The sequence below is a fragment of the Pseudomonas sp. MPDS genome (assembly GCF_013283895.1).
GTDB lineage: Bacteria > Pseudomonadota > Gammaproteobacteria > Pseudomonadales > Pseudomonadaceae > Aquipseudomonas > Aquipseudomonas rhizophila.
In genome coordinates, this window is the sequence record NZ_CP054128.1 from 4,162,363 (window position 1) to 4,218,301 (window position 55,939).

The following is a 55,939-nucleotide window of genomic DNA, read 5'->3' on the forward strand; positions in this document are numbered from 1 at the left end:
GCTTCCCATCCATGCTTGCTCAGAAGAACCACGCTTGGATGAGGATGGAGCACGCTTCGTGTTATCAAAAGCGAGCTGCTTACTGCTGCTGCGTGGCTATTTCCATCGAAAGCAGCACCAATACGGCCCGTAAATTCTGATAGAGCGTGTTCACGAATCAGCTCCGCAAAGCGATCCTCACGCAGGACGGCCACCTTATAGCTGCTCTTTCCAATTTTCGACGCTGAAAACGTATCGAACAGATAGCCAGCACCCTTGCCATGCTTCTTCAATTCCTTAGCGAAAGCCTCAAAATTGATCGGCTGACCAGAGCTGATTGAGTTCAGATAGGTGTAGATCCTCGACATTGCATCCCTTGCGCTCTGCGAAACAAGTGAAACCATAAGCTCTCTTGGCCGTAGCATATATCGATTGTCGCGGCTAAGCGTATTCAACGAATACACTGCAGTCTTTTTGCTTGCTGGGCCTGCCTGGCGATTTCTTCGCCCACGATACAGAGAAAACGGGCTCTAGGTTCTGTACGAAATCCGCAGAAACCAATTTGAATTCCATAGCCGTTGAGATTCAGTAAAGTCCCCAACCATCAAAGGCAGGAGCCCACGATGGCCAAACGGTACGAACTCCCCGACGCAGCCTGGGATTTGGTTGCGGATATCTTCGAGGAACCACGTCGCAGCGGGCGCCCGCGAACAGATGATCGCTTGATGCTCAACGGCGTACTCTAGGTGCTTTGCTCGGGCGCCGCTTGGCGCGACATGCCCGAGCGCTTCGGCCTCTGGTCGACGGTGTATCAACGCTTTCGTGATTGGCGCAATCGCGGATCATTTGACCAAATGCTCAAGCGGCTTCACATCAAGCTCAACGAACAAGGGTTAATCGATCTTGAGGCCTGGATGATTGACTCCACCGCTGTACGAACAACCCGGACCTCTTCTGGTGCCGGGAAAAAGGGAGCCTGAAGAACCGCAAGAGCACGCGCTCAGGCGCAACCGGGGCGGCCTAACCACCAAGATTCACATGCTTTGCGATGCCAACAGCGTAGCAATGAAGTTTCTATTGTCGGGCGGACAGGCCAGCGATATTACTTACGCCCAGCCGTTGCTCGATCAAGCGTACATACCCAGCTTGCGCGGGCGCCCCCGCAAACGCTGCCGATGGTTGCTGGCGGATAAAGGATATGACGCAGAAGCGTTACGTCGGTACTGCGACCGGTATCGGATGCAACCGGTGCTGCGCAGCATGAAACGTAAACCTAAGCCGGGGGTTACCGAGGCTATTTGACCGTCCCAAGTACCGGCAGCGCAATATTATCGAGCATATGTTTGGCTGGCTGAAGGAGAACCGCCGCATCGTAACGCGCTTCGAAAAGCTCGCAAAAAGTTACGCAGCGATGGTTTCTCTGGCCTGTGCTATGCGGTGTTTACGACATTACTTTCCGCACAGAGCCTAGGATAAATCGCTATCAGTTTGAAGAGAGTGATTTCGTATGCTCGGGGTACCCTACAGGCAGGCCTGAGGCGCTTTGCGCCTCAGGCCTGCCTGTAGGGTACCCCGATCTACGCTTTTGTCAATTCAACAAAATTACACATGTAAAAAACCGACAACAAACGGCCAGTTTTTTACAGCACTCACTCAGCGCGCCGTTTGCATTTGTCGCTGGGTAGCCTCGAAATGCCTTGTCTGAAAGGGCATCAGCGCTTGAACTTTCAAGCCCAACCCCTTATCTAGCCCCCAAGACAACGCTAGTCGATCAACGCGGCCTTTTGTTGCAACGGCATGACTCTGCTTGTGAGATACAACAAGATTCAAAGCACGATTGGCCTCGGACACGCGAGAATCCGTAGCACATGTAAATTGAGTCAGTCGCTCAAACAGATAGCCAGCACGCCTAACCTCAACAGCGCTTCTGCGCTTACGCAAAAATGAGTTCAGTGCCGTTTCAAGGTTATCATTCGAGTACCAAAACGCACGAGCAGCTCTCACCAAGGCAGCGTCATCCGCTTGATCCAGAGGTTGCTTCGCCAGCCGTTCCAATTCAGTCGAGAGGACGGTGGCGCTATGGCGCTTCGTCATCATCGTGAGTCTCCAGATAATCCGCAATAATGCGCTTGAGGATCGAGCGTGGTGGTTCCTTGTTACCAACGTACACGTCAATAGCCTGTAAAGCCAGTCGATTCAGATCTGTGGTTAAGATTAGCCCCATCCGTAAGAGCTTTTCAATATCTTCGATGTCTTGCTCGGTAGCACGTCCGAGCTTCGAGATGGCTAGATCCAATGGGGCTGCAATGAAAATATGAATTGGAGAAGCGTCACCAAATTCTTCAAGGCGAATCGCACGATCGAGATAATCCTCATGAAGTGGCCCAAGCGTCGTATTGAACGTGAGATCGTAGTTCAGGGCAAGGGTTCGCCCTGCAGGATCGACGAACGACTCAGGCGTAGCCCCCAGACTTTCGATAAGCTCATCCTTGCTCAAAGATCGATCACAGTGAAAAATTTCGCCGTCAATATCTACCGAAACACGGTGATTGGTATACAGGTGTACCGCGACCCCACCAAAAATGATGATTTTCACAGCCCCCGGGGGATACTCCTCAAGCTCCTCTTGAACGCCTTTAAACATCGCCACAACTGCTTGCCCCAGCGGCTTGCTGGTATCAATGATGGCAGGAAGCACATCTGGAGCCTCTACAGTCACAGAATTCCCTCCCTGAAGGTCCCAATTGAAATTTAGAACGAAAATTGACACCACTAAACCAGCAATTCAAGCAGTGACCCCAAAAGACATTAAAAGCCAAGAACCTATTGGTAAGCAAAATCGTGTCAGATCGACACGTGATGCCTTACTCGATGCTCTAAGTGAGGGGACAGACGGACCAGCAATAATAAGCGGTCGAAAAAAATCCACTCACCCACCAAAGAAATGGAATTTGACACACGGAAATCTCGCGCCCCCAATAGAAGTGAGGATTCCATAGAGAGCCAGTGGTTTTGTAGGGGTAAAAACGACCATAAATAAAAAAGGGTCGCGAGATAAAATCTCGCAACCCTTTGAATTATATGGTCGGGACGGAGTGATTCGAACACTCGACCCCTAGCACCCCATGCTAGTGCGCTACCGGACTGCGCTACGCCCCGACTAGGCGTGAATCTTGTTCCGTCTCTCAACGGAACGCTCAGGAATATATCGCAAGCTTTTGAAAACTGGAAGATTTAAAAGCAGAAATTTATTTCTTGAGCACCACCAGCACATCTTCAAGCTCGGCGATCATCTGGCGGATCATCTGTTTGTACTGGGTTGTATCGTCTTTGGCCTCATCACCGGAGAGGCGCAAGCGCGCTCCGCCGATGGTGAACCCCTGGTCGTACAGCAGCGCGCGGATCTGCCGGATCATCAGCACGTCTTGTCGCTGATAATACCGGCGGTTACCGCGGCGCTTGACCGGGTTGAGTTGAGGAAACTCCTGCTCCCAATAGCGCAGCACATGCGGTTTTACCGCACACAGCTCGCTGACTTCACCAATGGTGAAGTAGCGTTTGCCTGGGATGACGGGTAGCTCGTCGTTATGACTTGGTTCCAGCATAAGCCTCAACTCGGGCCTTCAACTTCTGCCCTGGACGAAAGGTGACCACACGGCGAGCCGTGATCGGGATTTCTTCACCCGTTTTCGGATTGCGGCCAGGCCGCTGGCGTTTGTCCCGCAGGTCGAAATTGCCGAAACCGGACAATTTGACCTGTTCGTTGTCTTCCAGAGCGTGCCTGATTTCTTCGAAAAACAGTTCGACCAATTCTTTGGCCTCCCGTTTATTCAGGCCCAGCTCCTCATACAGACGTTCCGCCATCTCAGCTTTCGTCAGAGCCCCCATACGTCACTTCCTTAACGTGGCGTTCAACCTGTTTTCGAGCGAGGTGAGGATATTCTGCGTTGCGGTATTCACCTCATCGTCATTAAGAGTGCGCGATGGATGCTGCCAGGTCAAGCCGACTGCAAGGCTTTTTCTATGCGGATCAATGCCTTTACCCTGATACACGTCAAATAGCCTGAGGTCCGTGAGCCATTCGCCTGCATTTTCACGGATTACATCCAGTACGGCGCTGGATGCAACGTCGCGATCGGCCAGCAGCGCAAGGTCACGCCGCACTTCAGGAAAGCGCGATAACTCCTGGAATTTCGGCATTTTCCCCAGTGCCACTTCGCCCAGAACCAGCTCGAAAACAAACACAGGACGATCAAGCCCCAGAGTCTTGGACAGTTCAGGGTGAATCGCGCCGACATAGCCGACTTCACGCCCGTCACGCTCAATGCGTGCTGTCTGCCCCGGATGCAGCGCCGGATGCTTGCCCGGCACGAAGGTGAACGCGTCGAGCGCACCGGCGAAGCCCAGCACCGCTTCCACGTCAGCCTTGACGTCGAAGAAGTCGACGACATCGCGACCTTGCGCCCAGCCTTCCGGCAAACGACTGCCGCAAACGACACCGGCCAGCATCGGCTCTTGCTTCAAGCCTTCCAACTGACCAACGAAACGCAGGCCGCTTTCGAACAGACGTACGCGGTCCTGTTGGCGGTTCAGGTTGTGCTGGAGCGACTTGACCAGGCCCGGCCACAGGGACGAGCGCATGGCGGCCATGTCGTTGGAAATCGGGTTGGCCAGCAACAGCGGCTCGACACCCGGATTGAACAGCTCGAACTGACGCGGATCGATGAAGCTGTAGGTGATCGCTTCCTGATACCCACGAGCCACCAGCAGACGGCGCAGTTCCGGCAGGTCGCTACGGGCTTCGGCCTTGGCCTGTGGGGCCAGGCGCGCCTGCGGGTAGCGAACCGGCAAACGGTTGTAGCCGTACAGACGGGCCAGCTCTTCGATCAGGTCGACTTCCAGGCTGATATCGAAGCGATGGCTTGGCACTTCGACACGCCACTGCCCTGCCCCGTCGGCGCTGATGTTCAGGCCCAGGGCGCTGAGCAGGCGTTCGACTTCAGCCGGGTCCATTTCCATGCCGAGCATCTGCGTAATGCGCTGGGCACGCAGGGTGACCGGTGCGATTTTGGGCAGGTGCTGTTCGCTGACGGTTTCGATGATCGGGCCAGCTTCGCCGCCAGTGATTTCCAGCAGCAGGCCAGTGGCGCGCTCCATGGCTTCACGGGCCAGTTGCCAGTCCACGCCGCGCTCGTAACGGTGCGAGGCATCGGTGTGCAGGCCATAGGAACGGGCCTTGCCAGCCACCGCAATCTGGTCGAAGAACGCACTTTCAAGGAACACATCACGGGTCGTCGCGGAGACGCCGCTGTGCTCACCACCCATCACGCCGGCAATCGCCAGGGCACGGGAGTGGTCGGCGATGACCAGCGTATCGCTGCGCAGGGTCACTTCCTGGCCATCGAGCAGTACCAGCTTCTCGCCTTCCTCAGCCATGCGCACGCGGATGCCGCCGTTGATTTCGGCAAGGTCGAACGCGTGCAGCGGCTGACCCAGCTCCAGCATCACGTAGTTGGTGATGTCGACAGCAGCGTCGATGCTACGCACGTCGGCGCGACGCAGGCGCTCGACCATCCACAGCGGGGTCGGCTTGGACAGGTCGACATTCCGGATAACGCGCCCCAGGTAACGTGGGCATGCCGCCGGCGCCAGCACTTCAACCGAGCGCACTTCATCATGCACCGCCGCAACGGTCGCGACCGCTGGACGTGCCACTGGGGCGGCATACAACGCGCCCACTTCACGAGCCAGACCGGCCAGGGACAGGCAGTCGCCACGGTTCGGGGTCAGGTCGACCTCGATGCTCGCATCGTCCAGGCTCAGGTACTCACGGATGTCCTGGCCGACCGGTGCGTCAGCTGGAAGCTCCATCAGGCCATCGTTGCCTTCGCCAATCTGCAGTTCAGCCTGGGAGCACAACATGCCGTTGGACTCGACGCCACGCAGCTTGGCTTTCTTGATCTTGAAGTCGCCCGGCAGTTCGGCACCGATCATGGCGAACGGGATCTTCAGGCCCGGGCGCACATTTGGCGCGCCACAGACCACCTGGAAGGTTTCCGCGCCATTGCTGACCTGGCACACCCGCAGCTTGTCGGCGTCCGGGTGCTGCTCGGTGCTCAGCACCTCGCCCACCACCACACCACTGAATTCACCGGCGGCCGGCGTCACGCTATCGACCTCAAGACCGGCCATCGACAGACGAGCAACCAGCTCGTCCCGGCTTACCTGCGGGCTTACCCAGCCGCGCAGCCATTGTTCACTGAATTTCATCCTGCTCTCCTATTAGATTCGTTACGGGTCTGCGGCTTAGCGAAATTGCGCAAGGAACCGCAAGTCGTTGTCGAAGAACAGGCGCAAGTCATTTACACCGTAACGCAGCATGGCCAGACGCTCGACGCCCATGCCGAAAGCAAAACCCGAGAACTCTTCCGGATCGATCCCGGACATACGCAGCACGTTCGGGTGAACCATGCCGCAGCCCATGACCTCCAGCCAGCCGGTCTGCTTGCAGACGCGGCAGCCTTTACCGCTGCACATCACGCATTCCATATCGACTTCAGCGGATGGCTCGGTGAACGGGAAGTACGAAGGACGGAAACGCACCGCCAGTTCTTTCTCGAAGAACACCCGCAGGAACTCTTCGATAGTCCCTTTCAGGTCGGCGAAGTTGATGTCGCGATCAACCAGCAGGCCTTCGACCTGGTGGAACATCGGCGAGTGGGTGATATCGGAGTCGCTACGGTACACACGGCCTGGGCAGACAATGCGGATCGGCGGCTGCTGCGATTCCATGGTGCGGACCTGTACCGGCGAGGTATGGGTGCGCAACAGCATGTTCGCGTTGAAATAGAAGGTGTCATGCATCGACCGGGCCGGGTGATGGCCTGGGATGTTGAGCGCCTCGAAATTGTGATAGTCGTCTTCGACCTCAGGGCCTTCGGCAATGCCGTAGCCGATGTGGGTGAAGAACTGCTCGATACGTTCCAGGGTCCGGGTAACCGGATGCAGACCACCGGAAGTCTGGCCGCGGCCAGGCAGGGTCACGTCGATGGATTCGGCGGCGAGCTTGGCAGCCAGATCCGCTTCCTCGAACAAGGCCTTGCGCGCATTAAGGACTTCTGTAACACGCTCCTTGGCAACGTTGATCAGCGCACCGACCTGCGGACGCTCTTCGGCCGGCAGGTTCCCCAGGGTCTTCATCACCTGAGTCAACTCGCCCTTCTTGCCAAGGTAGTGAACCCGGATTTGCTCCAGGGCATTGATATCTTCAGCGCTTTGCACAGCCTCTAGTGCTTGAGAGACCAGCGCGTCCAGGTTTTCCATGTACAGACTCCAGATACAAAATAGGGGAAGAGCTTGAAGGCTCTTCCCCTATTTATGACGTTTAACACCTGGCCCCACAGAGGTGAGGCCGGGTGACTGTCGGGGGTACTTAAGCCAAGGTGGCTTTAGCTTTCTCGACAATCGCAGCAAACGCCGCTTTTTCGTTCACTGCCAGATCAGCCAGAACCTTACGGTCGATCTCGATGGACGCTTTTTTCAGGCCGGCAATGAAACGGCTGTAGGACAGACCGTTAACACGAGCACCAGCGTTGATACGAGCGATCCACAGAGCGCGGAACTGACGTTTTTTCTGACGACGGTCACGGTAGGCGTATTGGCCTGCCTTGATTACCGCTTGCTTGGCAACACGGAATACGCGGGAACGCGCGCCGTAGTAGCCTTTAGCAAGTTTCAGAATTTTTTTGTGACGCTTACGGGCAATGACGCCACGCTTTACACGAGCCATGAGTTACTTCCTCTATTCTTGATCCAAAAATTAACGAAGGCGCAGCATGCGCTCGACTTTTGCCACGTCAGACGGATGCAGCAAGCTGCTACCGCGCAGTTGACGCTTACGCTTGGTCGACATTTTGGTCAGGATGTGGCTCTTGAAAGCGTGCTTGTGCTTGATACCGTTAGCAGTTTTCAGAAACCGCTTAGCAGCACCACTTTTAGTTTTCATCTTTGGCATGTTCGGATACTCCGCATTCAGTTGATAAACATAATCGCAAGGCCTGCCGTGCCCTGTTGATTACTTCTTCTTTTTCGGGGCGATGACCATGATCAGCTGGCGTCCTTCCATCTTAGGATGCTGTTCGACCGAACCGTACTCGAGCAGGTCTTGTTCAACCCGCTTGAGGAGTTCCATCCCCAGCTCCTGGTGGGCCATCTCACGGCCGCGGAATCGCAAGGATACCTTGGCCCTGTCCCCGTCACTCAGGAAACGTACCAGGTTGCGCAGTTTTACCTGGTAATCCCCTTCCTCCGTCCCTGGACGAAACTTGATTTCTTTTACCTGAATCTGCTTCTGGTTTTTCTTCGCCGCGGCAATCTGCTTCTTCTTTTCGAAGATCGACTTGCCGTAGTCCATCACCCGGCAAACCGGCGGGACTGCGTCTGCGGAAATTTCTACCAGATCAAGCTTGGCTTCTTCAGCAATACGAAGCGCTTCATCAATCGAGACGATGCCAATCTGCTCGCCGTCAGCGCCAATTAACCGAACCTCGCGTGCCGAGATATTCTCGTTGATCGGGGCTTTCGGTGCAGCTCGTTTATCTTGTCTCATTTCACGCTTAATAATAATTACTCCAAATCTGGGCGACCACGCCGGGAAACCGCTTGCGCGAGGAACTCAGCGAATTCGGCGACGGGCATCGAGCCCAGGTCAGCACCTTCACGAGTACGCACAGCGACAGTCTGCATCTCGACCTCCCGATCTCCAATAACCAAGAGAAAGGGAACCTTGAGCAAAGTATGCTCGCGGATTTTAAAGCCGATCTTTTCATTTCTCAAGTCGGACTTGGCACGAAATCCGCTTTGGTTGAGAGTTTTTTCGACCTCGGCGGCAAAATCTGCCTGTTTATCAGTGATATTCATGATCACTGCCTGGGTCGGCGCCAACCACGCGGGGAACGCACCCTCGTAGTGTTCGATCAGAATCCCGACGAAGCGCTCGAACGAACCGAGGATCGCGCGGTGAAGCATGACCGGGTGCTTGCGGCTGTTGTCTTCGGACACGTATTCGGCGCCCAGACGGATCGGCAGGTTAAAATCGAGCTGCAGGGTACCACACTGCCACACGCGACCAAGGCAATCTTTGAGCGAGAACTCGATCTTCGGCCCGTAGAAAGCCCCTTCGCCCGGTTGCAGATCGTACGCCAGGCCCGCGCTATCGAGGGCAGCGGCCAGCGCTGCTTCGGCGCGATCCCACAACTCATCGGAGCCGACGCGTTTTTCCGGACGAGTGGACAGCTTCATCTCGACTTCGGTAAAGCCGAAGTCCCGGTAGACGTCCATGGTCAGCTTGATGAAGGCAGCGGATTCGGCCTGCATCTGCTCTTCGGTGCAGAAGATATGCGCATCGTCCTGGGTGAAGGCACGCACGCGCATGATGCCGTGCAGCGCACCCGATGGCTCGTTACGGTGGCAGGCACCGAACTCGGCCAGGCGCATCGGCAGCTCGCGGTAGCTTTTCAGGCCCTGGTTGAACACCTGCACGTGGCAAGGGCAGTTCATCGGCTTGATGGCGTAGTCGCGGTTTTCCGACTGGGTAGTGAACATGTTGTCGGCATAGTTGGCCCAGTGCCCGGATTTCTCCCACAGGCTACGGTCAACCACTTGCGGCGTCTTGATCTCCAGGTAGCCGTTTTCACGCTGGACCTGGCGCATGTACTGCTCGAGCACCTGGTACAGGGTCCAACCGTTCGGATGCCAGAACACCATGCCCGGGGATTCTTCCTGGGTGTGGAACAGGCCCAGGCGCTTGCCGATCTTGCGATGGTCACGCTTCTCGGCTTCCTCGATACGCTGGATGTAAGCCGCCAGTTGCTTCTTGTCGGCCCAGGCAGTGCCGTAGACGCGCTGCAACTGCTCGTTCTTCGCATCGCCACGCCAATAGGCGCCGGACAGCTTGGTCAGCTTGAAAGACTTCAGGAAGCGGGTGTTCGGCACATGCGGGCCACGGCACATGTCGACGTATTCTTCGTGGTAGTACAGGCCCATGGCCTGCTCGTCCGGCATGTCTTCCACCAGACGCAGCTTGTAATCCTCGCCACGCGCCTTGAACACTTCGATGACTTCGGCACGCGGGGTCACTTTCTTGATGACGTCGTAATCTTTCTCGATCAGCTGCTGCATGCGCTGTTCGATGGCCGCCATGTCTTCCGGCGTGAAAGGACGCTCAAAAGCGATGTCGTAATAGAAGCCTTCGTCGATGACCGGCCCGATGACCATCTTCGCGCTCGGGTACAACTGCTTGACCGCATGGCCCACCAGGTGCGCGCAAGAGTGGCGAATGATCTCCAGCCCCTCTTCATCCTTTGGCGTGATGATTTGCAGCGTGGCGTCGCTGTCGATGACATCACTGGCATCGACCAGTTTGCCGTTGACCTTGCCGGCCAGGGTGGCCTTGGCCAGGCCCGCGCCGATGGATGCTGCAACCTCGGCTACGGAAACCGGGTGATCGAATGAACGTTGACTGCCGTCGGGAAGAGTAATAGTTGGCATGGCGCCTCCTCTCCTAGTGGTGACCCCTACCAAAGGTCACGTGGGTTGGGATGAGCCAGTACAAGATCCAGTCCAGGCCATTCAATGACGAACGCCTGCCTTACAGCGGCAGGAGCCTTGCGGCCAACCGGGAAAACCGAACCAGAGTGACTGGGATTCAAATCAGGGTTAATCGAACATTTGCCGCAGCCGGGACCTGTTGTCCTCCGGAGCCTGAAAATACCCGAGCCCGGCATGCTAGCACAGATGAACGGTCATCGCCGCGCCCGGATTGAAGCGGACGTAAATCCTCGGTTTTTATGCCAGAGTGCTGAACTGTACCGCCCGCTACGCCTCAGATAACAAGACATCGACCCGAAAGGAGCATCTTCGCATGCGTCTGAACACATTATTTGCAGTAGTCGCCCCCCTCGCCCTGCTGCTCCCGCTGACCGCCCACGCCGAATGGCCCAAGGGGGAGCGTGAAAAATACATGGCCCAATGCACCGAGGCGGCCACGCCACAGATCGGCGCGGCAGCGGCCAAATCCCATTGCGCCTGTGGCGCCGATGCGATCAAGTCCTACCCGGCAGCCGACATTCAAGCCTTGATGGACAATAAGGCGACACCGCAGCTGCAGCAAAAAGCACTGGGGCAGATTGCAAAATGCAAGGCCGATAACAAGGCCAAAAAGTAAGAAAACAGGTCTTTGCACGGAGCCGTGCATCGATAAAAAACGCTGATTTCGGGCCTTTTTGACCGATTTATTCAGGTTTTACAGCTTTTTTTATCGTCTTTACGTTCGGCTGAAAGCCTTTAAAACCGGGCCTTTCAGCCGGATCAGGCAGTAAAGAAAACACGACTGATTGGCAAACAGCGCGTGCGGGGGGCTCCCAAATCGAACATTTCGACTATGATACCCCGGTGTGCCCAGTTGGCCTGAGCAGCACAGTACACTGAAAATATATGTTTCTTGGAGATACACCATGTCTAATCGCCAAACCGGCACCGTTAAATGGTTCAACGATGAAAAAGGCTTCGGCTTCATCACTCCTACAGGTGGCGGTGACGACCTGTTCGTACACTTCAAAGCTATCGAAAGCGACGGTTTCAAAAGCCTGAAAGAAGGCCAGACCGTTTCCTTCGTGGCTGAGAAAGGCCAAAAGGGTATGCAAGCTGCACAGGTTCGCCCAGAGTAATTACTCGGCGAGCACAAAAAACCCCGTCCATGTGACGGGGTTTTTTATGGGCGATTGAAAAATCAATCAGCCGCAGTTCACCCGGTTGATGATCAGATTGGCATCAGTGTTGAGATTCAGGCGATCCGAGCGGTACTCAAGTGTCACCATGTCGTTGGGCTTGAGGATCCGCGCATACTGCGCACCGGCGCGGGTGCGGGCTTGTTCCAGCAGTTGCGGCGAGGCCTTCTTGCCGATGGCGAACTCGGCAGCTGTTGCTTCGCAGCGGCTGTAGCCTGTTTCTGTTGCTACCGGATCAGGGGTCGATTCAGAGGTGCTGCTGCAACCGCTCAAGAGCGCGACGGCCAGCAAAGTACCCAATGACGCGAGCTTCCAAGGCATGAAGCCTCCTTTTGTTGATGATTAAACAGAGAGCGTGCGACAGCCCAAACGAAGCTTGGTTTCAACCCAAGGGCTATCATGGTGCCCTCATCAGGAAAACAGGCAGTTTGCCTGAGCCGACATCCCGCTTCAGGGGTGAATCGTGACTGAATATGAATCGTGCTCAGTAAACGTCGATGTAGTCAAAGGGCGGATTGGGCCAGTTGTCCTTCAACGCATTGTAGATCTGCATGACCCAGACCTCGTCACTGGCGGCGACCAGCCCGACGTAGCCTGAACCTTTTGCCCACGTTTCCAGCCGAAACGATAGCCCGTCGATGTCCACACCGCCCACCACGCCCGAAGACAAATAGGCGATACCCGCCTTGGTCACGCGCAGTTGGGTGTGCTCGTCATCACTGGCCGAAGCCAGCAACTGACGAACCGCGTCGAGGGTCAACCCGTCAGGAGCGTTCAAATCGATCTGCACGGCGGGGGCCTCTTCAGAAAGTCAAAAAGCAAGTGTCGCACAGCCCTTCCCTGATGCCTAAGTCGCAGTGCAAAACCCCAGGCAAAAATGGTTAACTCACCCTACAGACCTCCCAACTCGCGAGCCCGACCATGAGCACCGTCAGCATCGAAGCCACCATCAATGCCAAATGGTCGGAGGGCCACAGCTCCTATAGCCCTGGCAGCCCCGAAGAACTGGCAATCATCGGTATAGAACTGTTGGTCAAGGAGCTGGGAACGAAGGCGGCCCTGAACTTTATCCAGCAAGCGTTCGAACGATACCCCAGCAGCATTGAAGCGGTGGATTGAAACACACCCGCAAGCCCTGACCTGCGGGTGTTCGACAAGACCGATTACTTCAGACGCGCCAGGCGCTCGGTCAGCAGGTCAAAAAAGCCCTGAGCGTCGCCATCCTGCACCCAGTAGGCATTTTTGGGTGCCTTCAGGCCGTCGTACCAGTCAACGATGGTCTGTCCGAAAGTCGGCCCTTCACGGCTGTCCACCACGACGTTGACTGAACGCCCGGTAAACAACTCTGGCTTGAGCAGGTAGGCAACCACCGTGGCGTCGTGCACCGGCCCACCCGTCATGCCGTAGTGCTCCATATCACCTTTGACGTATTCGTTGAGAATGTCGCCGACGATCTTGCTGGCCTTGTTGTTCACGGCAGCGATCTGCTTCAGGCGTGCTTCGCTGGTGAGGATCTTGTGGGTCACATCCAGCGGCAGGTAAGTGAGCTTCACACCGCTCTTGAGCACCACTTCTGCGGCCTGTGGATCAGCGTACAGGTTGAACTCGGCCACCGGAGTGATGTTGCCGCCATTGAAGTGCGCACCGCCCATGATCACCACTTCCTTGATGCCCTGGACAATTTCGGGCTCCTGTATCAATGCCAGGGCCAGGTTGGTCTGCGGGCCAAGCATGGCAATGGTGATGCTATGGGGCTTGGCAGCCTTGAGGGTATCGATCAGGTAGTTGACGGCGTTGCCCTTGGCCAGCCCCTTCTTCGGCTCATACACCTCGACACCTGACAGGCCTTCCTTGCCATGGATGTTTTCCGCGTAGATAGGCGTGCGCATCATCGGCTTCGGCGCACCGGCATACACCGGCACGTCTTCGCGCCCCGCCCATTCCCGGGCCAGGCGAGCGTTGCGCGATGTCTTGTCCAGACGCACGTTGCCAGCGACGGTGGTCAACGCGCGGATATTCAGCTCTTCGGGGGAAGCCAGGGCAAACAACAGGGCAACCACATCGTCGGCCCCCGGATCAGTGTCGATGATCAGGTCGATTTTTTCCGCCGCCTGGGCGCTCGTAGCAGTGATCAGTGACAAAAGCAGCAGACTCCGGAACAGTTGACGCATTTTCTGAGCATAGCGGTGCATGGCGCATTCCTTGTGCAGGGTTGAGAAGGTTAGAACGTTACTCCGGCAATCAACACGATGTTGCAATACGGGGAGCATTCTCCCGTGCGAATAATCGCCCGAGCTTGCTTGCTGACCGCCTTGAATTGTTCATGGCTGACCAGCTCCCGCGCCCCCAGCGCGCCATCGGCATGCAGTGCCTCCAATGTTGCCAGGGCCGCAGGTTGTTTATCGAAAATCTCTTCAGCGAGTATGTGGCTCTCCACCTGCATTTCGCTGAGCAGCACTTTCAGGGTGCTGACAAAATCCGGGATGCCGTGGGTCAGGGCCAGGTCGATCAACTCGACCTGTGGAGGCACCGGCAAACCCGCATCACCGATGACCACCTTGTCGCCATGGCCAAGGGAAGCGATCAGTCGCGACAGCGCGATATTCAACAACGGCGTCTTTTTCATGATTTGAAAGCCTGTACTTCCAGCAGGGTGGGAATGGAGGGCTGCGCCCCCGCGCGGGTGACCGATAACGCGGCGGCGACCTGACCAAAACGAATCGCCTCGACCTCGCTTTTGCCGTCAGCCAAGGCTGCGGCGAAGCCGCCGACAAAAGTGTCTCCGGCCGCCGTGGTGTCCACCGCCTTGACCAACGGCGCCGGGAAGTGCTGGAAACTCGCGCCGTTGGCGAACATCAGACCCTGGGCGCCCAGGGTCACGATCACCTTGCCGGCACCGGCGGCGAGCAATTGCGTCGCGGCCGCTTCGGCGGCTTCCAGAGAGTCCACCGCCAGCCCGCTCAGCACGGCGGCTTCGCTCTCATTGGGAATCAGATAGTCGATACAGGCGTACCAGTCGGCCGGCAAGGGCCGGGAGGCCGGCGCGGGGTTCAGGATGACGGTCTTGCCCAGTTCCCGACCGCGCTTGAGTGCATGCCCGACGGTCGCGTCCGGCACCTCGAGCTGGCAGATAATGACGTCGGCGCTGCGCAGCACCTCATCGAACTGGTCCAGGACATCAGGGGTAAGCACGCCGTTGGCCCCGGCGACGATCACGATCGCATTCTGGCTGTTGTCGTCGACAACGATCAGCGCAACTCCACTGGAGCCGGCCACGACACTGACCGGCTGGCAATCGATGCCTTCGGCCAGCAGCGCCCCGCGCAGTTCCTGGCCGTAGGCATCACTGCCCACGCAACCGACCATGGACACCTTCGCTCCCAGGCGCGCCGCGGCCACAGCCTGATTGGCGCCCTTCCCGCCCGGGATGGTGCAGAACGATTCACCAATCAGCGTTTCACCGCCCCTGGGCAGACGCGGTGCACGGGTCACCAGGTCCATGTTCAGGCTGCCTACTACCACTACTTTTGCTGGCATACGTCTTCACTCATCAATTCGGTTCAGCGGTATTGGGCGAATGTACCTGACAGCGGTGCAGTCGACTCTCGCAAGACAATGCTGGGTGTCACGATGCGCTGATCGGTGGCCAGCCCCGGCGTTGCGATCCGCCGCAACAGCACTTCAGCGGCCATCTCACCGAGCTGCAGGATCGACTGCCCCACCGTGGTCAGCGCCGGATAGACATAACGGCTCATCTGAATGTCATCGAAACCAATGACCGACAGTTCACTGGGCACGCGCACGTTGCGCTCGGCGGCGGCGCGCAGCACACCGATTCCGATCATGTCGTTGGCCGCAAAAATCGCACTGGGCGGCTGTTGTTCGAGTAGCCTGGCCGCCGCCTGATAACCCCCGGTGCTGGTGAAATCGCTTTCGAGCATGCGCTCGACGGGCAGCTCGACCCCGGCTTCTTTTAGGGCGCGGCAGTAACCGGCCAGACGCATCTGCGCCACGCTGGTGTCCGCCGGGCCACCGATAAAGGCGATATCACGGTGGCCAAGCTCCAGCAGGTGCCGGGTGGCGAGGTAGGCGCCGTGTTCATGGTCGATGCGCACCAGGTCCGCGTCGACACCGTCGAGCCCACGGTCGACGATGACCATGGGCGTACGCACGCTGGTCAGCCCCTGGGCGAGACCGGCATCGCCGCCGGCGGAAGCGACGATCAGACCGTCGATGCGTTTTTCCAGCAGCACCCGCAGATAACTGCGCTGCTTGTCCGGGTTGTCGTCGGAGTTGCACAGGATCACGCAATAGCCGTTGCGCTCACAGTAATCCTCGATCCCCCGGGCCAGTTCGGCAAAGTAGGGGTTGAGGCTGTTGGGCACCAGCAAGCCAATGGTTGCAGTGGTCTTGGCCTTGAGCGAGCGGGCCACCGCGCTGGGCACGTAGTCGAGCTGCTCGATGGCGGCCTCGACCTTGCGCCGCACCTCTTCGCTGACCGGTCGCGTCTTGTTCACTACGTGAGAGACGGTCGTGTAGGAAATTCCCGCGAGCGCCGCCACATCCTTGATCGTCGCCATGGTTCAGGCCCGCCGACTGGCGCGCTGACTGCGGTAAGTATCGAGCACCACCGCAACCACAATCACCGCGCCGGTAATGATGCGCTTGGTCGGTTCGGTGGCGCCAATCTGCGCCAGGCCCGCGGCCAGCACGGAGATGATCAGCACGCCAAAGAAGGTGCTGATGACAGAACCGCGCCCGCCCATCAGGCTCGTGCCGCCGATGACCACAGCAGCGATGACCTGCAGCTCGAGCCCCGAACCGGCGTTCGGGTCGGCCGCTTCCAGACGGGAAATCTGGAACAGCGCGGCCAGGCCGGCCAGCAACCCCATCAGGCTGAACACCAGGATCTTGTAAGGTTTTGGATTGATACCCGCCAGTCGCACGGCTTCTTCATTAGTGCCGATACCGATCAGATAACGGCCAAACACGGTGCGGGTCAGCACAGCCTGGGCGATGAAGATCACCAGCAAGGCAATGATGAAGGACGGTGAAATACCGAAGGCGATCGGATTGGATAGCCAAGCGAAGGAATCCCCGATGTAGGCCGTCCGCGAGCCGGTCATCTGGTACGCCAGGCCTCGGGCCATTTCCAGCACGCCGAGGGAAACGATGAACGATGGGATCCGCCACGCCACGGTAATCGAACCGGTAACGGTGCCGGCCAGGGCCGCCACGGCCATGCCCAACAACGCCGCCGGCCCGACGCTCCAGCCCCAGCCCAACACCGCCACGCTCACCGTCGATGCGGCCAGGGCCAGCACCGACCCCACCGATAGATCGATACCGCCGATGATCAGGATGAAGGTCATGCCGACCGCCAGCACCATGAGGTCTGGAATCTGGTTGGCCAGGGTGCTGAAGGTGTCATACGAAAGAAAATGGCTGCTCAGGACCGAGAACAACGCGATCATCGCCAACAAGGCCCCGGCCAGTCCCAGGTAGGTGCCCAGGCCATAGAAGTTGCCACTCGGTTTGCCGACGGCCGATACGGTTTTCATGAGAAGTCCCTAGGCGCTGCTTCGTTGAGCAACGCATCACGTTTCTGATAGCCGGCGAATGCGGCGGCAAGCAAGTCATCCTGGGTCCAGCTGTCGCGCTCGAAGGTGTCAATCAGGCGGCCGGCGGACAGCACACCGATCCGGTCACAGATCAGCATCAATTCCCGCAGGTCGCTGGACACCACAACCAACGCCTTGCCCTGGCGCGTCAGCTCACCGAGCAGCGCATAGACGTCGAATTTGGCGCCGACGTCGATGCCTCGGGTCGGCTCGTCGAACAGCAATACCGAGCAATCGCGCTCCAGCCAGCGGCCGATCACCACCTTCTGTTGATTGCCGCCCGACAGTTCGGACACCAACTGTGTCGGACTGGAGCTGCGGATTCGCATGGCGTCGATCTGTCGCTGCGCCAACGCGAACTCTTCGCTGCCATTGACGAAACCGCCGCTGGAGATTTCCGGCATGTTGCCCAAGGCAATGTTGGCGGCGATGGATTGAGTCAGTAGCAGGCCTTCGCCCTTGCGGTCCTCGGTGATCAGCGCGATGCCGTGGGCCACCGCATCGGACGGCGAGCGAATGCTGACGACATTGGCCGGCGAACCCAGCGCCACCGTGCCGCTGTCGGCCGCATCGGCGCCGAAGATCAACCGCAGCAGCTCGGTGCGCCCTGCCCCGATCAACCCGGAAATACCGAATATCTCGCCGCTGCGCACCTCGAAGGACACATCGCGGACCTTGTCCGAACGGCTCAAGCCGTTGACGGTCAACGCCGGCGCGCCGATCTGGCGCGGGCCCAGGTCGATGTGCTCGCCCAGCTCCCGCCCGACCATCAGCGTTACCAGCTGCTCACTGTTGTAGTTGGCCATCGGCTCGACGCAGACCAGGTTGCCGTCGCGCAGTACCGCAATGCGCTGGGCCACCCGAGCCAGTTCTTCGAGGCGATGGGAAATATAAATGATCGACACGCCCCGCGCCTGCAGACGCGTGATCTGCTCGAAGAGCATCTCCACCTCACGAGCGGTCAGCATCGCAGTCGGCTCGTCGAGAATCAGCACATGGCAATCGCCGATCAGGTTGCGGGCGATTTCGACCATCTGTTGGTGACCGATGCCCAACTCACTGACCAGTGTGTCAGGGTCGATTGCATCGAGCCCCACCTGGGCCATGGCCTCGACCGCCGCTTTGCGCAGTTGCTTGCGACTGATCCAGCCGCCACGACTGGGCAGGTTGTGGAGGAACAGGTTTTCGGCCACGGAAAGTGTCGGCAGCAGGTTGAGCTCCTGCATGACCATGCGCACGCCCAGCTCTTCAGCCTGGGTACGACTACCGGGACGATAATCCTGCCCCTGGAATTGCATCTGCCCGGTGGTCGGCGTCACCAGCCCGCCGATGATCTTGGACAGGGTGCTCTTGCCGGCGCCATTTTCGCCGGTCAGCGCCAGCACTTCGCCGCGCATCAACGTCAGGTCGATGTCGCTCAGTACCGGTTGGGCATAGGTCTTGCCGATGCCGCTGACCGAAAGGACAGCGTTCGGGTCGCGAACGGACATAAAAAACTCTCCAATACGCTCGCCAGCAAGGGCGAGCGTCGTTGTGTCGCCAGGATAACTACTGGGTCACCAGCTCGACCGGAGTTTCGATAACGCCGTTAGTGCCGCTGTCGACGGCTTCGCCCTTGAGGATCTTCAGGGCCGTCTCGATGCCGAAAACAGCCTGTTTGGCGGCGAACTGATCGGCAGTCGCCAAGACGCGACCGTCCTTGAGCATGGGCTTGATGGCGTTGATGTTGTCATAACCGACCACTTTTACCTTGCCCGCCTTGCCCGCAGCGCGGATGGCCGATACCGCGCCGACCGCCATGCTGTCGTTACCGGCCAGCAGTGCCTTGATGTTCGGGTATTCGCTGAGCATCGAGGCGGCAACCTGATTGCCCTTGTTGATTTCCCAGTCGCCCGATTGCAGGGAAACGACCTTGATCTGCGCCGCTTCCATTGCATCCTTGAAGCCGGCGGTACGTGCCTGGGCATTGGTGGTGGTGGACACGCCTTCAATGATACCGACCTCATCACCAGCCTTGAGCTGCTTGGCCAGGTACTCACCCACCAGACGCGCGCCCTTGCGGTTGTCCGGGCCTACGAACGGCACGGTGATGTTTTTGCTTTTGACCACGTCCGGATCGAGCTGGTTATCGATGTTGATCACGGTGATACCGGCGTCGACGGCTTTCTTGATCACCGGCACCATGGCCTTGGAGTCGGCTGGTGCGATGATGAGGGCATCGACCTTGGACACGATCATCTGCTCGACAATGCGGATCTGGTTGGCGGTGTCGGTTTCATCCTTGATCCCATTGGAGATCAGGTCGAAATCGGCGGAGTGTTCCTTCTGATAGGCCTTGGCGCCATCTTCCATGGTCAGGAAGAACTCGTTGGCCAGGGATTTCATGACCAGGGCAACCTTGGGCTTTTCCGGGGTCTGGGCAAATGCCGAAGAGAAAGGCAGCGCAGCGGATGCGGCGGCGAGCATGGCGACGGCGAGAAGGCGTCCAGCGAATGGCAACTTCATGGGTTCACTCCGATTTTATGATTATTTTGAGCAAAATCGTTGCACGGGAAGTCGTTCCACAGGCCGTCGCCAAGCATCAACGAAGGCTGCGCAAACGTTTGCGTGAAGGGAACTATGGTAAAGCTTCCGGGTTTTGTCAACGTGCGGATTTCACCGCAAGGCTGGGGATCAGACGGTCGTGTTGACCAGGGCACCCGAACCGGAGCCCTTGGCCAGCTCTGTGATCAGATGGCCAGTGACTTCCAGCAATGCACCGCTGGTGTCGGCAATTTGGCCTTGTATCGCCATGACCGCAGTGGTTTTGGCTTCGGGTGTCGGATAGACCTGCTTCTGCGCAGCAGACAACTGCTGTTGCTGTTCTCTGAGCTGCTGTTGCAGCTCTTGCATGCGTTTGAGCAACACCTGCACGGCAATGCTCTGGGTGCTCCCGCTCTTTTCGGTCTTGCCTTCGGACGCAGGGCTCATGCTCGTACGAACCTGGCCTGGCGCCTGCGTCTGGCCAAGGGTCTCATCGGCTGCCTCGGCGCTCGCTTGGCTCAAGGCCTTGAGCGTGGCCGGGGACTGGCCGCCGATGGTGACGGCAGCTGCATTTGGAAAGCCGACGGAAAACGACATAACAAAACTCCATGGATAAGATTCCTACGAAGGCCATCGACTGCTTGAGCGGCTTCTTTAGCTTAATTTTTCCTACACCAAAACGGAAAAAGCGTTGTCAGAGGATTTTCTTGAATTTTAAGCAGTTGCGTAAATGCCTACGGTTAAATACTGTACGCACGTACAGCTCAATAAGGATAATCCTGTGGCAACGCCGTCCGCTGCAACTACCCCCTTAGATTCCTATACCCGCCTAGGCCTGCGGGTCTCGAAAATCATCAACTCCCCCACCGCACAAAAAGCCAAGGCGGCCCTGATCTTCCGGCTTCCCGAGGAGCCGGTGGATGAGTGGGAACGCCTGCTGGAAGAAATCGACGAGAACGACAATGTGACCCTCGCCTATCGCGACGATGGCGGTGTGCAGGTGTTCTGGGTTGTGCCGAAGGAAGATTGAGCCTGATGAGTGTTCGTTGTTTTGCTTTACTGCTTGCGATTGTCGCCATGGGCGCGCAGGCCGATGCGCCCCGCACGTTCAGCGAGGCCAAGAAAGTCGCCTGGAAACTCTATGCCCCCCAATCCACCGAGTTCTACTGTGGCTGCAAATACTCAGGCAATCGCGTGAACCTGGCAGCCTGCGGTTATGTGCCGCGCAAAAACGCCAATCGCGCCGCGCGTATCGAGTGGGAGCATATCGTCCCGGCGTGGCAGATCGGGCATCAGCGTCAATGCTGGCAACAAGGCGGGCGGAAGAATTGCACCCGCCACGACCCGGTCTATCAACGGGCCGAGGCCGATCTTCATAACCTGGTGCCCAGCATCGGGGAAGTGAACGGCGACCGCAGCAACTTCAGCTTTGGCTGGCTGCCGGCGCAGACGGGCCAGTACGGCTCATGCCTGACCCAGGTGGATTTCAAGGCCAAGAAAGTCATGCCCCGCCCTTCCATCCGTGGAATGATCGCCCGGACGTATTTCTACATGAGCAAACAATACGGCCTGCGCCTTTCGAAACAGGACCGGCGCCTGTATGAAGCCTGGGACAAGACATACCCGGTACAGAGCTGGGAGCGCCAGCGCAACCAGAGCGTGGCGTGCGTGATGGGGCGTGGCAACGAGTTCGTGGGCCCGGTGAATTTAAAGGCCTGCGGTTGATCTCGCATGGGTAAACAGCGCCAATCAACTGTGGGAGCTTGTTTGCTCACGATAGCGGCAGCGCCGTCAACGTCAACGTTGGCTGAGCCACTGCTATCGCGAGCAGGCTCGCTCCCACAGATGTTGTGGCTTACCTGGCTGTTCTGTTCTGCGGGGTTTATTGAGCGCTTGGGTAATCCACCACCAGCGACTCGATGTTGCGCTTTTTCGCTCGAACCAGGGCGGCGTTCAATTGCTCCTGCTTCGCCTCGGCTTCAGCCTTTGAATTGAAAGGCCCGACCAGAACCCGGTCCTTGCCATTGTCTTTCACCACACTCGATACAAAACTGTGCTCGATGAGCCAGGCGGTCAGGTCGCTGACCGCTTGCGGGATTTCGCCCCGGACCTCGACGCCCCATTGCGGCGCAGCGGCGGCGCTCGGTGCAGTGGTTGCCGCCACCTTTGGCTTCGGTGTGTCGACGTCACGCCCTTCACCGCATCCTGCCAGCGCCAATACCGCGATTACCCAAGCCAATTTGCGCACAACGTTTTACCCCGGAAGACATGGAGCGGGGATTTTAACACTCAAGCCCGTCAATAACGCCGTAAACAGCGCTCAAAACACGAGAAACCTGCACGGCGTCTCTGTATAGTCGCACCCTGGGAATTAATGCTGCGTCTGCGCGTCAGAAAGAGGCACCCACATTGTGACACTTGGCACTAATCTATAAGCAGTACCGACATCTGCACTGCCTGAATCAGGTGCCCTATAAAGCAATCAAGGAGAACACCATGCTGATACTCACCCGCAAAGTCGGTGAAAGCATAAACATTGGTGACGACATCACGATCACCATTCTGGGCGTTAGCGGCCAACAAGTCCGTATCGGCATCAACGCTCCGAAAAACGTTGCGGTGCATCGCGAAGAGATTTATCAGCGCATTCAGGCGGGCCTTACCGCCCCTGACAAGCCGCAAACGCCCTGAGCCCTGTAGCAGTCCGTAGCCAGCCCTTCTGCATCGTCGCAAGGCTGGCTAAAGATTCATGCCGACTGTCCCTCATCATCCCCGCTCCATCTCGCCTTTGATTTTTTCGTTCATCCCGTCAAACCGATACTAATGACATGGCTCATAGCATGGCTGTCAGACGTTTCGTTTTAATGGCGATGAAGCAGGTATTCGTGACGGCTCAACCCAGCCCCACGCCGCGAGCCATTCCTGTGGCAGCGACCACCATCAGCACCAGTAACAAAGCTTCAATGTGACTGATCCGCGCAAACCGGCCGGCTTTCGAAGGATCGATCGCACGCCCTTTGCCCAGTGCCATCCGCCATTTGATCAGCGCGATCATCGGCGCGATTTCAAGCAACAGGATCAGCACGAACAACGTCATCTTCAGGTGAAACAGCGGTTGGTGCAGGTAATAGTCCGTGCCTTTTTCAAACCCACCAAAAGCACGCATCCCGCCGGTCACTAGCAGGACCACCGCCGATAGCCCCCATAGGTTGTCCGCCATCAAGACATTTCGAACCGCGTCCGTACCGCCCGCCAGACGTCGCAACGCCGTGCCACGGGTAAGTACCGCCCAGAACCCCAGGGCGAAAGCCAGAAGATGAATTGCCGCAAGAGACCAATGAGCCAACATGGAAGATTCCTGTCAGAGGATGTCGAATCGACCTGACAGTACTAGCTCATAACAGGATGATTGCCAGGATAGGCATACAAAAAACTGTGGGAGCGAGCCTGCTCGCGATAGCGGTGTATCAGTCGACAACAATGTTGTCTGACACTCCGTCATCGCGAGCAGGCTCGCTCCCACAGGGGTATTGCGTAAGGACTCAGTCAGCCAAACGCCAGGTCGTCCCGCCCTTGCCGTCTTCCAGCACCACGCCCATGGCGGTGAGCTGGTCGCGGATGCGGTCGGATTCTGCCCAGTCCTTGTTGGCCCGCGCAGTCAGGCGCGCCTGGATCAACGCTTCGACCTCGGCGGCGTCCACGCGACCTTCGGCACCGGCCTGAAGGAAATCATCCGCCTCGAGCTGCAACACACCCAGGACGCCGGCCAGTTCTTTCAGACGCGCCGCCAGACCCGCCGCCGCGTTGAGATCACTCTCCCGCAGACGATTGATCTCGCGCACCATCTCGAACAGCACCGCGCAGGCTTCCGGCGTGCCGAAGTCGTCGTTCATCACTTCAGTGAAGCGCGCGACGAAGGCTTCGCCACCGGCGGCCGGGACCTTCGGCAGGCCCTTCAACGCATGGTAGAACCGCTCCAGGGCGCCCTTGGCGTCCTTGAGGTTGTCTTCCGAATAGTTGATGGCGCTGCGATAGTGACTGGACACCAGCAGGTAACGCACGACTTCCGGGTGGTACTTGTCGAGCACGTCGCGGATGGTGAAGAAGTTGTTCAAGGACTTGGACATCTTCTCGCCGTTGATCCGGATCATGCCGCAATGCATCCACGCATTGGCGTAGGTCTTGCCGGTGGCCGCTTCGCTCTGGGCGATTTCGTTTTCGTGGTGCGGGAATTCCAGGTCGCTGCCGCCGCCATGAATGTCGAAGGTCTCGCCCAGGCAGCAGGTCGACATCACCGAGCATTCGATGTGCCAGCCCGGACGCCCGGCGCCCCACGGCGACTCCCAGCTCGGCTCACCCGGCTTGGCGGCTTTCCACAGCACGAAGTCCAGCGGGTCCTGTTTCGACTCGTCGACTTCGATGCGCGCGCCGATGCGCAGGTCTTCGATTTTCTTGCGCGACAGCTTGCCGTAGCCCATGAACTTGGCGACGCGGTAATACACGTCGCCATTGCCCGGTGCGTAGGCATAACCCTTGTCGATCAAGGTCTGGATCATCGCCAGCATGCCTGGGATGTGGTCCGTGGCACGGGGTTCCAGGTCGGGCTTGAGGATATTGAGGCGCGCCTCATCCTCGTGCATGGCCTTGATCATGCGCTCGGTCAGCGCATCGTAAGGCTCGCCGTTTTCCCGGGCACGGTTGATGATCTTGTCTTCGATGTCGGTGATGTTGCGCACGTAGGTCAGGTCATAACCGCTGAAACGCAACCAGCGGGTTACCAGGTCGAACGCAACCATGCTGCGACCATGGCCGATGTGGCAGTAGTCGTACACGGTCATCCCGCAGACGTACATGCGGACCTTGTTACCGTCCAGCGGCTTGAAGACTTCTTTGCTCTTGGTGAGCGTGTTGTAGATCGTAAGCACAGGGTTTCCCTTAAGACTTGATCACTGACCCCAGGAATCGCGCAAGGTCACGGTACGGTTGAACACCGGAGCACCGGGTTTCGAGTCCTTGATATCCGCGCAGAAGTAACCTTCGCGCTCGAACTGGAAACGGTCTTCCGGCTGTGCGTTGCCCAACGAAGGCTCGGCACGACAACCAGTGAGTACTTGCAGGGAGTCAGGGTTGATGTTGTCCAGGAAGCTGGCACTGTCCTCGGCCTTTTCAGGGTTCGGCGAACGGAACAGGCGATCGTACAAGCGCACTTCGCACTCGACGCTGGCAGCGGCCGGCACCCAGTGGATCACGCCCTTGACCTTGCGACCTTCCGGGTTCTTGCCCAGGGTTTCGGGATCGTACGAGCAATGCAGTTCGACGATGTTGCCGTCGGCGTCCTTGATCGCTTCGTCGGCGCGGATCACGTAGCTGCCGCGCAGGCGCACTTCACCGGCAGGCTCCAGGCGCTTGTAGCCTTTTGGCGGCTCTTCCATGAAGTCTTCACGGTCGATGTAGATTTCCCGCGCGAACGGCAGGACGCGCACGCCCATGTCTTCTTTCGGGTGGCAAGGCAGCTCGAGGTTCTCGACTTTGTCTTGCGGGTAGTTGGTGATCACCACTTTCAACGGACGCAGCACGCACATGGCGCGTGGGGCGCTGTGGTCCAGGTCGTCGCGGATACTGAATTCCAGCATGCCGAAGTCCACCACGCCGTCGGAACGGTTGGTGCCGACCATCTCGCAGAAGTTGCGGATCGATTTTGGCGTGTAGCCACGACGACGGAAGCCCGACAGCGTCGACATGCGCGGGTCATCCCAGCCGTTGACGTGCTTTTCGTCCACCAGTTGCTTGAGCTTGCGCTTGCTGGTGATGGTGTAGTTCAGGTTCAGGCGGCTGAATTCGTACTGGCGCGGCTGAGCCGGCACCGGCAGGTGCTCCAGGAACCACTCGTACAAAGGACGATGGCTTTCGAACTCCAGGGTGCAGATCGAGTGGGTGATGCCTTCGATGGCGTCCGACTGACCGTGGGTGAAGTCATAGTTGGGGTAGATGCACCATTTGTCGCCGGTCTGGTGGTGATGGGCGTGACGGATGCGGTACATGATCGGGTCGCGCAGGTTCATGTTCGGCGAGGCCATGTCGATCTTCGCGCGCAGCACCCGTGCGCCGTCCGGGAACTCGCCGCCGCGCATGCGGGCGAACAGGTCCAGGTTCTCCTCGACGCTGCGATCACGGAACGGGCTGTTCTTGCCCGGCTCGGTCAGGCTGCCACGGTATTCCTTGGCCTGCTCGGGGGTCAGGTCGCACACGTAGGCCTTGCCGGCCTTGATCAGCTCCACCGCCCAGTCGTGCAACTGGTCGAAATACTGCGAGGCATAGCGCACCTCACCGGCCCATTCAAAACCCAGCCATTTAACGTCGCTTTCGATCGCGTCGATGTACTCCTGGTCTTCCTTGGCCGGGTTGGTGTCGTCGAAACGCAAGTGCGTGACGCCGCCAAACTCCTGGGCCAGGCCGAAGTTCACGCAAATCGACTTGGCGTGACCGATGTGCAGGTAGCCGTTGGGCTCCGGCGGAAAACGGGTGACGATCTGCGTGTGCTTACCCGAATCCAGGTCCGCCTGGATGATCGGGCGCAGGAAATTGACCGGCACGGCCGGGCCGGTCTTGGAATTCGAGGTAGGGTCGACAGTGGGCTTGCTCATAGGATCCTTGAACGTACAAGTGCGCGGCCGGGTGCGGCCTGATAAATCAAAGCCCGTATCATAGCCGATGCTGTCAAGCACCTGACAGGCCAGGTCGGTAAACGATTGAATTTAATCGACGACCCGATGAAAAACAGCCTCGAAAAACCCGCTCGGCGCGCTAAACTGCCCAGCCTGGCCGATTAAAGCCAGACCGGTTGCGGGCAGCAAAGCCCCGAAACCCACGAATTCCTTGAAAGAGTAGCGATCATGACTCAAGTCAAACTGACCACCAACCACGGCGACATCGTCCTGGAACTGAACGCCGAGAAGGCACCGATCACCGTTGCCAACTTCGTTGAATACGTCAAGGCCGGCCACTACGAAAACACCGTTTTCCACCGTGTAATCGGCAACTTCATGATCCAGGGCGGCGGTTTCGAGCCAGGCATGAAAGAAAAGAAAGACAAGCGCCCAAGCATCCAGAACGAAGCCGACAACGGTCTGGCGAACGAGAAGTACAGCGTCGCCATGGCCCGCACCATGGAACCGCATTCGGCTTCCGCGCAGTTCTTCATCAACGTGGCCGACAACAGCTTCCTGAACCACAGCAGCAAGACCACCCAGGGCTGGGGTTACGCGGTGTTCGGCAAAGTGGTTGAAGGCACCGACGTGGTCGACAAGATCAAAGGCGTTTCCACCACTTCCAAGGCCGGCCACCAGGACGTGCCAGCAGAAGACGTGATCATCGAGAAAGCCGAGATCATTGAGTGATACTGCTGATTTCAGATTTGCATCTGGAAGAGGAGCGCCCGGACATTACCCGGGCGTTTCTGGATTTGATCGCCACACGCGCCCGCTCGGCGCAAGCGTTGTACATCCTGGGCGACTTTTTTGAAGCCTGGATCGGCGACGATGCCATGACGCCGTTCCAGCGTTCCATCTGCCAGGCCCTGCGCGAATTGAGCGACAGCGGCACGGCCATTTTCCTGATGCACGGCAATCGTGACTTCATGCTCGGGCAAGCCTTCTGCAAAGCGGCCGGCTGCACCCTGCTCAAGGACCCCAGTGTCGTGCAGTTCAACGGCGAGCCGGTGCTGCTGATGCACGGCGACAGCCTCTGCACCCGCGACGAAGGCTACATGAAGTTGCGGCGCTGGCTGCGCAACCCGGTCACGCTGTTCATCCTGCGTCACCTGCCATTGGCCAGTCGCCAGAAACTGGCGCGCAAACTGCGCAGCGAAAGCCGCACGCAGACGCGAATGAAAGCCAATGACATCGTCGACGTCACGCCCGAAGAGATCCCGCGGATCATGCAGGAATACGGCGTGAAGACCCTGATCCACGGCCACACCCACCGCCCCGCTATCCATAAGCTGCAACTGGGCGAACACGCCGCCCGGCGCATTGTGCTGGGGGATTGGGACAAGCAAGGCTGGGCGTTGCAGGTGGATGAACAGGGATTTGCCTTGGCGCCGTTTGGTTTTGGCAATGCGCAGTTGGCGTTGCCAAGCAACTGAAGAACGCAGATATCCCTTGTGGGAGCAAAGCTTGCTCGCGATGCAGGCGACACGGTTCCACTGCAAGACCGTGTCATCGTTCATCGCGAGCAAGCTTTGCTCCCACAGGCTCGCTCCCACATTGGATTGCATTTCACTTCTGAATCAATGCCCCGCCGACGCAGGCCCCGCCTTCGCCGCAAACGGCGGTTTCGCCAGCCACACCAGCACGATCAAGCCCATGAACGCCCAACCCAGCAGCGTGAAGTAATCCACGGTGGAGAGCATGTACGCCTGGCTGTTGAGGATCTGGTCGAGCTGGGCATAAGCCGGTGTGCTCGCGCCACCGAGATGGTTAAGCGCCTCGCGGGTGGCCGGCTCATAGGTGCTGATGCTTTCACTCAGGTAGGCATGGTGCTGGTCGGCCCGGCGTATCCAGATCCAGGTGGTCAGCGATGCGGCAAAGCTGCCGCCCAGGGTGCGCAGGAACGTCGCCAGTCCCGCGCCATCAGCGATCTGTTGTGGCGGCAGGTCCGACATCAGGATGCTCAAGGTCGGCATGAAGAACAGCGCCACGCCGATCCCCATGAACAACTGCACTAGGGCAATGTGCTGGAAATCCACTTCGTTGGTGAACCCGGCGCGCATGAAGCAGCTCAGGCCGATGGCTAGAAACGCCAGCCCGGCCAGCAGGCGCAGGTCGAACTTGTGGGCGTATTTGCCGACGAAGGGCGACATCAATACCGGCAGGATGCCAATGGGCGCCACCGCCAGCCCGGCCCAGGTGGCGGTGTAGCCCATCTGGGTCTGCAACCACTGCGGCAGGATCAGGTTGATGCCGAAGAACCCGGCGTAGCCCCCCACCAGCACAATAGTGCCGATGCGAAAGTTGCGGTAGGCGAACAGCCGAAGATTGACCACCGGATGGCGGTCGGTCATTTCCCAGATCACAAACACGGCCAGGGCAATGACCGAGATCAGCGCACCGATAATGATGAAGTTCGACTCGAACCAATCCAGGTCGTTGCCTTTGTCGAGGATCACCTGCAGCGCACCGACACCGATGATCAGCGTGATCAACCCCACGTAATCCATTGGCTGGTGGCTGGTGAGCACCGGCCGCGCCTTCAGTTGCTGGCGCACCACCATCACGGCAAAGATCCCAATGGGCACGTTGATGAAGAAGATCCACGGCCAGCTGTAGCTGTCGGTGATCCAGCCGCCGAGGATCGGCCCGGCGATCGGCGCCACCACCGTGACCATCGCCAGCAACGCCAGGGCCATGCCGCGCCTGGCCGGCGGATACACGGCAATCAGCAAGGTCTGGGTCATGGGGTACAACGGCCCGGCCACCAGCCCCTGAAGGACACGAAAGCCAATCAGCTCCGGCATCGAAGTGGAGATACCGCACAGAAACGAGGCGAGCACGAACAGCAGGGTTGCCCACAAAAACAGCTTCACCTCGCCAAACCGACGGCTGAGCCAGCCGGTCAGCGGCAAGGCGATGGCGTTGCTCACCGCGAACGAGGTGATGACCCAAGTGCCCTGCTCCGAACTGACACCCAGGTTGCCGGAAATGGTCGGCAAAGCGACGTTGGCAATGGTGGTGTCGAGCACTTGCATGAACGTCGCCAACGACAGCCCGATGGTGCTGAGCAACAGGCTGGGCGGCGTGAAGGACGCGTTATTGCTCATTGCGAAATCCTATGAAGCGAAACGGACATGACAAAGTCGCGCAAAAGTCCCGGTTGAAATGGGGGACAAAACTGTGGGAGCGAGCCTGCTCGCGATGACGGTTTGTCAGTCGCCATCAACCCTGGCTGATCCACCGCTATCGCGAGCAGGCTCGCTCCCACAGGTTCAGGTCATTACCCAAGTCGCCGGGCATGGCTACCTCAGCGCTGCGCGGTCTTGCTGGCAGCGGCACTGTTTTCGTGGATCAACCGGCTGATCATCGCGTCGGCGTCGACCAGTTGCCGGTCATAGACCTGGGTGCTGAAAGAGGCTTGTTTCGGTGGTTGCTGGGCCAGCACCGGACCACTCTGGTCGCGCAGGTTGACGTCGACCTGGGTCGACAGGCCGACCCGCAGCGGATGCTTGGCCAATTCCTGGGCGTTGATATGAATACGCACCGGCACCCGCTGCACGATCTTGATCCAGTTGCCGGTGGCGTTCTGCGCTGGCAACAAGGCGAACGCGCTGCCGGTGCCGGCACCGAGACTGTCGACGGTGCCGCTGTACTTCACGTCGCTGCCATAGAGGTCGGTTTCGATGTCCACCGGCTGGCCGATGCGCATGTCCCGCAGCTGGGTTTCCTTGAAGTTGGCGTCAATCCATAACTGATCCAGCGGAATCACCGCCATCAGCGCCGTGCCCGGCTGCACCCGCTGGCCCAACTGCACCGTGCGCTTGGCGACGTATCCGGTGACCGGCGCGATCAAGGTGCTGCGGGCGTTGGTCAGGTAGGCCTGACGCAATTGCGCGGCGGCCGATTGCACGTCTGGATGGGACGCCACCACGGTGTCATCCACCAAGGCACTAGAGGTCTTGAGTTGCTGTCTGGCGTTGGCCAACGCATTCTGCGCCGAGGTCAAATCGTCACGGGCGTGGGACAGTTCCTCCCGGGAAATCGCCCCGCCGGCCGCCAGGTTCTTGCGTCGGTTGTAGTTCTCCTGGGCCTTCTGTACTTCGGCCTCCTGGGCTTTGACCTGGGCGCGCATGCCATCGACGTTGCTGTACAAGCCACGCACCTGGCGCACGGTACGGGCCAGGTTGGCCTGGGCACTTTGCAGCCCGACCTCGGCGTCGTTCGGGTCGAACTGCACCAGCACCTGGCCTTCGCGCACCAGGTCACCGTCGTCGGCACCGATGCTCACCACGGTGCCGGTGACCTGCGGCGTGATTTCCACCACATTGCCGTTCACATAGGCATCGTCGGTGCTCTCACTCCAGCGGCCATACAGTTCGTGCCAGGCCCAGACGCCCAGGCCACCCAGGACGACAATCAGTGCCAGCCCCAGCAGCATCAGCTTGCGCTTGCGCGGGTTGCTGCTGTCCTGGGCAGTTTCAGAGGGTTGGGTAGTTTCGGCAGTAGCCATGACAAGTACCTCGAATCAGTTGTGCGACGTGGTGGAGGCCGGCGCGGCCGAAGCCAGGGTGTCGGCCTCGAAGCCACCGCCCAGGGCCTGCATCAGTTGGATCGACAGGTCGATCTGCTCGGCATTCAGGTTCGCCAGTTGGCGCTGGGCCTGGAGCAATTGCTGCTCGATGCTCAGCACATCCAGGTAATTTCCGATGCCGGAGCCATAGCGCTGGACCACGGTGTCGTAAGAGTTCTGCGCGATATCGGTAGCGTGTTGCTGCGCGGCGATCTGCCGAGCGATGTCGCGCAACTGGTTGATGGTGTCGCTGACATCTCCAAGGGCCTTGACCAGACTCTTGTTGTACTGCGCCACCGCCATGTCGTAATCAGCATCCCGGGCATCCAGGTCCGCCCGCAGTCGCCCACCGTCGAAGATCGGCAGCGACACCGTCGGCGCTACGTTGAAAAAGCGGCTGGCCGAACCGAACATCGCGTCCCCCAACAACGACTGCACCCCCGCCGCCGCGCTGAGATTGAGGTTGGGGTAGAACTGAGTCTTGCCGGCTTCAATGTCCTTGCCCGCCGCCTCGACTCGCCAACGACCGGCGACCAGATCCGGACGACGGCCCAGCAATTCGGCTGGCAGGTTCGACGGCAGGGCAACGGCGCTGGCTTGCAGCACGTGAGGGCGAGCAATTTCATTGCCGCGGTCCGGCCCCTTGCCCAACAGCACCGCCAAGGCGATTTTTGCGCTTTGCAGGCGTTTTTCTGCGTCGATCCGGCTCGCATCGGCGCTGGCTTCCAGGCTTTCGGTCTGCTGGAACTGATATTCGCTGTCGATCCCGGCGCTGAGGCGGCGCTTGCCCAGATCGAGCATTTGCCGGGTGCGCTTGAGGTCCTCGGAGGCCAGGTCATAAATGATATGGGCCTGCCCCAGATCGCTGTAGGCCCTCGCCACGTCAGCGGCGAGCGTCAGGCGAGCGGCCTGCCGGTCGATCTCGGCGGCGCGGGCCTCGCCCAGGGCCGCTTCCCAGGCCGCACGCTGGCCGCCCCAGAGGTCGAAGTTGTAATTGAAATCCACGCCCAGCGAACGCAGGGTGCTGTACGCCCCGCCCTGCCCTTGCGGGTCCTGGTCACGGGCCAGCCGCGAACGGCTGACACTGGCGCTGGCGTCCAGGGTCGGCATGCGCGCCGCATTGGCGGCGTAGGCAGCGGCACTGGCCTGATGCACCCGAGCGCTGGCGATCTGCATGTCCGGGCTGTCGCGCAACGCTTCGTGGATCAGACCGTCGAGTTGTGGATCGCCGAGGCTTTTCCACCAATCGCTTTTCGGCCAGGAAGCGGGTGACAGCGTGACGCCGTTGAGAGATTGCCCGGCCTTGAGGTTTTGAGCCTCAAGGCGGACGCCTTCGGTGTTCAGGCCGCTGTAACTGGCACAACCGGCCAGGCTCATGGCCAGCAACACCAGGCTGATGCGGGTACGCAAGGTTTTACGACTCATTTGTCCCCCAACCGCAACACGGTGATGGGATCACCGGCGGCGAGCAGAATTTTCTTGAGGATTTGTTCGAGGATTTGCAACTCCTCGCGGCTGATGGCGCCCGCCAACTGGTTCATGGCATCGGCGCCGATAACAGGCAGGCGATCGGCCAGGGCCTGGCCGGCTTCGGTCAGCACCAGTCGCACCTGCCGACGGTCATCCGCCGAGCGCTGGCGGATCAGAAAACCTTTCTGCTCCAGACGATCGACCATTCGCGTCATCGAGCCGCTGTCCAGGGACAGGTACCGACACAGCTCGACCGGCGTATCGATGCCGTGCTGGGCCATGATGATCAACACCTTGAACTGCGCGGCAGTGATGCCGACGGGTTCCATGTGGGTGTCGATGATTCGGTCTTTGAGCAGCGCGGCACGACCGAGCAGCATGCCGAGGTGGCAATTGTGGAAATCGTCCGGGGTGAAATGTTTCATCTGACCACCTTTTACTGCCTAGGCAGTGAATGTATGTCGAGATGTTACTGCCTAGGCAGCAAATGTCAAACAAATAGTTAGCTTGCTATGCACAACCCGACAAACGCAGATAAAAAATGTGGGAGCGAGCCTGCTCGCGATAGCGTCGTGACAGTCAACATTGAGTCGGCTGATACATCGCTATCGCGAGCAGGCTCGCTCCCACAGGAGGTGGCGCGAAGGCTTAGAAATCGCGCTTGTAGAAGATATCCAGGGAGCTGGCGACGCCGCTGGCGGCTTCCAGGTACACCCGCTTGCTGAGTTTGTAGCGCAGGGCGATGGTGTTGGCCGGTTCGAACACGCCGACGCCGTAACGCAGGCTGAGTTTTTCCGTCAGATTGCCGCTGGCCACGACGCTGGTGGCATCGCCGCTGCCCTGGGTGTCGAGCTGGAAATCCTCGATGCCCAGATTGTTGGCGAGGCTGGTGGTCACCCCCGCACTGCCCATCAGCCCCAGGCCCAGTGCCGCCTGGGCGAGCATGTTGTTGTCCTCACCCGTGGTGCTCAGCGGCCGGCCGAGTACCAGATAAGACAACGCCTGCTCCTGGCTCATGGCCGGTTCAGAGAAGATTTGCGTGGTCGGCTGTTCGGCGCTGCCGCTCAAACGAATGCCGGCGATCACGTCGTCGGTCTGGCGAATCGCTTCGATATCCAGGTAAGGCTGGTCGATCGGCCCGGCGAACAACAGCCGCGCCCGACGCACCGTCAGCCGTTGCCCATAGGCCCGGTAGCGACCGTCGTTGAGCCAGAGTTCACCGCGAGTGTCCATGTTGTCGCCGATGTGCACCTGGCCTTGTACGTTGGCCGTCAGGCCGAAGCCCGAAAACGCGAGCTTTTCCTGGCCCACGATCACATCGATGTCCATCGCCATGGCCATCGGTGTCTTGCCCTCCTCGGTCTGGTGGCCAACGATCACCGTATCATCCGACACCTTGACGGTAGACGGCGGCAGTTCGCGCACGGTGATTTCGCCTTTGGGCACCAGGACCTTGCCGGCGATGGAAAGCCGCTCGCCCTGCAACGTGATGGTCAGGTCCGGCGCCACCTCCAGCACCGCGTAAGGCTCGACGGTGACCGGCAATTGCGAACCCTTGAGCGCCAGGTCCATGCTCAGGGCTTCGCCCCAGCCGATGTCCCCGGTCAGGCTGCCTCGGCCGCCCTTGCCACTTTTCCAGTCACCGTTGAGGCGCACCGTTTCACCGGCAATCGTTGCGCGCATCTGCAAGTCTTCGAGGCTGACCGGCAGTTCCGGGCCGGACACTTCGCCATCGCTGATCAACAGGTTGCCGTTGACCTGGGGCGCCAACAAACCACCCGACAGCGTGCCGCTGCCATTCAGGTGACCGGTGAGGGTTTCCACCATTGGCAGGAATGGCCGCGCCACGGACAAGTCCAGGCCGCTCAGGCGGAACGAGCCGCTCAGCGGTTTGCTGGCCGGCAACGGATTGATCTGCGCCTGGAGCATCAGTTCGCCCAGCTTGGCCCCAACGAAATTCAGGCTGGTGTCGATCCGTTTGGGCGTCAGGCGACTGTCGAGGGTCAAGGTCTGGTAGGGGAAGTCCAGCCATTGCTCAGCGTCGCGGTCCTTGTCCCGGATCCGCAAAGTGCCGCCGCTGGCGTCCACCAGAATGCGCCCGTTCGGGCCGCTGACCGGCAGGTCCAGTTGCAGGTCGGCGTTGAGTCGGCCCTGCCAGGCAAAATCCTTGGGCATCCACTGGGCCAGGCTTTCGATGGGGAATTGCTTGAGGTGATAGCGCAGCTTCGGCTCCGGCATCAGGCGCTGATCCTCACCACACAGGCTGGCCTCGCCGGAACGCCAACAGTGGGCCCCCAGGTTGAGCGTGCCATTGGCCAGGCGCTCCAGCTTGGCCGGGGCTTGCAGACGCCAAGCCTGGCCGCCGGCCTGCACATTGCCAGTGCTGAGACGCCCGCGCCAGTTGCCTTGGTCGAGCACGCCATCGAGCGCCAGGGCCGTTTCCAGCTGTGGCCCTTGCAGGTCGAGGGTCAGTTTTTGCTGCCTGATGTCGCCCTGCCCGCTCACCGTCAGGACACCGAGCGACGTATCGCCCGCCCGAATGCCGCTGGCCTTGAGGTCAACCTTGCCGCGCTGCGCGCTGTCGAGGGTCGCATCCAGGTTCAGGCTTTGTAGGCGGTTGTCCTGCAACGCCAGTTGCGTGCCTTGCAGGTCGAGCTTGCCTTGGGGGGCCTTGAGTGTCCCGGCCACGTTGAGGCGACCGACCAACTGGCCGCGCAATTGCGGCCAGAGTTGGGCCAGGCGCGAGAGTTTGATATCGATCTGACCGCTGAGTTTTTCTTGCAGGCTGCCCGTGCCGTTGATGCGGTTGTCACCCAGGCGAATGTCCAGCGCGCTGAGGTTCCACTGCTCACCAACACCGTTGGCCTTGGCTTGGAACAGCGCCGGTTGGCCGCGCAACTTGCCCTTGAGGTCCAGGTCCGCATCAAGCTCCAGGCGGTCATTTTTCATCGAACCCTTGCTGCGCAACGGCCCGGCCAGGGTGCCGGGCAGCTCCCCCAGCCAGTACGCCGGGTTGATGGCCGACAGCTCCAGCGCTGTGTCCCAGGCGATGCCCTCGGCAAATTCAAGGTTCAGATGGCCTTCGGCCTTGCCCTGCCCGGCGGCGAGTTTGAGTTCCGGCAAATGGATCGTCGTCAGGTCGCCGCTGAATGGGCTGTCCAGGCTGAACGCTCCGGCGGGGCCGTCCAGCGCGGCCTGGAAATTGCCCAGGTATTTGCCATCGGTATACGACACTTCACCGTTGAAACTGCGCAGCGTCACTTGTGGCTCGTCGATCAGCGGATAGAGGCGATGCCAAGGGAAGTCCAGCCAGGCGATTTTCGCCTCGGCGCTCAGACCTTCGCGCCAGTCCAACTGGCCGGTGAGCTTGAGGTATTGCTGATCACTGGCGTTAAGGTCCAGGCCGGCGATCTGCGCACCGTTGGCGTCCACCTTGCCTTGCAGCAGCAAGGCCACCGGGCCTTTTTCGGCGGGCAACGTTGCCTTGCCAAGCAACTGGTAGCCGCTGTTCAGATCGCCTTCGCCCGTCAGCTCCAATTGATTGAGCATCAGGGTATCCGGCAGATCGGCGGCGGCCCTGAAGCCGTCAGCGGTGATGCGTACCTTGGCCGGCAGGTTGTCCGCCAGCGGTTGCAGCTCACCGACCAATCGGCCTTGCAGATAGCCGCTGCTGTCGGCGTTGAGATTGAGGGTTTTGAGCAGGTTGCCATCGATGTTCAGGTCCAGCGTCCAAGGCGTGGAGCCTGGCGCCGGCAAGGTCAACCGGCCCTGGGCCTTCAGCGGCCAGTCGCCGCCGGGTTGCAGCAAACCGGACAGCTTCAGGCTCAGCTCGTCGCGCTGCAGCTGCACCGAGTCGATCTGCAGACCTTGGGCGGTCCAATGCGCGGCCAGTTGCAAGCCCTTGAGCTGTTCGCTGCCATTGAACAACAGGCTGCCGACCTGCACGTCGCCCAGTTCCAGGGCAAGCGGCAAGTTCAGGTCCGGCAAGGTGATCGGACCGCTGCTCGGCTCGTCAGTGGACGGAGGAAATTGCAGGCTGACCTTGTCGGCCTTGAGCTGATCGATGCACAGGGTCATGCGCGCCAGGCATAGCGGCGACCAGGCGAAGATCACCTGATCGAGTTCCACTCGGCTGCTGTCCTGCTGCCACAACAGGTGGTCGGCACTCCACTGGCCGCCCAACCGTCCCTGAAAATTATCCGTGCTCAAACCCGGCACAACGCCAAGCGCCCAACGACTGCCCCATTGCGTGCCGAGCACGATGCTCAGGGTCAGCACGACCACCAGCAGCAACGTGCCGAGCGCCAGCAGCGCTATTTTCAAACCACGATTCACAACTCGGGCCCCATGGAAAAGTGCAAGCGAATGCCGCCGTCGTCGTCCAGCGCATGGGCGAGGTCGAGGCGGATCGGCCCCACCGGCGACACCCAGCGCACACCGACGCCGACACCCGTCTTGAGGCTCGGCAGCTCAAGGCTGTTAAAGGAATTGCCTTGGTCGACGAAGGTCGCCACCCGCCATTTTTGCGCAATCGAATACTGATACTCGAGGCTGCCGGCGACCATGTAGCGACCACCGATGCGATCCCCTTCGGAGTTTTCCGGTGACAGGCTTTGATAATCGTAACCGCGCACACTCTGGTCGCCACCGGCGAAGAAGCGCAGGGATGGCGGGATGGATTTGTAGCCATTGGTGGCACTGCCACCGACCTGAGCCCGGGCCAGCAGACGATGCTTGTCGAACACGGTGGTCAGGCCCTTGACCATGGCCGTGCCATATAAAAGGTTGTTGTCCGAGCCAAGCCCTTCCTTGGCGACCTTGGTGTCGAATTGAATGCGATAGCCGTTGCGCGGATCGATGCGGTTGTCACTGCGCAGGTAGGAATAGCTCACGCCCGGCATCAGCAAGGTGCTCAGGCCCGAATCGTCGCCGAGCCGATATTCCTCGCGCTGCCACTTGAGCGACACCACCCGCTGCCAGCCACTGGGCAACTTGCTGTGCCATTCGGGGCCCACGGTCAGCAGCTTGCTGAGGCTATCGGTGCCGGACAGCTCTTCATATTGATAGCCACCGGCGTAGCGCATCTTGTCGGTCAACGGCGGGTCCAGGGGTACGTCGTACCACAGGCCAACGTTCTGCCGGGGCGCCGACACTTCGGCTTCCCAGCCATAACTGTGGCCCTGGGGATTGACCCAGTGGCGCGTCCAATTGGCCTTGGCCCGCGGGCCGACGTCGGTGGAGAACCCCAGGCCCAGGCCCATGGTGCGCGGCTTGCGGGTCTCGAGCTTGACCGCCACCGGGATCACGTTATCCGTGGCGGCGGTAGGTGCCGCGTCCACCCGCACGCCTTCGAAATATCCGCTCGATTGCAGGGCCTGGTTGAGTTCTGCGATGAGTTCCGAGTCGTACGCCTCGCCCGCCTTGAACGGCACCATGCGCTGCAACAACTCTTCATCAAAGGGCGTGTCACCCTCGAAACTCACCGGGCCCAGGGCGTAGCGCGGGCCGCTGTCGTAGACCAGCTCGATGTCGGCCACGCCGGCCTGGGGGTCCACCAACAGCTTCTGGCTGACAAATCGCCCGCTGAAAAACCCATAGCGCGAGGCCTGGTTCTGGATGATCCGTTTGGCGTCTTCATAGCGCCCATGATTAAGCACCGCGCCAGGTTTGAGCGCGGCGTTGTCCGGTACACGAAAAGCCTTGAGGGAAGCGGCCGGGCCATCGATGCGCACGGTGACATTGCGCAGGTGCACGGGCTCGCCAGGGTCGATGGTCAGGATCAGGCGCGGGGTCTTGCCGCCCTCGACCTCGCTGTCGATCTGCGGCTGGTAGTAACCCAGCGCCTGGGCGGCTTTGCGCGCCTGTTCCTCGGCACCACGACTGAAGCGCAACAAAGCCTCTTCGTCACGATCGCCCACGCCGCCGATATAGCCTTCTACGTTAGCCTTGAGCTGGTCGTTGGACGGCTTGACCCGTACAGCCAATTCACTTTGTGCCAGTGCCGCGCAGCTGAGGGACAGCAAGAGCGCACCACTGGTCATTCGTCCTGGGAAATTCATGGCGCGGATGCTATCACGAGCTTGGAAGCCTGATAGAGCCGGACATGTCTCAAAAGTTTCCCCGGATTACGCCGTCGCGCTCTGCAATACCTGCGGGTTGGCGTGAAAGAAGACATGTTCGCGGACGGGTCCTACCGCAATCTCGCCGATTTCCTCATAACCCTGACGTTTATAGAACTCCAGGTAACGTGGGTTGCCGGTGTCCAGCACCACGCCTTGGGAGTTCTCGTCCACCGCACACCAGTTATGCACCGCCGTCAGTAACTGTTCGCCGAAGTGTTGGCCTTGGAACTGTGGATGCACCCCCAGCAGTGGCAATACATGGACAGAATCCGACGGCAGGCAAGCCGTCACTGCGGCATGGTAGTCCAGGTAACGCCGGGTGCAGCGAAAGCCGGTGCTCAACACCATACGCAGGCGCCAGGCCCAGCTTTCAGTGATACCCAGGCGGCGCTGCGGGGGAGCAATCAGTGCGATGCCGATCAGGCGGTCGTTGACCAGCAAGCCGATGGCCGGCAGATCCTGGAGAAAATGCTGTTTGACCAACTCACGCACCGTGGCCCGTACCCGATGTTCATAACCGGGCCGCTCGGATTCGAACAGGAAGCTGAAGGTCGGTTCATGACGATAGGCCTGGTAGAGCAATGAACGTGCCTCGCGGGAATAACCGCTGTCGAGCATATGGATGTCGGCGATGGCGGTGGCGGTTTCTGGCATGACGGTCAATCTCCTGGGCGAGGCTCGGTGAGGCCCCGCTCTTATTGAGTACGAACCCGATTAGGCTCTGATCGTTCCTACATGCACAGGACATTAGCAGCGCATTTGTCCTACTGCCACGCTGGCCGTGCTCCTACATGTCAGCTAGCATCGCAGTTTTGCCAGGACAGCCGACCATGAAGATCGTCTCCTTCAACATCAACGGGCTGCGCGCCCGCCCCCATCAGCTGGCGGCGCTGATCGAGAAGCACCAGCCAGACGTGATCGGCCTGCAGGAAACCAAGGTCCACGACGAGCAGTTCCCCCTGGCCGAGGTGCAGGCCCTGGGTTATCACGTGCATTACCATGGGCAGAAGGGCCACTACGGCGTCGCCCTGCTCTCCCGCCAGGCTCCACTGACGTTGCACAAAGGCTTCGAGAGCGACGAGGAAGACGCCCAGCGGCGTTTCATCTGGGGCACCTTCGCCGATGCCAACGGCGTGCCGGTGACCATCATGAACGGTTACTTCCCCCAAGGCGAAAGCCGCGACCACCCGACCAAGTTCCCGGCCAAGGAGCGTTTCTACAACGACCTGCAGCAACTTCTGGAAAGCCGTTTCAGCAACGACCAGCCCGTAGTGGTGATGGGCGACGTGAACATTTCCCCGGAAGACAGCGACATCGGCATCGGCCCGGACAACATGAAACGCTGGCTGAAAACCGGCAAATGCAGCTTCCTGCCGGAAGAGCGCGAGTGGATGGCACGCCTGAAGAACTGGGGCCTGGTGGACAGCTTCCGGCACCTGAACCCGGACGTCACCGACCGCTTCAGCTGGTTCGACTACCGCAGCCGCGGTTTCGAAGACGAGCCCAAGCGTGGCCTGCGCATCGACCTGATCCTCACCTCCCATGGGCTGCTGCCACGGGTCAAGGATGCCGGGGTGGATTATGAACTGCGCGGCATGGAGAAACCTTCGGACCATGCGCCGATCTGGCTGCAGTTGAGCTAAATCCAGGGCATACACAAACCTTGTGGGAGCGAGCCTGCTCGCGATAACGGCGGCACATTCAAAATCAATGTGGCAGTTGCACCGCTATCGCGAGCAGGCTCGCTCCCACAAGGGATCTTCGGCGAACTGCGGCTGACAAGTCGCACGCCTGTCACTTTTCAGTAACCTGACTGACTTAATCTTCCGGCACTTCCTCAGGTTCAGAAGGTGTCGGCATGCGGCTGCGCGTTGTTTTTTTCATGGGCCTCTGGCTGCCGCTTACGGCATGGGCCAGCGGCCTGCCGATTCCCGAACACGGCCCCGCGCTGCGCCTGCAAGGCTCGAACACCATCGGCGCCACGCTGGGGCCGGCGCTGGTCAAGGCGCTGATGGTGGATCAGGGGCTGCTCAAGGTCCGTACCGAAATCACCGACCGTGAGAACGAGCAGCGTATCGTCGGCCAGGCCGCCGATGGTCGGCGGGTGGAAATCGACATTGCCGCCCATGGTTCCAGCACCGGGTTTTCCGCCCTCAAGCACGCCAGCGCCGAACTGGCGGCCTCTTCGCGACCGATCAAGAACAGCGAGCTCAGGGAGCTGGCACATCTGGGGGACCTGAAAAATCCCAGCGCCGAACAGGTCATCGCCATCGATGGCCTGGCGATCATTCTTCATCCACAAAACCCGCTGCGCCAGCTCGACACCCGGCAACTGGCGAAGATATTCAGCGGCGAAGTAAACACCTGGGAATCGGTGGGCGGCGCCGGCGGCCCGATTCATCTCTACGCGCGGGATGAGCAGTCCGGCACTTACGACACCTTCAAGGAACTGGTGCTCAACCGACAGGGAAAACGCCTCGCCCCTTCTGCCCGGCGCTTCGAATCCAGCGAGCAGCTTTCCGACGCCGTCAGCCAGGATCCCCAAGGCATCGGTTTCATCGGTTTGCCCTACGTGCGCCAGGCCAAGGCGCTGGCGATTGTCGACGGCGACTCCCAGCCCATGATGCCGCTGACCCACCTGATCGCCACCGAAGACTACCCATTGTCGCGCAGGCTGTTCTTTTACCTGCCACCGCAAGAAACCAACCCGTGGGCCGAGGCACTGGTTGAGTTCACCCAAAGCGAAAAGGGCCAGGCCATCGTCGCGGCCAACGGGTTCATCGCGCAAACCGTCCAGGCCATGGCCGTCACCCCCAATGCGCTGATGCCTGAGGGCTATCAGGCCCTGAGCCGCCATGCACAACGGCTGTCGGTCAACTTCCGCTTCGAAGAAGGCAGCGCCAGCCTCGACAACAAGGCCCAGCAGGACCTGGGGCGTGTGCTCGCCTATATAAAGCAGCACGACAAGCTCGACCGCCGAGTGACGCTGGTTGGGTTTGGCGACGCCAAGGACGACCCGGCGCGCGCCGACCTTCTGTCCCGGTTGCGGGCCATGGCGGTGCGGCGCGAATTGGTCAAACACGGTGTGGCGCTGCGCGAAGTACGCGGCTTCGGCGCCCTGATGCCGGTGGCGGCCAACAGCGAGGATGAAGGCCGGGTCAGGAATCGGCGGGTGGAGGTTTGGGTTTACTGACACCGAAAGGCCAAATGTTTATCCCGCCAGCCACGGCGTAGGACCTGACCACCTCGCCTTGCGCCGTTGCCTACAACTACGCCAGAATCCGCCGGCTTGTGCGCCTTGGGGTCGGGCTTTATCGTTTTCCGGTCGCTGACGAATCAGCGATCGGGTTTGGTAGCCCGGGTAAAACTAAGGCGCACAGCTCCGGCAGACACACGCCGCCGATAACTTTCGTCGGCAGGTTTGTTATGGCGGCTGTGCGTGGGGCGCCCTTGTGGCGCGCTGGGTTTGCCTTGGTACCCGGTCTACCAACCTGCGTATAGCCGCCACCTAATGTTTGGTAGCAATAGGTGCGGCTCCATTAACCAAGGAGTTTCATCTATGTTCAAACCAACACCTAATCCGCCAGACACCGATCCAACCACGCTTAACACCAAAGAATTCGGCAAAGCCGCCGACCGTGCCCTCGACTTCTACCTCAAGCCCAAACCCACCAAGCCCGAGCCTGCTCCAAGCCAAGTCTTCACCGTCGTCAACGGCATCGACACCGAAGCCCTGCTCGCCAACCTCAGCGAAACCCTGGCCTCGGCCAATGCCATGGTCAGCGACCTGGCCTTCGATCTGGAAGGTTCCCGGCGCCACGTCGCCCTGGGCATTCAGCAACTGATCGAACTGGGCGGCTTGCTGGCGAACCGAGCGCTGGATAACGTCGACCCACGCTAGCCGCTACCACACACTCCCACTGTGGGAGCGGGCTTGCTCGCGAAGGCGGTTTGCCAGTCAGCACTTGGTTGGCAGGCAGATCGCATTCGTGAGCAAACCCATACAGCGAGTTCGGCGCACTCCCCTGTGTTTAAGCAACCAATATCTCGTTCAACCTGCTGCTATGCTTAGGTCTTCTCGAACAGAGTCGAAGCGACTGTCAGGTCAAAACTATTAGCGCTAAATTGACCACGTCAACACCGCAAATGCTAACTATGAATAGCCTTTCGGCTAAACCCGGCAAAGTTAATAATCATATGAGCAAGGCTCGACCAACTTAACGTACGGCCCCGCCAAGGAAAAGCGATCATGCCACTGAAGGTCAACGGGAAAAGCGTATCTGATGGCTCCGCCAGTTCTAGCAGTTCAAGCACACCGCCTGCTGGGGAAACAATCGAACTCTCCGACCTCATTGCCGAGACGGAACCGGCGCTTGTGTCACTCGGAATAACCAGCCCCGCACAGCTAAAAACAGCGGAGTCATTACTAAAAAACCTACTAGTCACTGACAAATCTTTTGCCTCCACTGGCGAACTGGCAAAATACTTATTCAGCATCCTCCACTCTCAGGAACCGTTACTACATCAGCAATCCGAGGACATTACCTATAAGCTCATCCTTGAAAGTATCGAGAACGAAAGCTGCCTTTCATCGTTCCAAACGGGCGGGCAAAAAACAGTGTCAATTATTCTACCCCACCCTCGATATTTACTCTCTCAGGCGAAGGATTCGTCGAAGGATAAGGTACTGATCCAACAAGTCAGTGATATGCAAGCGCTTAACAAACTCGGGATTAATGCCCTAAAAACGTCCGGAATATTTACATTCATGGACAAAAAATCATTTATCTCGGAGAAAGTAGAAGGCGCAGAAAACGCTCGAATCCTAGACAACGTTGTGGTAGACAACCTAAGCCTGACGCTCTCACGCTCAACATTGATTACTGCACTAAGGAAGGCCAAAATTTTTGACAACCTTCCTAAGTTGGAGCAGGCGACCAGCGACCTGGCGAAAATAGCAAAACATTGTGAAAACCACCCAAGATTCTTGAACGATTTGCAATGTCTAGTTCAAGCAAGTACTGGCAACCTCATCATACATGATCCGTCTGCAACGCTTCCCGACCAACCACAGAACCCAATGCAAGAAAAAGTACAAGCGACCCGTCTGAAAGGTTACGAGAAGAAGCTAACTTTCTTATTGAGCACGCTCAAGTCGCAGTGCAGAATTTTAAGTGGTGAAAACCAGTAAAATCATAGCGTTAAAGCCTTTCGCCAGCTGGCGATTCTCTTCAGCTAGCCGAATGTGTGCTCGATGATGTTGCGCTGTTGATATTTTGGGTTGTCGAACGGCTTGATTCTCCGGCTGAAAATGCACTTCATCCAGCACCTGGGTATCACGGGCAGCATCAGGTAGCATTCGCGTGGCATTGCAACAGATGGGACAAATTTATTTAACTCTGGCCCAACCGATTGGCGCATCCCCATCCTCGCCATCCCATTCCTGTTAAACTGCGCTCCCATCGCATTCGTCACTTCAGATCCTCATCCCCTCACACAGCATCACCGCAAGCCCTCTCCCGCCGGTCCAACGTGCCCCCATGATGGATTGGACGAACTGATCGCGTAATGTACCGCTCTGCTTGCACCCAGCCCCCTTTCATAACCCTCTTGTAGCAAATTTTAAGCAGCCTCGAACAACATGATTGCAGCGGAATCGATCACCGACACACGCCCATTATGCTGGGGTATCTGGTGGCTTCGGTATCAAAGGCCCGGCTTGCCCTAGACTCTTCGTGATACTGTTCGAAGAAGCGCAATAATTATTCGAGAACACCCATGAAAAATACGAGCTACTGCGCCCTCTGCGAAAAGCGAATTGAAATTGCCAACGATTCTCGTGAGCACATCATTCCCCAATCAATCGGTGGCCGACGCAAAATACGGTCGTTCATCTGCATAGATTGCAATAGCCGTTCGGGAGATAGCTGGGATGCCGAGATTTGGCAGCAATTTTCCCATCTTGCGATGATGCACGGTGTTGATCGAGAACGAGGTACTCCGCCGAATATCAAGATTCAGACTATCGACGGGGAAACATATCTCTTGCTGCCAGATGGCAGCATGACAATCCCGAATGCAACGTATCGAGCCGAGCAAAGCGAGAAAGGTTTAAAAATAAAGATAACTGCAAGGGATAAGTCAATAGCTCATAAAATGGTCAAACAGGCAGCTAGAAAGAATCCGAAGGTGGATTTGGATTCATTCTTGAGCGAAATGAAAGCAACAGAAACTCCCCTTGAGTCAGCCGTGACCTTTTCCGCTCAATTCGGCGGAGAGCTTGCCGGCCGTTCAATGGTGAAAACAGCGGTCGCATTAGCTGCGGCTGCTGGCGTGAGTCCTAAGTCCTGCGATTCGGCGATGCAGTACTTGAAGGGCGAAACTGTAACGCCACCTTACGCTTTTTTTTATTTGCGCGACCTGGTAACTAATCGACCATCAACTCATGCCCTTAATTGCGTAAGCGTTGTCGGCCTACCTGCTAGGCGGCAACTATTAGGCTATGTTGAGTATTTTTCGATGTCGCGGATCGTGGTTATCCTGAGTGAGCACTATGATGGCCCCACGTTAAACACTACTTATGCCTTCAATCCCGCCAACGCATCTGAACTCGCACTTAGCGTGGATCTCAATCTCTTCGACAATGAGCTAGAGCTGATCCGGACCAATCAAGCGTCGACGGATGAAACCTATGCTGCCGCTCTCAATGAAGGGTTCGAACTCATCTACAAGCGCAGCCAATCTCGACTGCTAGAGCGAGAGGCCAGCAACGCTTTCGAACATGCATGCGAGTCAATGGGTCTTCCGAGAGACAGCATCATTCCACCCGAACGCGCTCAAGAGTTCTCCAATCTCATGGCTAATCATTTAGTATCGAAAATTGCGCACTTGATTCGCCGCTAGTCATAACTCCGTTACCTACAAGCCACCGTCCATAACTGATCGAGCTTGGTCGTATAGCTCTGACTCATCATCTCGCGCCGCATCCCCCAAATAGGATCAACCGGCACACTGGCCGAACGCAGTGTCCCCCTGCCCCATCGCCCGTTAATCTGGTCCAACACCGCCATCAAAGTCGTAGCGTCGGCTGGCTGAGAGGTGGCAAACAGGTCGTCGGTGTACTCCCCTTGCTGACTAAGATTCATCAACAGCACCTCAGCCTTGCTGTACTTGAAGCCAGGCCGAAACACTCGGTCGAGCGCGTCCACCGCCGCTTTGGTCAGCAACCGCACATCGTCGGTAGGGTACGGCATATCAATCAGGACTCCATTGGCGTACTTCGCCTCCTCAGGATTGAACATGCCGGTGCGGATGCTGACGCGGACCTTCTTGCACAGAGACTTTTGCGCCCTAAGCTTTTCCGAGGCGCGCATCATGTAGGTGGCTACCGCTTCCTTGATAGGTGCCAGCTCCGTAAGCCGCTTACCAAACATCCGGCTACAGCAGATTTCCTGCTTCGGCGGGTCTGGCTCGTCCAGCTCCAGGCACGGCGTGCCGGCCAGCTCCCGGGCGGTCTTCTCGATCACCACGCTGAATTTCTTGCGTAGCGTCCACGGGTCGGCCTTTGCCAGGTCCATCGCAGTCTTGATGCCCATGGTGTCCAAGTGAAGTTTCATCTTGCGACCGACACCCCAAACCTCGGACACACCCGTATTACGCAGCACCCAGTCACGCTTGAAGGGGTCGCAGATGTCGACCACCCCGCCCGTTTGCACCTGGAGCCGCTTGGCGGTGTGATTCGCCAGCTTCGCCAGGGTTTTGGTGTGAGCAATCCCTACCCCGACTGGGATGCCGGTGCAGCGCAGCACATGGCTGCGGATCTTGCGGCCGAGGGCATCCCGGCCGTCGATGCCAGTGAGATCCGCGAAGGCTTCGTCGATGCTGTAAACCTCGACGGCAGGCACCATCGATTCAATGAGTGTCATGACGCGCTCACTCATGTCCCCATAGAGTGCGTAATTCGACGAGAACGGGACGATGCCGTGTTTCTGCAGCTTGTGCTTAACCTGAAAATACGGCTCGCCCATTTTCACGTAGGGCTTGGCGTCGTAACTGCGGGCGATCACGCAACCGTCGTTGTTGCTCAGCACCACGATGGGCACGCGGGCCAAGTCCGGGCGGAACACTCTTTCGCAACTGGCGTAGAAGCTGTTGCAATCGATAAGGGCGAAAACGGGCAGGGCTTTAGACATGGCTGCGCACGCTGCAGGTGATGACGCCCCAAACGACCAGCTCGTCGCCCTCGAGCACGTACCTCGGTGGGTACTTTGGGTTCTCCGACAGGAGAATCACCTCCTTCCCACGTATGCAAAGGCGTTTGCATACGGGTTCGTTGTTCAGCAGCGCCACGACGATGTGGCCATGCGCAGGCTCCATCGCACGATCCACAACAGCTAGGTCCCCTTCAAAGATCCCAGCGCCTTGCATGCTCTCCCCGGCGATGGAAACCAGGTAGACATGCGGAGCACGAATGTTCAGAACCTCATCCAATGAGATGTGCGCTTCGATGTGGTCCGCTGCCGGGGAAGGAAACCCGGCGGGTACTCGAAACGAACACAAAGGCAGCTTCAAGCCACCCGTAGCGATAGGGCCTAGAACTGAAAAGCTCATGACACGACTTCCAAAATACTGTACGAACATACAGTTAACTTTGTACAAGTTTCTTGGTCAATTTGTATAGGAAAAATCTGACAGGTGGGTCAGCCAATCCGCGGGTGATTCTTGGAGTACGGGGGGATGACGGGTTCATCGATTTAACTCTGGTCCAACCGATTGGCTCTCTCCATCCTCGCCATCCCATTCCTGTTAAACTGCGCTCCCATCGCATTTGTCACCTCAGATCCTCATGCCCTCACACACAGCATCACCGCAAGCCCTTTCCCGCCGCTTCAGCGTGGCCCCCATGATGGACTGGACTGACCCCCACTGCAGGTTCTTCCTACGCATCCTCTCCAAACACGCCCTGCTCTACACCGAGATGGTCACCACTGGCGCGTTGCTCAACGGCGATCACGAGCGTTTCCTGCGCCACCACGAAGCCGAGCATCCCCTGGCGCTTCAGCTCGGCGGCAGTGTCCCGGCCGACTTGGCCGCGTGCGCGCGGATGGCTCAGGAGCATGGCTATGACGAGGTCAATCTCAACGTCGGCTGCCCAAGCGATCGCGTGCAGAACAACATGATCGGTGCATGCCTGATGGGGCATCCTGAGCTGGTGGCCGATTGTGTGAAGGCGATGCGTGATGCTGTGTCGATTCCGGTGACGGTCAAGCATCGGATCGGGATCAACGGGCGGGACAGTTACGAGCAGTTGTGTGAGTTCGTCGGGACGGTGCGTGACGCCGGTTGTACGAGTTTTACCGTACATGCGCGGATTGCGATTCTGGAGGGGCTGTCGCCCAAGGAGAACCGTGAGATCCCGCCGCTGCGGTATGACGTGGCGGCACAGCTGAAGAAGGATTTCCCGGAGCTGGAGATTGTGCTCAACGGCGGGATCAAGACGCTGGAAGCCTGTCACGAGCATTTGCAGACATTCGACGGTGTGATGCTGGGGCGCGAGGCGTATCACAACCCGTATCTGCTGGCCGAGGTGGATCAACAACTGTTTGGCAGCAGCGCACCTGTCATCAGTCGGGCCGAGGCGTTGGCGCAGTTGCGGCCTTATATCGCCAAGCACCTGGACGCCGGCGGGGCGATGCATCACATCACTCGCCATGTACTGGGGCTGGGTACCGGGTTTCCTGGGGCGCGCCGTTTTCGGCAGTTGTTGTCGGTGGACATCCACAAAACCAAAGACCCGCTGGCGCTGCTGGATCAGGCGGCGGGCATGCTGGAAGGACGCTAACTGTCACTTGCTTTGAACCTGAGTCCTGTTTTGGCATCGTATCTACCGATACCCGCCCCGGCCTTTCAAACATCCGTTTTCAGGTTGTTGCCGCTGGGGCCATCGATCCCCCTTCACGCCCTTGAGTGGCTGCCGGCCCTCGGGTAATGTCAACAGACCCATAGGACAGAGCACGCTCATGACTTCCAAGCTGGAACAACTCAAACAATTTACTACCGTAGTGGCCGATACCGGCGACTTCGAAGCCATCGCCCGCGTTAAACCCGTGGATGCCACCACCAACCCTTCCCTGCTGCTCAAGGCCTCGGCGATTCAAGGTTACGCCGAGCTGCTGAACGCCTGTGTGGCCGATTGCAAGGGCGATGTGGGCCTGGCCAGCGACCGTTTTGGCGTGGCGGTCGGGCAAGAGATTCTCAAGGTGATTCCGGGGCGTATTTCCACTGAGGTGGATGCGCGTCTGTCGTTCGACACCGAGGCCATGTTGAAACGTGCGCATCGCCTGATCGACCTGTACGAAAAGGCCGGCGTTGGCCGCGATCGCGTGCTGATCAAGATCGCGTCCACCTGGGAAGGTATTCGCGCCGCCGAGCAGCTGGAGCGTGAAGGCATCCAGTGCAACCTGACGCTGCTGTTCTCCTTCGCCCAGGCTGCGGCTTGCGCCGATGCCGGCGTGTTCCTGATTTCGCCTTTTGTCGGCCGCATCTACGACTGGTACAAGAAGGCCAATGGCAACGACTACACCGGTGCCGATGATCCGGGCGTGCAGTCGGTGACGCGTATCTACAACTACTACAAGGCCAATGACTACAAGACCGTGGTCATGGGCGCAAGCTTCCGCAACCTCAACCAGATCGAGCAACTGGCCGGCTGCGACCGTTTGACGGTCAGCCCGGATCTGCTGGAGAAACTGGCCGCTGACGAGGGCAAGCTGGAACGCAAACTGGCGCCTGGGCAAGCCGGCGAGGCGCGCTTGAGCCTCAATGAAGCGCAGTTCCGCTGGTTGTCCAACGAGGACGCCATGGCGACCGAGAAACTGGCTGAAGGCATTCGTCAGTTCGCGCGGGACCAGGAGAAGCTTGAGGCGTTGCTGCAAGCCAAGCTTTGAGGTGATTTCGAAGTCATAAAGAAGGGCGAACCTGGGTGGGTTCGCCCTTTTTTATAGGCTTGGGAAGGTGGCGGCTGGCCGGCCGCCATCGCGAGCAAGCTGAACTGGTCAAGTAATTCTGGACACCAGTTAAGGTTTCACGCCGCCAGTTTCTCCATGGCTACCGGCGACCGGTAGTCGTTGTAGCTATGGAGCCTGACGTTGTTGTATCGCATCACATAACGTTGCACATCCACGCGGGCTTCATGCTCCGAGCTGTAGCCATCGTCTGGCACCCACTCTGATTTCAGGCTCCCAAAGAAACGCTCCATCGGGGCGTTGTCCCAGCACTCACCTTTACGACTCATGCTGTGCAGGAGTCCATGCTTGCGCATCTCATTCCTGAATTTGTGGCTGGTGTATTGGCAACCTTGGTCAGAATGAAACAGCACCTCTTTTGGACAGCCTCGCAATTGAACCGCCATTCGCAACGCTTCGCAGGTCAGCGTGGCATCGGAAATCATTGAAAACGACCACCCCACGATCCGGCGAGCAAACAAATCCAACACTGCCGCGAAATACATCCAGCGCTTACCCACCTTGATGTACGTCACATCTCCACACCACACCTGGTTGATCGCCGTGACATCAAACTTGCGCTTGAGCACATGCGGCGCTACCAGCGCTTCCACGCCGGAAGATTTGTACTTGTGCCGCCGCCGCTGATGACTGGCAACACCGGCTTCGCGCATCAAACTGCGAGCCAGATGTCGCCCGACACGATGCCCCTTTGCTTGCAGTTCCTTGGAAAGGGTGCGAGACCCGGCGGATGCTCTGGATTCCTTGTGATGCTCGACCAGCACGGCTTTGAGTTTCTCCCGCTCAGGCTTCACCTTGCCTTGGCGCTGACGCCAGGCGTAAAAGCTGCTGCGGTTGACCCCAAACGCCCGACAGCAATTGTTAACGCCGTACTGCTCGTCCAGCTCGTTGATCAACGAGAATGATCTTTGGAGTCCAAAAGCAGGAGAGCACTGGCCTTTTTTAGGATTTCAATGTCCAGGTCTTTTTGCCTGAGCAACGCTTTGAGCTGCTGAATCTCTCGCTGATCGGCGGTAATCGCCTTAGCCCCCTCGGGGGTCGAACCCAAGCGCTCTTTGCGAACCTGGTCGACCCAACGGCGCAAGGCGGTAGGGCCAATATCCAGGCTGGCACAGACTTCGGGAACGGACTGGCCCTCGTCCAGCACCATGCTGGCAGCCTTGAGCTTGAACTCACTGGAATAAGATTTGCGCATATCCAAACACCTCAGATTTGGGCGCCATCATAGCGCCCGATTGAAGTGTCCAAAATCATTAGGCCAGTTCAAGCTCGCTCCCACAGGGGGATTTGTGCAGATTCGGAGATCGTGGTCGATGCGAGACCTTGTGGGAGCGAGCTTGCTCGCGATGAGGCCCGCTCAGTCTACGCAAACCTATGAATCAGGGCCGCTCCAGCGCACTCACCAAGTCATGGAACGCTTCACGATTGGAGTCGTTCAGCCCCATGAGGATCTTATGGGCTTCAAGCACCTTGATCCGCACTTCCTCTTCCGATTGATCCTGATCGGGCAGATCGTCCAGGCACTCAGGGCATGGCACGGGATCGCCGACGATATTGAATACCTGGTCAAAGCCCATGGATTGCAGCAACCGGGTGATGTCGTTGTGGGTGGTGACCACGGTCGGCAGCAGGCCGACCTTTTGCCGCGACAGGATCGACAGCTTGGCCAGCAGGCCCAGGGTGGTGCTGTCGATGCTGCGGGTTTCGGTCAGGTCGATCACGATGGCGTTGAAGTTCAACGCGGTGAAGATCCGCTCAATAGTCGCATCCAGCGCCGAACAGAGGGTCAGGCGCACTTCACCGACAAACTTCAGGACAAAGGTGCCGTCCTGCTCGGCGAACTGGATTCTACCGGTACTCATCAAAGATTCCTGCTCAACACTAACAGGGCGATATCATCCGGCATCTCCCCTAGCGTGGCTAATCCAAACACTTGACGCAAGCCTTCCAGGCTGCCGCCCGCTGCGCTTACCCGTTCAGGCAAGGCCGCTTCTTTCTCTTTGAGTGTAGGTTCTGACAAAAGGTCCAGAATGCCATCAGACATCAGCGTCAAACTGAAGGTCGGTGGCAGTTCCAGTACGTGGTCTTCGTAGGTGGCCTCGTTGAACAGGCCCACCGGCAAACCACGCCCTTCCAGGTAACGAACACTGTCAGGCGTATACAACACAGGCAACGGCAGATGACCGCCGATGCTATAGGTCAACAAACCCGTCTCCTCGTCGATGACCCCACCGACCATTGTCACGTGTTTGCCCAGCTTACAACTGATCAGGCCCCGGTTGATATGACCAAGGACTTCTGATGGCTTGAACTCAGGCAACGTGCCGTTGCGCTTGGATTCGAACAGCAGGCGCGTGGTCATGAACTTCAACAGTACCGTCACGAACGCTGACGAAGCGCCATGGCCGGAAACGTCCGCCAGATAGAACGCCACTCGACGTTCATCGACCCGGAAATAGTCGACGAAATCCCCCGACAGATACAAAGACGGGATGATCTGGTGGGCAAAACGGAAATCGTCGACGGTCCAGGGACTGACCGGCAACATGTTCATCTGCACCTGGCGGCCGGCGTTCTGGTCTTCCTGCAACAGGTTCAGGCTGGCTTCCAGCTCGCGGTTGGCGGTTTCCAGCTTCTCGCGATAACGCTGGTTCTCCACCAACAGGCGCGAACGGTCCAGGGCCCGGCGCACCGAGTGCTCGAGCACGGCCAAGTCTTCAAGGGGCTTGATCAGGTAATCGGCCGCGCCCAGGCGCAACGCCTCGACCGCATCATTCATCACGCCCGCGCCCGAAACCACGATGACCGGGGTCTGCGAGGAAAGCTCGGTGACTTGGCGAATGAGTTCGAGTCCGCCCATCTGCGGCATGCGCAGGTCGCAGATGACCAGGTCGGGCTTGTCTTGCTCGAATACCTGAAGACCCTGTTGACCGTTGCTGGCCTGCAGGACGCTGAAACCACTGTCTTCCAAGTAGGCTGCGAGGCTGGCTCGCACCACTTCGTCATCATCGATTATCAGCAGCGTGGCACTGGTTTTTGGCATGTGGGCAAACGGCGCCAGAATTAGGTTGGCGTAGCGGGCTGGGCAACTGGGCCTGGCGCTCACTACTGGATTCGCTTTCTAGCCTCTCTGTCGTACCGGATGTAGGCCCTTGTCCTACACACAGTTACATCAGAGGTGCCCTTCTAAGGCGCAGACGGTACTCCCATCCGCGGGGCGTTTCAAGCTCATGCAGATAGCCGCTTGCCGTCTTGGTTTGTCAAAGTACAGAGAGTTATAAGAACCGAGCGAAGCGTAACTCAATGGAAGGTTCGATCCCTGCTTAAACAGTGCCTCAAAACAAAGAAGGCGGCCCTGAGGCCGCCTTCCTGGGGTTACCGGGCGAAATTAAAAATCATCTTCGACCTGGCCATCCTTGACCTTGAATTCACGGTTCTGCAGGAAGGCGTTGCGGATAAACACATACTTGTCGCCACTCACCAGTTTTTCGGCGGACAACAGGCTGGCGCGGGTATCGACGATGTTCAGGCCGTAGATCGAGTTACGCACCGAAACGTTGTCGATGTAACGATAAGGGGCCGTGTAGTCATCGACAAGCTTGGCCGGCGCGTCACGCAAGGTGCTTGGCCCCAACAACGGCAGCATTACGTACGGGCCACTGCCGACTCCCCAATAACCCAGGGTCTGGCCGAAATCTTCATCGCTGCGTTGCAGGCCCATCCGAGTGCCCACGTCGAAGAACCCCAACAGGCCGAAGGTGGTGTTGAAGATCAACCGGGCCGTGTCGACCCCGGCTGCGGCCGGCTTGGCCTGCAGTACATTGTTGGCCAGATTGCCCACGTCGCCGATGTTGCGGAACATGTTGTGGATGCCGTCTTCGAGAAATTGCGGCGTCACGTACTGATAACCCTGAGCCAGCGGCTTGAGTGCGTAGGTATCAACGGTGTCGTTGAAGGTAAAGATCGGGCGGTTGATGCTTTCCCAAGGATCGTCTTCCGTTGCGGCCTGGGCGGCGAAGGGAACCAGCAGGACGCAGGCAGACAAACACAGCTGAGCTAGACAATGGCTCCAGCGCATAGGGAAAACTCCTTGGATTATTCAGGCAAGGGCGCCGAGCCCAGGCGGTAAGGGCGCTAGTATAAAGCGGAACGCTTGGATAGACAGCACTGAAAGAGAAGCTGCTCGTAGGATTTTTCCGCACCCGGCGCCTTCATTTCACTGTCATTGGACTGTCATTGAGGCACGTTAGGCTGCGGGATATTTCAAGGACGTTCCCATGCCCCGCGCCGAAACCCTGCCCCTGCCCGCCCCCAGCCTGACCGCCGTACTGTTTGGCTTGAGCGGTTGTCTGGTGGATTTCGGGGCAAGGGCGCGACAGTCAGGAGCAGTGCCCACCGAGCATTCGCAGCCAACCCCCGGCGCCCTCGAAAGCCTGCGCCTTTTGCAGCTTCAGGAGATTCCCTGCGCCTGGCTCGACGAACTGCCACCTGCCGTCAGTCATAGCCTGGCTGCTTCGTTGCCAGCGTGGATCAAATCGCCGCAACTTCCAGCAACAAATTATCCGTGGCCGGCCCCGCATGCCTGCTGGCAGGCCTTGATGGCGTTGAACGTCCAGCAATTGGACGGTTGCGTGCTGGTCAGCGGCGAGCCGCGCTTGTTGCAGTCGGGGCTCAATGCCGGCTTGTGGACCATCGGCCTGGCGTCCTGCGGCTCGCTGTGTGGCCTGGCGCCGAACGAATGGCAGCTCCTGAGCCAACAGGAACGAGAGACCAAGCGCGCCAAAGCCACCGTGCAGTTGTTCGGCCTGGGCGTGCATTCGGTGATCGATCACCTGGGTGAACTCGACACCTGCCTGGCGGATATCAGCCTGCGTCGGCTCAAAGGTGAAAAGCCCTGACCGAGATCATGCAGGGTGCACGAGGGTGGATTACTCTTAAGGCAAGCCACGGACTTTTGACGCACCGTCGCGGTCCATGGCTGTGCCTATCAATAAAGGGAGTACGCCAATGCCTGCCCGCGAATTGCAGAAACAACTTGATGAACTGCGCGAGCAATTGGAACAGAACCCGCCGCTTTCCGAACCGGAGCGCGAGAATCTGCATCAACTGATGATTCAGCTCGAAGCCGAGATCGAACTGGATAATTCGCTTCAGAATGCCGACCTGGTCGATGGTGTGAACCTGGCCGTCGAGCGCTTCGAACTGGATCACCCCACTATTGCCGGGACGTTACGCAACATCGTGCAAGCCTTGGGCAACATGGGGATCTAAACCCGCCAGATGCAAAAAAGCCCCGCTATTGATAGCGGGGCTTTTCATTTTTCACGATATGAAATCCAATCCCCTGTGGGAGCGAGCCCGCTCGCGATAGGTGGCTCAGCCAACATCAATGCTGAATGTGCCTGACTCATCGCGCGCAGGCTCGCTCCCACAGGATTATTTATTGCCGGACCAGGCGATGGTTCGGCAGCTGTACCTCTTCGGTACTGCGATACGGATTGATGTCCAGCCCACCCCGCCGCACATAGCGCGCATACACCGTCAATTTTTCCGGTTTGAGCAAGCGTTGCAGGTCGAGAAAGATCCGCTCCACGCACTGTTCGTGGAAATCCGAATGCTGGCGGAAGCTGACGATGTAGGCCAACAGGCTGGCAGGGTCCAGCGCCGCACCGCGATATTGCACCGCGACGCTGCCCCAGTCCGGCTGGCTGGTCACCGGGCAATTGGATTTGAGCAGATGGCTGTGCAGGCTTTGCTCCACGATGCGCGAATCATCGCAGCGCAGCAGCTCCGGGCGCGGATGCTCGTAGGAGTCGACGGTGATGTCCAAGTCATCGATGCACACGCCGGGTAATGCCACGACCCCTTCACTTTCGACGTCCTTCAGGCTGCGGATGCGCACGCCCACCGGTTTACCGGCGGCCGCCGACAGGTCCTGACGCAAGGTCGCTTCCAGGCTCGCGGTATCAGCGAATGGCGTCTGGTTCAGCGAGTTGAGGTACAGCTTGAAGGATTTGGATTCGATGATGTTCGGTGAATCCGCCGCGATTGCGAATTCACCAATGGCCACCACCGGTTTGCCAGACGGCAGCAGCCATGACAGCTCGAAACAGTTCCAGAAATCCACGCCCTTG

57 protein-coding genes, 1 tRNA gene and 1 pseudogene (2 of these 59 running past the window's edge) are annotated in these 55,939 nt (G+C 58.8%); 18 read left to right on the plus strand and 41 right to left on the minus strand.

The features are described 5' to 3' along the window. A protein-coding gene (locus HQ912_RS18285; RefSeq protein ID WP_173407126.1) for a hypothetical protein crosses the window boundary here: on the minus strand, positions 1-383 show its 5' portion. 469 nt of this gene lie to the left of the window's left edge; the window shows 383 of its 852 coding nt (coding positions 1-383); its start codon is at positions 381-383; its stop codon lies beyond the left edge, outside the window. 219 nt (positions 384-602) lie between these two features. Here HQ912_RS18285 and HQ912_RS18290 point away from each other — a divergent pair. Next, positions 603-1,450, plus strand: a pseudogene (locus tag HQ912_RS18290) (IS5 family transposase). Positions 1,451-1,632: 182 nt separating this feature from the next. Here HQ912_RS18290 and HQ912_RS18295 read toward each other — a convergent pair. The 11 genes from HQ912_RS18295 to thrS all read right to left on the minus strand — a co-directional run bounded on the left by HQ912_RS18295 (position 1,633) and on the right by thrS (position 10,527). Then, positions 1,633-2,076: a hypothetical protein gene (locus HQ912_RS18295; protein ID WP_313959875.1), complete on the minus strand. Its 444-nt coding sequence runs from the start codon at positions 2,074-2,076 to the stop codon at positions 1,633-1,635. Beyond that, positions 2,057-2,698 (minus strand): DUF6036 family nucleotidyltransferase, encoded by a 642-nt coding sequence (locus HQ912_RS18300; RefSeq protein ID WP_260990041.1) that lies wholly within the window; start codon positions 2,696-2,698, stop codon positions 2,057-2,059. The genes HQ912_RS18295 and HQ912_RS18300 overlap by 20 nt, the downstream gene beginning before the upstream one ends. 363 nt (positions 2,699-3,061) lie before the next feature. After that, positions 3,062-3,138: transfer RNA gene (locus tag HQ912_RS18305), tRNA-Pro, on the minus strand. Between the two features lie 89 nt (positions 3,139-3,227). After that, positions 3,228-3,584, minus strand: a complete 357-nt coding sequence (locus HQ912_RS18310; RefSeq protein WP_003179985.1) for a MerR family transcriptional regulator — start codon at positions 3,582-3,584, stop codon at positions 3,228-3,230. Further along, a complete protein-coding gene (ihfA, locus tag HQ912_RS18315; protein ID WP_002553164.1) occupies positions 3,565-3,867 on the minus strand; it encodes an integration host factor subunit alpha in 303 nt (100 codons plus the stop codon). Before ihfA ends, HQ912_RS18310 begins: the two co-directional genes overlap by 20 nt. 3 nt (positions 3,868-3,870) lie before the next feature. Continuing rightward, entirely contained in the window at positions 3,871-6,249 is a 2,379-nt protein-coding gene (pheT, locus tag HQ912_RS18320; RefSeq protein ID WP_139050678.1) for a phenylalanine--tRNA ligase subunit beta, read from the minus strand. 36 nt (positions 6,250-6,285) lie between these two features. Next, positions 6,286-7,302, minus strand: a complete 1,017-nt coding sequence (pheS, locus tag HQ912_RS18325; RefSeq protein ID WP_047229332.1) for a phenylalanine--tRNA ligase subunit alpha — start codon at positions 7,300-7,302, stop codon at positions 6,286-6,288. A 109-nt stretch (positions 7,303-7,411) separates the two neighbouring features. After that, entirely contained in the window at positions 7,412-7,768 is a 357-nt protein-coding gene (gene rplT / locus HQ912_RS18330; RefSeq protein WP_002553161.1) for a 50S ribosomal protein L20, read from the minus strand. A 30-nt stretch (positions 7,769-7,798) separates the two neighbouring features. After that, complete coding sequence (rpmI, locus tag HQ912_RS18335; protein ID WP_002553160.1) at positions 7,799-7,993, minus strand: 50S ribosomal protein L35; 195 nt, start codon at positions 7,991-7,993, stop codon at positions 7,799-7,801. Between the two features lie 60 nt (positions 7,994-8,053). Continuing rightward, positions 8,054-8,605 (minus strand): translation initiation factor IF-3, encoded by a 552-nt coding sequence (gene infC / locus HQ912_RS18340; RefSeq protein ID WP_169432615.1) that lies wholly within the window; start codon positions 8,603-8,605, stop codon positions 8,054-8,056. Next, positions 8,605-10,527 carry a threonine--tRNA ligase gene (thrS, locus tag HQ912_RS18345; protein ID WP_003203626.1) on the minus strand — a complete coding sequence of 641 codons (1,923 nt, stop codon included), beginning with the start codon at positions 10,525-10,527 and terminating at the stop codon, positions 8,605-8,607. Before thrS ends, infC begins: the two co-directional genes overlap by 1 nt. A 373-nt stretch (positions 10,528-10,900) precedes the next feature. Between thrS and HQ912_RS18350 the strand changes: the two genes are divergently transcribed. Both HQ912_RS18350 and HQ912_RS18355 read left to right on the plus strand, forming a co-directional pair. Continuing rightward, positions 10,901-11,203 carry a hypothetical protein gene (locus HQ912_RS18350; protein WP_047229331.1) on the plus strand — a complete coding sequence of 101 codons (303 nt, stop codon included), beginning with the start codon at positions 10,901-10,903 and terminating at the stop codon, positions 11,201-11,203. Positions 11,204-11,492: 289 nt separating this feature from the next. Continuing rightward, positions 11,493-11,705, plus strand: coding sequence for a cold-shock protein (locus HQ912_RS18355; protein ID WP_047229330.1), 213 nt, complete (start codon positions 11,493-11,495; stop codon positions 11,703-11,705). A gap of 66 nt (positions 11,706-11,771) precedes the next feature. Here the strand turns inward: HQ912_RS18355 and HQ912_RS18360 are convergent, their stop codons facing one another. Beyond that, positions 11,772-12,086, minus strand: a complete 315-nt coding sequence (locus HQ912_RS18360; RefSeq protein WP_047229329.1) for an I78 family peptidase inhibitor — start codon at positions 12,084-12,086, stop codon at positions 11,772-11,774. Positions 12,087-12,249: 163 nt separating this feature from the next. After that, the gene (locus HQ912_RS18365) at positions 12,250-12,555 is read right to left on the minus strand and encodes a hypothetical protein (RefSeq protein WP_139050680.1); all 306 of its coding nucleotides are present in this window, start codon (positions 12,553-12,555) and stop codon (positions 12,250-12,252) included. 131 nt (positions 12,556-12,686) lie between these two features. On the opposite strand from HQ912_RS18365, the gene HQ912_RS18370 reads away from it, so the two are divergent. Beyond that, positions 12,687-12,884, plus strand: coding sequence for a hypothetical protein (locus HQ912_RS18370; protein ID WP_047229327.1), 198 nt, complete (start codon positions 12,687-12,689; stop codon positions 12,882-12,884). A 44-nt stretch (positions 12,885-12,928) separates the two neighbouring features. On the opposite strand, the gene HQ912_RS18375 is transcribed toward HQ912_RS18370, so the two are convergent. From HQ912_RS18375 to HQ912_RS18410, 8 genes are all read right to left on the minus strand, one after another. After that, positions 12,929-13,957 (minus strand): nucleoside hydrolase, encoded by a 1,029-nt coding sequence (locus HQ912_RS18375; RefSeq protein WP_047229326.1) that lies wholly within the window; start codon positions 13,955-13,957, stop codon positions 12,929-12,931. Positions 13,958-13,986: 29 nt separating this feature from the next. Beyond that, the gene (gene rbsD, locus HQ912_RS18380; RefSeq protein WP_173407127.1) at positions 13,987-14,391 is read right to left on the minus strand and encodes a D-ribose pyranase; all 405 of its coding nucleotides are present in this window, start codon (positions 14,389-14,391) and stop codon (positions 13,987-13,989) included. Further along, a complete protein-coding gene (gene rbsK, locus HQ912_RS18385; RefSeq protein WP_173407128.1) occupies positions 14,388-15,302 on the minus strand; it encodes a ribokinase in 915 nt (304 codons plus the stop codon). Before rbsK ends, rbsD begins: the two co-directional genes overlap by 4 nt. Before the next feature lie 23 nt (positions 15,303-15,325). Next, on the minus strand, positions 15,326-16,345 hold the full coding sequence (locus tag HQ912_RS18390; protein WP_173407129.1) for a LacI family DNA-binding transcriptional regulator: 1,020 nt from the start codon (positions 16,343-16,345) through the stop codon (positions 15,326-15,328). Positions 16,346-16,348: 3 nt separating this feature from the next. Continuing rightward, positions 16,349-17,326, minus strand: coding sequence for an ABC transporter permease (locus HQ912_RS18395; protein ID WP_076385532.1), 978 nt, complete (start codon positions 17,324-17,326; stop codon positions 16,349-16,351). Further along, positions 17,323-18,876, minus strand: a complete 1,554-nt coding sequence (locus tag HQ912_RS18400) for a sugar ABC transporter ATP-binding protein (protein WP_173407130.1) — start codon at positions 18,874-18,876, stop codon at positions 17,323-17,325. The genes HQ912_RS18395 and HQ912_RS18400 overlap by 4 nt, the downstream gene beginning before the upstream one ends. Before the next feature lie 58 nt (positions 18,877-18,934). Then, complete coding sequence (locus tag HQ912_RS18405; RefSeq protein ID WP_047229320.1) at positions 18,935-19,891, minus strand: sugar ABC transporter substrate-binding protein; 957 nt, start codon at positions 19,889-19,891, stop codon at positions 18,935-18,937. A gap of 168 nt (positions 19,892-20,059) precedes the next feature. Continuing rightward, entirely contained in the window at positions 20,060-20,506 is a 447-nt protein-coding gene (locus HQ912_RS18410) for a hypothetical protein (protein WP_107322882.1), read from the minus strand. Between the two features lie 133 nt (positions 20,507-20,639). Here HQ912_RS18410 and HQ912_RS18415 point away from each other — a divergent pair, with 133 nt between their 5' ends. Together HQ912_RS18415 and HQ912_RS18420 are read left to right on the plus strand one after the other, a co-directional pair. Continuing rightward, the gene (locus HQ912_RS18415) at positions 20,640-20,939 is read left to right on the plus strand and encodes a DUF1654 domain-containing protein (RefSeq protein ID WP_076385536.1); all 300 of its coding nucleotides are present in this window, start codon (positions 20,640-20,642) and stop codon (positions 20,937-20,939) included. Between the two features lie 5 nt (positions 20,940-20,944). Beyond that, positions 20,945-21,634 (plus strand): endonuclease, encoded by a 690-nt coding sequence (locus HQ912_RS18420; RefSeq protein WP_047229317.1) that lies wholly within the window; start codon positions 20,945-20,947, stop codon positions 21,632-21,634. A gap of 157 nt (positions 21,635-21,791) precedes the next feature. Here HQ912_RS18420 and HQ912_RS18425 read toward each other — a convergent pair whose 3' ends face one another. Continuing rightward, complete coding sequence (locus HQ912_RS18425) at positions 21,792-22,157, minus strand: SPOR domain-containing protein (protein ID WP_047229316.1); 366 nt, start codon at positions 22,155-22,157, stop codon at positions 21,792-21,794. Between the two features lie 248 nt (positions 22,158-22,405). Here HQ912_RS18425 and csrA point away from each other — a divergent pair, with 248 nt between their 5' ends. After that, the gene (gene csrA / locus HQ912_RS18430; protein ID WP_003179932.1) at positions 22,406-22,600 is read left to right on the plus strand and encodes a carbon storage regulator CsrA; all 195 of its coding nucleotides are present in this window, start codon (positions 22,406-22,408) and stop codon (positions 22,598-22,600) included. A 202-nt stretch (positions 22,601-22,802) separates the two neighbouring features. Here the strand turns inward: csrA and HQ912_RS18435 are convergent, their stop codons facing one another. From HQ912_RS18435 to HQ912_RS18445, 3 genes are all read right to left on the minus strand, one after another. Next, positions 22,803-23,258 carry a DUF2214 family protein gene (locus HQ912_RS18435; RefSeq protein ID WP_076385538.1) on the minus strand — a complete coding sequence of 152 codons (456 nt, stop codon included), beginning with the start codon at positions 23,256-23,258 and terminating at the stop codon, positions 22,803-22,805. Between the two features lie 193 nt (positions 23,259-23,451). Next, positions 23,452-24,834 carry a cysteine--tRNA ligase gene (gene cysS / locus HQ912_RS18440; RefSeq protein ID WP_047229314.1) on the minus strand — a complete coding sequence of 461 codons (1,383 nt, stop codon included), beginning with the start codon at positions 24,832-24,834 and terminating at the stop codon, positions 23,452-23,454. 21 nt (positions 24,835-24,855) lie between these two features. Continuing rightward, on the minus strand, positions 24,856-26,553 hold the full coding sequence (locus tag HQ912_RS18445; protein ID WP_076385540.1) for a glutamine--tRNA ligase/YqeY domain fusion protein: 1,698 nt from the start codon (positions 26,551-26,553) through the stop codon (positions 24,856-24,858). A gap of 249 nt (positions 26,554-26,802) precedes the next feature. Between HQ912_RS18445 and HQ912_RS18450 the strand changes: the two genes are divergently transcribed. Both HQ912_RS18450 and lpxH read left to right on the plus strand, forming a co-directional pair. Further along, a complete protein-coding gene (locus tag HQ912_RS18450; RefSeq protein ID WP_047229369.1) occupies positions 26,803-27,306 on the plus strand; it encodes a peptidylprolyl isomerase in 504 nt (167 codons plus the stop codon). Further along, positions 27,303-28,052, plus strand: coding sequence for a UDP-2,3-diacylglucosamine diphosphatase (lpxH, locus tag HQ912_RS18455; protein ID WP_160892977.1), 750 nt, complete (start codon positions 27,303-27,305; stop codon positions 28,050-28,052). The genes HQ912_RS18450 and lpxH overlap by 4 nt, the downstream gene beginning before the upstream one ends. 144 nt (positions 28,053-28,196) lie before the next feature. Here the strand turns inward: lpxH and HQ912_RS18460 are convergent, their stop codons facing one another. The 7 genes from HQ912_RS18460 to HQ912_RS18490 all read right to left on the minus strand — a co-directional run bounded on the left by HQ912_RS18460 (position 28,197) and on the right by HQ912_RS18490 (position 39,435). Next, positions 28,197-29,726 (minus strand): DHA2 family efflux MFS transporter permease subunit, encoded by a 1,530-nt coding sequence (locus HQ912_RS18460; RefSeq protein WP_173407131.1) that lies wholly within the window; start codon positions 29,724-29,726, stop codon positions 28,197-28,199. Between the two features lie 200 nt (positions 29,727-29,926). Further along, entirely contained in the window at positions 29,927-31,129 is a 1,203-nt protein-coding gene (locus tag HQ912_RS18465; protein ID WP_047229310.1) for an efflux RND transporter periplasmic adaptor subunit, read from the minus strand. A gap of 15 nt (positions 31,130-31,144) precedes the next feature. Further along, positions 31,145-32,614, minus strand: coding sequence for an efflux transporter outer membrane subunit (locus HQ912_RS18470; protein WP_173407132.1), 1,470 nt, complete (start codon positions 32,612-32,614; stop codon positions 31,145-31,147). Beyond that, complete coding sequence (locus HQ912_RS18475) at positions 32,611-33,084, minus strand: MarR family winged helix-turn-helix transcriptional regulator (RefSeq protein ID WP_047229308.1); 474 nt, start codon at positions 33,082-33,084, stop codon at positions 32,611-32,613. The genes HQ912_RS18470 and HQ912_RS18475 overlap by 4 nt, the downstream gene beginning before the upstream one ends. A 223-nt stretch (positions 33,085-33,307) precedes the next feature. Continuing rightward, positions 33,308-36,994, minus strand: coding sequence for a translocation/assembly module TamB domain-containing protein (locus tag HQ912_RS18480; RefSeq protein ID WP_173407133.1), 3,687 nt, complete (start codon positions 36,992-36,994; stop codon positions 33,308-33,310). Beyond that, on the minus strand, positions 36,991-38,718 hold the full coding sequence (locus tag HQ912_RS18485) for an autotransporter assembly complex family protein (RefSeq protein WP_173407134.1): 1,728 nt from the start codon (positions 38,716-38,718) through the stop codon (positions 36,991-36,993). The genes HQ912_RS18480 and HQ912_RS18485 overlap by 4 nt, the downstream gene beginning before the upstream one ends. Before the next feature lie 66 nt (positions 38,719-38,784). Then, positions 38,785-39,435, minus strand: a complete 651-nt coding sequence (locus tag HQ912_RS18490; RefSeq protein ID WP_173407135.1) for a GNAT family N-acetyltransferase — start codon at positions 39,433-39,435, stop codon at positions 38,785-38,787. Between the two features lie 176 nt (positions 39,436-39,611). Between HQ912_RS18490 and xthA the strand changes: the two genes are divergently transcribed. The 5 genes from xthA to HQ912_RS18515 all read left to right on the plus strand — a co-directional run bounded on the left by xthA (position 39,612) and on the right by HQ912_RS18515 (position 45,684). Further along, positions 39,612-40,424, plus strand: coding sequence for an exodeoxyribonuclease III (gene xthA / locus HQ912_RS18495; RefSeq protein ID WP_047229304.1), 813 nt, complete (start codon positions 39,612-39,614; stop codon positions 40,422-40,424). A 215-nt stretch (positions 40,425-40,639) separates the two neighbouring features. Further along, the gene (locus HQ912_RS18500; RefSeq protein ID WP_173407136.1) at positions 40,640-41,974 is read left to right on the plus strand and encodes a substrate-binding domain-containing protein; all 1,335 of its coding nucleotides are present in this window, start codon (positions 40,640-40,642) and stop codon (positions 41,972-41,974) included. 366 nt (positions 41,975-42,340) lie between these two features. Continuing rightward, positions 42,341-42,682, plus strand: coding sequence for a DUF6124 family protein (locus HQ912_RS18505; RefSeq protein ID WP_139050691.1), 342 nt, complete (start codon positions 42,341-42,343; stop codon positions 42,680-42,682). A 348-nt stretch (positions 42,683-43,030) separates the two neighbouring features. Continuing rightward, positions 43,031-43,972, plus strand: a complete 942-nt coding sequence (locus HQ912_RS18510; protein ID WP_173407137.1) for a hypothetical protein — start codon at positions 43,031-43,033, stop codon at positions 43,970-43,972. Between the two features lie 587 nt (positions 43,973-44,559). Further along, positions 44,560-45,684: an HNH endonuclease gene (locus HQ912_RS18515; protein WP_173407138.1), complete on the plus strand. Its 1,125-nt coding sequence runs from the start codon at positions 44,560-44,562 to the stop codon at positions 45,682-45,684. An 11-nt stretch (positions 45,685-45,695) separates the two neighbouring features. Here the strand turns inward: HQ912_RS18515 and umuC are convergent, their stop codons facing one another. Together umuC and HQ912_RS18525 are read right to left on the minus strand one after the other, a co-directional pair. Further along, positions 45,696-46,973, minus strand: coding sequence for a translesion error-prone DNA polymerase V subunit UmuC (gene umuC, locus HQ912_RS18520; protein WP_173407139.1), 1,278 nt, complete (start codon positions 46,971-46,973; stop codon positions 45,696-45,698). After that, a complete protein-coding gene (locus HQ912_RS18525; RefSeq protein WP_173407140.1) occupies positions 46,966-47,391 on the minus strand; it encodes a LexA family protein in 426 nt (141 codons plus the stop codon). The genes umuC and HQ912_RS18525 overlap by 8 nt, the downstream gene beginning before the upstream one ends. Before the next feature lie 235 nt (positions 47,392-47,626). On the opposite strand from HQ912_RS18525, the gene dusA reads away from it, so the two are divergent. Both dusA and tal read left to right on the plus strand, forming a co-directional pair. After that, positions 47,627-48,622, plus strand: a complete 996-nt coding sequence (dusA, locus tag HQ912_RS18530; protein WP_160892998.1) for a tRNA dihydrouridine(20/20a) synthase DusA — start codon at positions 47,627-47,629, stop codon at positions 48,620-48,622. A gap of 178 nt (positions 48,623-48,800) precedes the next feature. After that, positions 48,801-49,727 (plus strand): transaldolase, encoded by a 927-nt coding sequence (gene tal / locus HQ912_RS18535; protein ID WP_047227233.1) that lies wholly within the window; start codon positions 48,801-48,803, stop codon positions 49,725-49,727. 137 nt (positions 49,728-49,864) lie between these two features. Here tal and HQ912_RS18540 read toward each other — a convergent pair whose 3' ends face one another. From HQ912_RS18540 to HQ912_RS18555, 5 genes are all read right to left on the minus strand, one after another. Continuing rightward, entirely contained in the window at positions 49,865-50,701 is an 837-nt protein-coding gene (locus tag HQ912_RS18540) for an IS3 family transposase (RefSeq protein WP_047230569.1), read from the minus strand. Next, positions 50,698-51,000 carry an IS3 family transposase gene (locus HQ912_RS27875; protein WP_047230570.1) on the minus strand — a complete coding sequence of 101 codons (303 nt, stop codon included), beginning with the start codon at positions 50,998-51,000 and terminating at the stop codon, positions 50,698-50,700. The genes HQ912_RS18540 and HQ912_RS27875 overlap by 4 nt, the downstream gene beginning before the upstream one ends. Before the next feature lie 184 nt (positions 51,001-51,184). Further along, complete coding sequence (gene rssC / locus HQ912_RS18545) at positions 51,185-51,667, minus strand: anti-sigma factor antagonist RssC (RefSeq protein WP_047227232.1); 483 nt, start codon at positions 51,665-51,667, stop codon at positions 51,185-51,187. Continuing rightward, on the minus strand, positions 51,667-52,848 hold the full coding sequence (rssB, locus tag HQ912_RS18550) for a two-component system response regulator RssB (RefSeq protein WP_047227231.1): 1,182 nt from the start codon (positions 52,846-52,848) through the stop codon (positions 51,667-51,669). Before rssB ends, rssC begins: the two co-directional genes overlap by 1 nt. A gap of 345 nt (positions 52,849-53,193) precedes the next feature. Next, positions 53,194-53,883 (minus strand): VacJ family lipoprotein, encoded by a 690-nt coding sequence (locus tag HQ912_RS18555; RefSeq protein ID WP_173407141.1) that lies wholly within the window; start codon positions 53,881-53,883, stop codon positions 53,194-53,196. Positions 53,884-54,082: 199 nt separating this feature from the next. On the opposite strand from HQ912_RS18555, the gene HQ912_RS18560 reads away from it, so the two are divergent. Beyond that, complete coding sequence (locus HQ912_RS18560; RefSeq protein ID WP_173407142.1) at positions 54,083-54,703, plus strand: HAD family phosphatase; 621 nt, start codon at positions 54,083-54,085, stop codon at positions 54,701-54,703. Positions 54,704-54,812: 109 nt separating this feature from the next. Continuing rightward, the gene (locus HQ912_RS18565; protein ID WP_047227228.1) at positions 54,813-55,076 is read left to right on the plus strand and encodes a DUF4404 family protein; all 264 of its coding nucleotides are present in this window, start codon (positions 54,813-54,815) and stop codon (positions 55,074-55,076) included. A gap of 169 nt (positions 55,077-55,245) precedes the next feature. On the opposite strand, the gene queF is transcribed toward HQ912_RS18565, so the two are convergent. Then, positions 55,246-55,939: the 3' portion of an NADPH-dependent 7-cyano-7-deazaguanine reductase QueF gene (queF, locus tag HQ912_RS18570; protein ID WP_139050702.1), read on the minus strand. The gene runs 137 nt beyond the window's last position; only the last 694 of its 831 coding nucleotides appear in the window; its start codon lies beyond the right edge, outside the window; the stop codon is at positions 55,246-55,248.

Excerpts from the sequence above, each read along its gene's own strand:
- HQ912_RS18295 (WP_313959875.1), bottom strand. The coding sequence starts at position 2,076 with ATGATGACGAAGCGCCATAGCGCCACCGTCCTCTCGACTGAATTGGAA.
- HQ912_RS18310 (WP_003179985.1), bottom strand. The coding sequence starts at position 3,584 with ATGCTGGAACCAAGTCATAACGACGAGCTACCCGTCATCCCAGGCAAA.
- ihfA (WP_002553164.1), bottom strand. The coding sequence starts at position 3,867 with ATGGGGGCTCTGACGAAAGCTGAGATGGCGGAACGTCTGTATGAGGAG.
- pheT (WP_139050678.1), bottom strand. The coding sequence starts at position 6,249 with ATGAAATTCAGTGAACAATGGCTGCGCGGCTGGGTAAGCCCGCAGGTA.
- pheS (WP_047229332.1), bottom strand. The coding sequence starts at position 7,302 with ATGGAAAACCTGGACGCGCTGGTCTCTCAAGCACTAGAGGCTGTGCAA.
- rplT (WP_002553161.1), bottom strand. The coding sequence starts at position 7,768 with ATGGCTCGTGTAAAGCGTGGCGTCATTGCCCGTAAGCGTCACAAAAAA.
- rpmI (WP_002553160.1), bottom strand. The coding sequence starts at position 7,993 with ATGCCAAAGATGAAAACTAAAAGTGGTGCTGCTAAGCGGTTTCTGAAA.
- thrS (WP_003203626.1), bottom strand. The coding sequence starts at position 10,527 with ATGCCAACTATTACTCTTCCCGACGGCAGTCAACGTTCATTCGATCAC.
- HQ912_RS18350 (WP_047229331.1), top strand. The coding sequence starts at position 10,901 with ATGCGTCTGAACACATTATTTGCAGTAGTCGCCCCCCTCGCCCTGCTG.
- HQ912_RS18355 (WP_047229330.1), top strand. The coding sequence starts at position 11,493 with ATGTCTAATCGCCAAACCGGCACCGTTAAATGGTTCAACGATGAAAAA.
- HQ912_RS18360 (WP_047229329.1), bottom strand. The coding sequence starts at position 12,086 with ATGCCTTGGAAGCTCGCGTCATTGGGTACTTTGCTGGCCGTCGCGCTC.
- HQ912_RS18370 (WP_047229327.1), top strand. The coding sequence starts at position 12,687 with ATGAGCACCGTCAGCATCGAAGCCACCATCAATGCCAAATGGTCGGAG.
- HQ912_RS18375 (WP_047229326.1), bottom strand. The coding sequence starts at position 13,957 with ATGCACCGCTATGCTCAGAAAATGCGTCAACTGTTCCGGAGTCTGCTG.
- rbsD (WP_173407127.1), bottom strand. The coding sequence starts at position 14,391 with ATGAAAAAGACGCCGTTGTTGAATATCGCGCTGTCGCGACTGATCGCT.
- rbsK (WP_173407128.1), bottom strand. The coding sequence starts at position 15,302 with ATGCCAGCAAAAGTAGTGGTAGTAGGCAGCCTGAACATGGACCTGGTG.
- HQ912_RS18390 (WP_173407129.1), bottom strand. The coding sequence starts at position 16,345 with ATGGCGACGATCAAGGATGTGGCGGCGCTCGCGGGAATTTCCTACACG.
- HQ912_RS18395 (WP_076385532.1), bottom strand. The coding sequence starts at position 17,326 with ATGAAAACCGTATCGGCCGTCGGCAAACCGAGTGGCAACTTCTATGGC.
- HQ912_RS18400 (WP_173407130.1), bottom strand. The coding sequence starts at position 18,876 with ATGTCCGTTCGCGACCCGAACGCTGTCCTTTCGGTCAGCGGCATCGGC.
- HQ912_RS18405 (WP_047229320.1), bottom strand. The coding sequence starts at position 19,891 with ATGAAGTTGCCATTCGCTGGACGCCTTCTCGCCGTCGCCATGCTCGCC.
- HQ912_RS18410 (WP_107322882.1), bottom strand. The coding sequence starts at position 20,506 with ATGTCGTTTTCCGTCGGCTTTCCAAATGCAGCTGCCGTCACCATCGGC.
- HQ912_RS18415 (WP_076385536.1), top strand. The coding sequence starts at position 20,640 with ATGCCTACGGTTAAATACTGTACGCACGTACAGCTCAATAAGGATAAT.
- HQ912_RS18420 (WP_047229317.1), top strand. The coding sequence starts at position 20,945 with ATGAGTGTTCGTTGTTTTGCTTTACTGCTTGCGATTGTCGCCATGGGC.
- csrA (WP_003179932.1), top strand. The coding sequence starts at position 22,406 with ATGCTGATACTCACCCGCAAAGTCGGTGAAAGCATAAACATTGGTGAC.
- HQ912_RS18435 (WP_076385538.1), bottom strand. The coding sequence starts at position 23,258 with ATGTTGGCTCATTGGTCTCTTGCGGCAATTCATCTTCTGGCTTTCGCC.
- HQ912_RS18445 (WP_076385540.1), bottom strand. The coding sequence starts at position 26,553 with ATGAGCAAGCCCACTGTCGACCCTACCTCGAATTCCAAGACCGGCCCG.
- HQ912_RS18450 (WP_047229369.1), top strand. The coding sequence starts at position 26,803 with ATGACTCAAGTCAAACTGACCACCAACCACGGCGACATCGTCCTGGAA.
- HQ912_RS18460 (WP_173407131.1), bottom strand. The coding sequence starts at position 29,726 with ATGAGCAATAACGCGTCCTTCACGCCGCCCAGCCTGTTGCTCAGCACC.
- HQ912_RS18465 (WP_047229310.1), bottom strand. The coding sequence starts at position 31,129 with ATGGCTACTGCCGAAACTACCCAACCCTCTGAAACTGCCCAGGACAGC.
- HQ912_RS18470 (WP_173407132.1), bottom strand. The coding sequence starts at position 32,614 with ATGAGTCGTAAAACCTTGCGTACCCGCATCAGCCTGGTGTTGCTGGCC.
- HQ912_RS18475 (WP_047229308.1), bottom strand. The coding sequence starts at position 33,084 with ATGAAACATTTCACCCCGGACGATTTCCACAATTGCCACCTCGGCATG.
- HQ912_RS18485 (WP_173407134.1), bottom strand. The coding sequence starts at position 38,718 with ATGAATTTCCCAGGACGAATGACCAGTGGTGCGCTCTTGCTGTCCCTC.
- HQ912_RS18490 (WP_173407135.1), bottom strand. The coding sequence starts at position 39,435 with ATGCCAGAAACCGCCACCGCCATCGCCGACATCCATATGCTCGACAGC.
- xthA (WP_047229304.1), top strand. The coding sequence starts at position 39,612 with ATGAAGATCGTCTCCTTCAACATCAACGGGCTGCGCGCCCGCCCCCAT.
- HQ912_RS18500 (WP_173407136.1), top strand. The coding sequence starts at position 40,640 with ATGCGGCTGCGCGTTGTTTTTTTCATGGGCCTCTGGCTGCCGCTTACG.
- HQ912_RS18505 (WP_139050691.1), top strand. The coding sequence starts at position 42,341 with ATGTTCAAACCAACACCTAATCCGCCAGACACCGATCCAACCACGCTT.
- HQ912_RS18510 (WP_173407137.1), top strand. The coding sequence starts at position 43,031 with ATGCCACTGAAGGTCAACGGGAAAAGCGTATCTGATGGCTCCGCCAGT.
- HQ912_RS18515 (WP_173407138.1), top strand. The coding sequence starts at position 44,560 with ATGAAAAATACGAGCTACTGCGCCCTCTGCGAAAAGCGAATTGAAATT.
- umuC (WP_173407139.1), bottom strand. The coding sequence starts at position 46,973 with ATGTCTAAAGCCCTGCCCGTTTTCGCCCTTATCGATTGCAACAGCTTC.
- HQ912_RS18525 (WP_173407140.1), bottom strand. The coding sequence starts at position 47,391 with ATGAGCTTTTCAGTTCTAGGCCCTATCGCTACGGGTGGCTTGAAGCTG.
- dusA (WP_160892998.1), top strand. The coding sequence starts at position 47,627 with ATGCCCTCACACACAGCATCACCGCAAGCCCTTTCCCGCCGCTTCAGC.
- tal (WP_047227233.1), top strand. The coding sequence starts at position 48,801 with ATGACTTCCAAGCTGGAACAACTCAAACAATTTACTACCGTAGTGGCC.
- HQ912_RS27875 (WP_047230570.1), bottom strand. The coding sequence starts at position 51,000 with ATGCGCAAATCTTATTCCAGTGAGTTCAAGCTCAAGGCTGCCAGCATG.
- rssC (WP_047227232.1), bottom strand. The coding sequence starts at position 51,667 with ATGAGTACCGGTAGAATCCAGTTCGCCGAGCAGGACGGCACCTTTGTC.
- rssB (WP_047227231.1), bottom strand. The coding sequence starts at position 52,848 with ATGCCAAAAACCAGTGCCACGCTGCTGATAATCGATGATGACGAAGTG.
- HQ912_RS18555 (WP_173407141.1), bottom strand. The coding sequence starts at position 53,883 with ATGCGCTGGAGCCATTGTCTAGCTCAGCTGTGTTTGTCTGCCTGCGTC.
- HQ912_RS18560 (WP_173407142.1), top strand. The coding sequence starts at position 54,083 with ATGCCCCGCGCCGAAACCCTGCCCCTGCCCGCCCCCAGCCTGACCGCC.
- HQ912_RS18565 (WP_047227228.1), top strand. The coding sequence starts at position 54,813 with ATGCCTGCCCGCGAATTGCAGAAACAACTTGATGAACTGCGCGAGCAA.